This window comes from Sorangium sp. So ce1036, assembly GCF_051369805.1.
In the GTDB taxonomy this organism is placed as follows: Bacteria; Myxococcota_A; Polyangia; order Polyangiales; family Polyangiaceae; genus Sorangium; species Sorangium cellulosum_F.
The window spans coordinates 8,567,905-8,625,575 of sequence record NZ_JBBMOX010000001.1 but is presented as its reverse complement, the minus strand read 5'-3'; the positions used below and the strand labels follow the sequence as shown (position 1 = coordinate 8,625,575).

The window sequence follows — 57,671 nt, the reverse complement described above, 5'->3', positions numbered from 1 at the left end:
AACAGCGCCGGCGCCTCCCGGTGTCCACCCTTGAAGAGCACGGCGGCGAGGCGGGCGATGGACAGGTAATCGGGGGTCAGCTCGTAGAGGTTGAGATCGTAGTTCTCGTTCGAGGCGGAGATGAAATAGGCCTTCTTGTCCGTGTCGACGAAGAGCCCGCAGTCGCGGGACATGTACCCGGGCTTGTCGTGATCGACCACGCCGGTCCCGGCGAGCGGCCGGAAGCTGCCGTGGTACGTGTAATCGCCGTCCACGGTGCTCGAGCTCGCGACGGCGGCCCGGGCCTCGCCGTAGTGCCTCCCGTTCTCCCAGTGCATCCACATCACGTACCGGCCCGTGGACTCGTTGTAGACGACCTTCGGGCGCTCGATGTTGGCCGGGTCGAGGTCGGGGTCCGAGTCCATGGTCAGGACGTGATTCCTGAACTCCCAGGTCCGCAGATCGGTCGAGCGGTAGCTCGACACGGCGTAGAAGGTCCCGTTCGGGTTCCGGTTCTCCCCGAACCAGTAGTAGTAGGGCCCCACCTTGATCATCCCACCCCCGTGCGCCTGGATGGGATTGCCCGCGGTGTCGGCCCACTGGATGCCGTTGATGATGTCCCCCGGCGTCGCGGGCTGCTCCGGAGACCCGCCCTGACCGGGCTCCGACCCGCCGCCTCCCGTCCCGGCGCCCGGGGTCCCGCCGCTCCCCGTCCCGGCGCCCGGAGCCCCGCCGCCTCCCGTCCCGGCGCCCGGGGCCGGCCCGGTGCCGGTCCCCGCGCCCGGAGCCCCGCCGCCCGCGACCCCGGCCCCCGGAGCGCCGCCCTGACCGGGCTCCGGTCCTCCGGTGGCCTCGGTCCCCGGAGCCCCGCCGTCGCCGGGCTCCGGTCCCCCGGGATCCTGGAGCGGGTCGCCGGCGCAGGACGCGAGGCCGAGCGTGAGGGCCAGCACACGAGAGACCGGGAGCAAGCGGGAACGACGCATGATTTCCTCCAGAGAGAGCATGGGCTCCACGGACCTGCAGGGGTCCAGACCGCATCGTGGCCGAAACGAGCGCCCGCTTCATTCCGCCGGTCGGTCGGGGCCGCGCCCGGCGGAGAAGCGCAGGACGGGCGATGAATGCGGAGGCCGAACGAGGGCTGTTACCGGGACGGTGTTCCCGTGAAGGTGTTCCTGTACACGCTGAACGACCCCTCCGGCCAGGGGAGGTGATCAGGCAAGCCAAACACTTCGGCGATTGTCAAGACGTTCCCGTGGTTTCAGTGCAGTTGTGATGATTCGTTGTCGTGCGAATGGTTGTGCTCGCTTGAGCGGCGGCGCTCCGGGGGCCGCGCGCGGAATGCTCGGTCGACGTCTTCCGGCTGGAGCGGATCCGTGCCAGCGTCGCCTTGACGCAACGCGACCGGCGGCGTGAGTCGTTGATGGCGAGCCATGGAGATTCGAGCATGAACGATCGATCCGACAACCTAGATGTGACGTGCCGTCCGAGCCCTTGCCGGCGGCCCGGAACCTGGTGCGTAATTCGGCGATCCACGGGCCACCGGCCCTGGGTCGCCTTGGCCTTGCTCGTGGGGCTGGGCGTGGGCCCGGCGGCCTGCGGCGGCGTCACCACGTTCGAAGGGGGGAGGGCGCTCAGCGTCGTGGGTGAGCCGCCCGCGCCGCCTCCGCCCCCGCCCGAGAAGAAGCGCGTGGAGGTGACCGAGGAGAAGATCGTCATCAACGAGAAGATCCAGTTCGACCTCGACAAGGCGACGATCCGTGCGGAGTCGCACAGCCTCCTGAACGAGGTCGTGGACACGATCAAGAAGCACGCGCACATCAAGAAGATCGCCATCGAGGGGCACGCGAGCGCCGAGGGCTCGGACGAGCACAACCTGGACCTCTCCGACCGCCGCGCGAAGGCGGTGATGCAGTACCTCGTCGAGCACGGGATCCCTGCCGGCATGCTCACCGCGAAGGGGTTCGGGAAATCGAAGCCCATCGCGGACAACGACACGGAGGAGGGGCGCGAGAAGAACCGCCGGGTCGAGTTCAACATCGTGGAGCAGGACACCGCGGCGAAGACCGCGGAGGGCGGGCAGTGATGCTGGTGCGGGGCCGATCGGATGGCGGCGCTCCCCGCAAGGAGGCGAGCATGAGGCAGTTGCTCTTGGGTCTTTTCGTGATGTCGCTGGCGAGCGCGTCCACAGGCTGCTCCTTCGCGGTGAGGAGCCCCGAGATGTACCGGGATGACACGGCGGCGCTGCTCGAGACGAGGAACGAGCAGATCAAGGCGTGCTACGACGCGGAGCTGGCGAGGAACCCCGGCGCGCAGGGCAAGGTCACCGTGGAGTTCCTCGTGCTCGAGGACAGCGGGCGCATCACTCAGGTCGTGGTCGATCCGGCGGGGACCACCGCCTCGGAGGAGGTGGCGAACTGCGTGGTGAGCTCGATCGACGGGCTCGTCCTGACCCCGCCGGACGAGAAGAAGGGGAAGGCGAAGTTCGTGTGGGAGTTCACGGTGGGGGCTCCGAAGGTGGCGAGCGCGAGCTGAAAAGCGGCCTCCTCGTCGCCGGCCGAGAGGACGGCCCGCGGTCCCGCCACGGCGACCCGGGCTCCGAGCAGCGATGACGGGGGCCCTGCGTTGCAGCTCCCGTCTTGCGTTGCGCGGTCCCGTCTTGCGTTTCGCGCTCCCGTCTTGCGTTTCGCGCTCCCGTCTCCCGTCTCCCGTCTTCCCTCTCCCGTCGTCCGTCCTCGTCTGGCCTCCTCGTGCGCGTGCGCGCTCATCCCGTGCTCGTCCTCGTACGCGATCTCGTTGGGCACCCGCGCGACCACGAGTTCACGGACGGAGACAGAAGCGGATGATGAGAGACGTGGAGGGGATGAGCGCGCACGCGCACGCGCACGAGGAGGTAAGACGGGAGACGGGAGACGGGAGACGGGAGACGGGGGACGGGAGACGGGGGACGGGGGACGGAAGAGGGAAGACGGAAGAGGGGAGGCGGAGGGGAGGCGGAAGCCTCGCCGCCACCATCATGGGGATCCCGCCATTCGCCGGGAGGGAACCGTCGTCTCCCGCCTCACCTCCCGACGATCCAGTAGTGGAACGCGTGAAATCCCTTTCCCCTCCTCAGCGCGACCTCGACGGGAAAACTCCCCTTCAGCCGCTCCGCAGGGAGGGGTAACGCGCGCTCCACCCACGGCCCCGCCGGAACATCGATCGTCCCGACCTCCTCGCCCGCCACCGAGACCGCGAGCTCGGCCTCCTCCTCGGCGGCCACCCGGAGCACGAGGCGAGCCTCCTCGGCCGGGTCGGCGTGCGCGACGAAGCGATCGACCCGGCGATGATGGCGCCCGCCATCGGCGATCACCGGCCGCGTGAGATCGAGCTCGCCCGGCGCGCTGCTCTCCGGCGCGGGCCCCCACACCGCGTGATTGCTCTGGTCCGCGAGCGGCCCCGGCCGGTACGCGTGCGCCGACTCGGAGTCGAGATCCGAGACGTCCAGCGCGTCGAGGACCCGCTCGCCAGGCACGGCCCGCACGGGCAGCGCCCCCGTGCCGAGGAGATCCCAGCGCGCCTCGTACGCCACCATCGTGGTGCCGCCGAGGATCGCCTGGTCCACGACCGTCGCCTCGACGAGCGCGCTGCCCAGCACCGGCGCGCACGCCATCCAGTGCGGGTAGACGATGAAATGCGTCGGCCTCCGCTCGGCTGGCAGCTCCTCGTAATGCTCGAACCGGGAGCCCGGCCCCGCCACCCAGTAGCGCGCCTCGCCCTCGGTCGTCAGCCCGACGACGTCGAACGTCCTCCGCCCGCTGAAGTACGCGAGCGCGCCCGTGTCGTTCACGCCGATCCTGGCGTCCCGAGGCAGGTGCTCCGCCGCCCAGCGACCCAGCCAGACCTGCTGCCGATCGATGGCCCGGGCCGACCTGGCGAGGTCGTCGATGGCCCAGGAGAGCCGCCCGGCCAGCGCGCCCGCGAACGCGCCGGCGATGAGCGGCGTCACGTGATGCAGCGAGCGCCGGAGCCGCCGGGCGATGTCGCCGAGCTCGCGCGCGAGGCACGCGGCCATGACGATCCAGGCCGGCGCGAACGGCCAGACGTACCGCACGCGGTTCCAGAGGAAGCTCAGGTACGTGCAAGGGAGCAGCGTGCCGAGCGCGAGGGCGGCCACGACCGCGGCATGCACGGGGCGGCCCCTCCGGCGCGCCGCCACGACGAGCGCGACCGCGCCGAGCGCGAGGACGACCCCCGAGCCCTCGGGGAGGAACACCGCGGTCCACTGACCGCCGTCGAGGACGTCGGTCACGAGCAGCCGGACGTTGTCGAGGAGCGCCGCCCGGAGCGTCGCGCCGTCGTAGTTGGGGTTGCCGATCAGCCATTTCACGGCGGTCGTCGACGAGGTCGGGTGCCCCGCGAGCCGCTGATTCAGGGCCGGGACCACGAGCGGGCCGAGGAGCGGCACCAGCGCGAGCAGGCGCCCGGCGTGGGCGCGCGCGGCGGCGAGGCCGCGGGAGAGCCCGGCGTGGGCGCGCGCGGCGGCGAGGCCGCGGGAGGGCCCGGCGCCGGGAGCCGGACGTCGCGCGGAGGCCGCGAGCGCGAGCGCGGCGATCAGCGACGCGAGCGCGCCTTCCGGGCGGAGCAGGGGCGCCGCGAAGCCGCAGAGCGCGAGCCCGCGGGCCGTGGAGGCGGCGTCGGGCCGCGCGGCGGCAGGCGCGCCGCCGTCCGGCGCGGCCGCCGGCTCGTCCGCGGCGGGATCCTCGGGCGCCGGCTCGCAGAGGGCGGCCGCCAGGCGCGCCGTGCGGGTGAGGATCCAGGCGAACGCGACCGTCTCCATCCCGCTCCAGGCGAACCACGCGAACGCGGCGAACGCGGCGCACATGGCGCCGGCCCCGGCCGCCGCCGCACGCCCGGCGAGCGGGCGCGCGAGGCGCGCCGTCTCGACGGCGAGGGCCGCGTGAAAGACGACGCCGAGCCCCCAGACGGCATGGACGAGCGAGAGATCGCGCAGGCCGAGCGCGTGGAACGGGGCGAGCAGCACCGGCCAGAGCAGGCTGGTGGCCCCGGTCGAGTACCCCTCGCCGGCGACGAAGCTGAAGAAGCCGCCCTCCGCGAGCCGCCGCGCGTACTGCAGGTGAATGAAGGCATCGTCGAGCGGCAGCGCCGGACGCCCGGCCTCGGCGAGGACGGCCCGGATGCACAGCGCGCCGATCACGCCGCTCGCGACCAGCGCGGGCGCGTAGGGGAGGGCCCGGGCGCCGAGCGCGTGTAGCCAGGCGGGAAACTTCCAGGCATGGAGCGGGCCGGCGGGCGCGGGCGGCGCGCTCGGCAGAGCTGATGCGCCGCGCTCTGACGCCGGCGTCTCCGCGGCGCCGCGCTGCGGCGCCGGCGTGCCTGCTGCGCCGCGCTCTGACGCCGGCGTCTCTGCGGCGCCGCGCTGCGGCGCCGGATGCGCTGCGCCGTGATCGCCTTCCGCCATGGGCCCCGACGAATAGCATCACCCCGCCCGGGAGCCGCGATTTCCCGCGCGTGCGCCGCCGGCTTTTGGTAGAGCGCCCGGGCTCCATGGTCTTCCAGCCGCGCCCGAACCACCCCTACGCCAACGCACCCCGCTTCCCCGACGGCGACGACGTCTTCATCGACGATCTGCTCCCGGGCGCCGGCCCGGTGGAGATCGAGATCGGCCCCGGCCGCGGCGGCTTCCTCTTCGAGCGCGCGGCGGCGAGCCCCGAGGCGCGGCTGCTCGGCCTGGAGATCCGCCTGAAGTGGGCGGCGATCGTCGACGAGCGCCTGCGCCAGCGCGGCCTCGGCGGCCGGGTGCGGGCCCTCAACGCCGACGCGCGCGAGGCGCTCGCGCGGCTCCGGCCCGAGGCGTCGATCGCGCGGTTCTTCCTGCACTTCCCCGACCCGTGGTGGAAGAAGCGCCACGCGAAGCGCCTCGTGATGGGCCCCGCGCTGCTCGACAGCCTCGCGCGGCTGCTCGTGGACGGCGGCGAGATCTTCGTGCAGACCGACGTCGAGGAGCGCGCCGCGCTCTACGCCGAGCAGCTCGGCGCGCACCCGGCGCTCGAGCCCGCCGGCGACGCGCCCGGCTCGCCGCACCTCCTCGAGAACCCCTACGGCGCCAGGAGCCCCCGCGAGCACCACGCGATCGCCGACGGCCTGCCCGTGAGCCGGCTGCGCTACCGGCGGCGACCCCGCGCGGCCGGCGGCGGCGCGCCGCCGCACGGCTAGCGCCCCGGGGCGGCGTTCCCCCGGCGCGCGCGCCGGTTCGGCGCTGCCAGCCGCTGCGCAGGCGCGCCCCGAGGCGGCGTTCCCCCGGCGCGCGCGCCGGTTCAGCGTTGCCAGCCGCTGCGCAGGCGCGCCCCGAGCAGCTCGAGCTGCTCCACCGCGGGCCGCGCCAGGCGCGCGCGCCCGTCCGCGTCCCTGGGCCGCGGGGCGCTCCGGGCGGGCGCCCTCCGCTTGCGGCCGTCCAGCGCGCGCGGGAGGAGCTCCTCGCGGAGCGCCACGAGCTCGCGCGCCGGCAGGGTGCTCGTGTCGGTCACGAGCCGCGCTCCGTCACGGTAGCCGGTCCACACCGTGTAGCCGTCCCGCGTGACCTGGATCCCGAACCTCGGGCCATAGTCCGTGATCTCGTAGCTGCGGCCGAAGGCCAGAAAGCTCCACTTCTCCATCGCGACCGTCTCGCGATTGTCCGCCGCGGCGCTCCGACCGGCCAAGAAAGCGAGGCCCCCGAGGCGCTCGCCACGGCGTCGCCGCCGTGGCGGCAGGGATGCCAATGCTCCCTCCGCGCCACGATCCGCCGGATCGGCGCGCCGCGCGGCGCCTCAGGGGCTGCGCCTCTGACCTTCCTGGAGCTCGACGTTGGATCCTCTTGCTCGCCATCATCACCGTATACGGAGCTCCGACCCAGGCGTCTGACGTCTCTTTGCGGGCGCCGCCAGATCCGGAAAGGTGAGGAGCCCGCGGCGGATGTAGATGATCCGTGGAGCGCGACGGGAGGTCGCGGGGCGCGATGGTGGGGCCGACAACCCGGTTCAGCGCGCGGCGACAACCCGGTTCAGCGCGCGGCGTCCGCCGGGAGCGCGGGCAGCCACATGCGGACGGTCGTCCCCTTGCCGGGCTCGCTCTCGACACGGATGCTGCCGCTGCTCTCGTTGATGAACCGCTGCGTCAGCGCGAGCCCGAGGCCGGTGCCCTGCCCGGGCGGCTTGGTGGTGAAGAACGGCTCGAAGATGCGGTTCAGGTCCTCGGCGCGGATGCCGCAGCCGGCGTCGCGCACGTCGATCTCCACGCCCTTCACCTCCCCGCGGGGGAGCGGGCGGGCTTCGACCAGGATCGACCGGCCCGGGGGGCTGGCGTCGAGCGCGTTGCCGATCACGTTGAGCAAGGCGGAGTCGAGCTGCGTGGGGTTCGCGAGCACGGTGGGCAGCGCCGCGGCGGCGCCGTGCGCCTCGATATGGACCCTGCGCTCGCGCGCCCGCGGCCACGAGAGATCGAGCGCGCGGCGGAGCGCGGCGCGGACGTCGCACGGCTCCCGGCCGATCGGCTTGCCGCGCGCGTACTCGAGCAGCGCGCGCACGAGCTCCGAGCAGCGGAGCGCCTGGCGCTCGATGGTGGCGAGGGCTTTCAGGATCGCGGCCTCGTCGGGCAGGCCGTGCCCCTTTTGTTGCCGCCTGAGGAGGTGCTGGGCGTTCATCAGGATGGCGGAGACCGGGTTGTTCATCTCGTGCGACAGCCCCGCGACGAGCGTCCCTATCGCCGCCATCTTGCCCGCCTGGACGAGCTCCTCCTGCGTCTCCGCGAGCTGCTTCAGGGTCGCCTCGAGCTCGCGGCGCTTCGCGGCCAGCTCCAGGTAGACGCGGTGCAGGCGCGCGGCCGCCCGGACCCGCGCCCTGAGCTCCAGCGGATCGAACGGCTTGCTCAGGTAATCGTCGGCGCCGACGTCGAGGCCCCCCACCGCCTCGGCGCGGCCCGCCCTGGCCGTGAGCAAGAGGACCGGGACGTCCCGGAGCTCCGGATCCTGCTTGAGCCGCCTGACCAGCTCGAAGCCATCCATCTCCGGCATCATCACGTCCGACACGATGACATCGGGCCGCGCCGCCCGGATCGACTCGAGCGCTTCCAGGCCGTTCGCCGCCAGCGCGACGTCGTGCTCGGCCGACAGGAGGTTGTCGAGGTAGGATTGCATGTCGGGGTTGTCCTCCACCACGAGCACGCGCGCCGCGGCGTCGCCCGCCCCCCGGCCGGCGCGGCCCGCGCGCGGGACGTGCGGCGCGGGCCGCGCGAGATCGGCCGCCCGGGCGGCCGAGCCCGGCGCGCTCGGCGGCTCCGGCGAGCGCTCCGGCCGCGGGGAGGCCAGGCGGTCCGCGGCGCGCGGGAGCCGCACGACGAAGCGGGCGCCGGCGCCCGGCTCGCTCTCCACGCCGACGGTGCCTCCCATGAGCTCCGCGAGCTCCTTGGCCAGGGACAGCCCGATCCCGGTCCCCTCGTGCTTGCGGGTCGCGGACGCGTCGATCTGCTGGAACCTCTGGAACAGGAGGTGCCGCTTGTCCGCCGGGATGCCCGGGCCGGTGTCCTCGACCGCGAGCTCGAACGCGCCGTCGCGCGCCCGCAGGGCGACCGTGACCCGCCCCCCCTGCGGGGTGAACTTCAGCGCGTTGCTCAGGAGGTTGAGCGCGATCTTCTCGAACTTGCGCCGGTCGAGGGGGACCGCCTGCAGCGCGCGATCCACCTCGGCCGAGAGCCGGATCCCGCCGCGCTCCGCCGCCGGCCTGGCCTCCTCCACCATGTCGGAGACGAGCTCCCCCACGTCGACGGCCTCCCAGTCGACTTGCATCTTGCCGGCCTCGATCTTCTGGTAATCGAGGACATCGTCGACCAGCCGGCGGAGCCGCCGCCCGCTGCGCTGGATGCGCTCGAGGTCCGCCCGCACCCGCGGCGAGAGCGGCTCATCCGGGTTCGACAGGAGCGACTGGAGGGGCCCTGTGATCAGCGAGAGCGGCGTCCTCAGCTCGTGGCTCATCACGGTGAGGAACTCGCCCTTGGCGCGCGCGGCGGCGTCCGCGGCCTCCTTGGCCCTCTGGAGGTCGAGCTCCATCTGCTTGCGCTCGGTGATGTCGGCGTAGATCCCGAGGAGCCCGGTCACGTCGCCGCGCTCGTCGCGGATGGGCACCTTGCTGGTGAGCAGCACCCGGCGCTGGCCGTCCGGGCGGAGCAGCGGCTCCTCGATGTCGAGGATCGGCGCGCCGCGGTCCATGACCTCCCGGTCGACGCGCACGAAGCCCTCCACCTCCTCGCGCCTGCCCCAGACGTCGAAATCGGTCCTGCCGACGAGGTTCTCCAGGATCCGGGTGTTCGTGTCATTGAGGAAGTTCTGGTTTCCCCCGAGGAACCTGCCCTGCCTGTCTTTCCAGAAGATCGCGTGAGGGACATTGGCGATCACGTACTTGAGCACGGCCTGCTGCTGGTTGAGGGCGTCCAGCGCCTGCTTGCTCGCGGTGATGTCGGTGGCGATGCCGATGACGCCGGTGATCTTGCCGCCCGGCTCGCGGAGCGGCGCGCAGCGCGCCTCCAGCCAGGTCCCGTGCAGCTCGCCCACGGCGGTCACGGTCTCTCCGCCGAGCGCGCGGCGGACGCTGCCCGTGAGCCACGGGTGGGCGCGATAGATCTCGAAGACCGACTCGCCCACGTTCTCGTGCCGCCTGAGGCCCAGCGCCTCGAGCCCGCGCCCCTCGGACAGGGTGATGACCCCCCGCTCGTCCATGGAGAAGACCAGGATCGGCGCGTGGGTGAGCACGGCGTGGAGCCGCGCCTGGAGGTCGGCCGGCATCGCCGCTCGGAGGGCCCGGGCCCGCTTGACACGCGTCCGGTGGACCGGCGCGAGCTTCGCGAGCTTGCTGGTACCGACGGAGCGGCGGTGAGGACGTCGCATATCGTACCTCGCGAGCATAGGACGAGCGCGCCATGCATCAAAGCGTTCACGGCGGTCGTGCTCCGCCGCCGGTCGCACGATGGTGTGGACAGCACGCGGACAGGCAGGACGCAGCGGAGCGGGTCGCCTCGGCCATGAACCGTGGCAGACGGGCGCGACCGAGGCTGTCCTGGACAGTGATCGTTGCTGGACTGAGGTGCGGAAGAGGCCGCTCCGCGCCTGTCGGGGCTCACGGCCATTGCGTGGCGAGGGGGAAGGAGGGTATGAGCCGGCCTCCGGGGCGACGAGGTGGCGTGTTGCGCGCCATCCCCGCGGCCCGTTGCGCTCGCCGACGCGCGGTGCGAACGTCCCGCCATGCGGGTGCTGATCGCCGGGGGTGGGATCGGGGGGCTGACCACGGCGCTGAGCCTGCACGCGGCGGGCATCGAGGCGCAGGTCGTCGAGGCCGCGCGCGAGATCCTGCCGCTCGGGGTCGGCATCAACCTCCTCCCGCACGCCGTGCGAGAGCTGACCGAGCTCGGCCTCGCGGACGAGCTCGCGGCGACAGGGGTCCCGACGGCCGAGCTCGTGTACCACGACCGGTTCGGCAACCGGATCTGGGGCGAGCCGCGGGGCATCGCGGCCGGCTACCGCTGGCCTCAGGTCTCGATCCACCGCGGCGAGCTCCAGGCGCTGTTGCTCGCGGCGGTGCGGCGGCGCCTGGGCGCCTCCAGCGTGCGCACCGGGCTCGCGGTGGAGCGCCACGAGCAGACCGGCGGCCTGGTGCGGGTCGCGCTGCGGGACCGCGCGAGCGGCGCGATCGAGGAGGTCGTCGCGGACGTCCTCGTCGGCGCCGACGGCATCCATTCGACGGTCCGCGCGGCGCTCCACCCCGGGGAGGGGCCGCCGCGGTGGAATGGCATCCAGATGTGGCGCGGCGTGACCGAGGCCGCGCCTTTCCTCACGGGGCGCAGCATGATCATGGCGGGGAGCAACCTGACAGCCAAGTTCGTCGCCTATCCGATCTCCCGCGACGCGGAGCTCCGCGGCCGGGCGGCGATCAACTGGGTGGCGGAGGTGCGCGTGGGGGAGGGGGCGAGCGTCGCGCCCGAGAGCTGGACCCGGCGGGGGCGGGCGGAGGACGTGCTGCCGCACTTCGCCGCGTGGCGGTTCCCGTGGCTCGATGTCCCCGCGCTCATCGCCGGCGCGCCGGCGATCTATGAATATCCCATGGTCGATCGCGACCCCTTGCCGTCGTGGGGCGCCGGCCGGGTGACGCTGCTCGGCGACGCCGCCCACCCGATGTTCCCCATCGGCTCCAACGGCGCCTCGCAGGCGATCCTCGACGCGCGCGCGCTGGCCTTCGAGCTCGCCACCGCGCTCACCCCGGAGGAGGCGCTGGCCGGCTACGAGGCCGAGCGCCGGCCCGCGACGAGCGAGCTCGTCCTCGCGAACCGGGCGATGGGGCCCGAGCGGGTCATGGCGCTCGTGGAGCAGCGCGCGCCGCACGGGTTCGCGCGCATCGAGGACGTGCTGAGCCGCGAGGAGCTCGAGGAGATCGCGCGCGGTTACAAGCGGACGGCAGGTTTCCTGATCGCGGAGCTCAACGGCCGTCGATCATGGGGTGTCCGGTAGGTTCCGGTTCATCGCACCTCGGCTCTCCACGAGGCGGAGAGTCGTTCCACCGGCGCGATAGCGTCACGCTGGGGGTGTGCGAGGATGCCCGGGGCGGCGCCAGATGGCATTCTGGGACGGCCGCGCCGCCGCGCCGCCGCGCCGCCGCGCCGCCGCGCCCGAGGAGTGGAACATTGAGGGAGCTCGAGGATCTGTCTGGTCTGTCGATGTTCGTGCGCATCGTCGAGGAAGGGTCGCTCAGCGCGGCCGGCAGGGCGCTCGGCGTGCCCAAGGCGACGATCAGCCGTCACCTCGCGCTGCTGGAGAAGCGGCTCGGCGCGCCGCTGTTGATCCGCTCCACGCGCGCGCTCAGCCTGACGGATACGGGCCGGCGCTTCTTCGACAGGGTCCAGCCCATCGTCCGAGACGCGCAGCGAGCGACTGCCGAGGTCAAGAGTCACAGCGCGGCTCCCTCCGGGCTCTTGCGCATCACCGCGTCCGTCGCCTATGGCCAGGCGGCGATCGCGCCTCGCCTGCTGACGTTCATGAGGCGTTATCCGGCGGTCCGCATCGACCTGCACCTCCATGATGGGCGCGTCAACCTGGTCAGCGACGGCTACGACCTGGCCGTCCGCATGGGCGTGCTCGAGGACAGCGAGCTGGTCAGCCACAAGCTGGCCGACATCCACATGGTCATCGTCGCCTCGCCGAGCTGGCTGGAGCAGCACGACATGCCCCGGAGACCCGGCGACCTCGCCGGGCACACCGCCGTGCTCACGCGGCCCGACATGATCCACTGGCAGGTCGGCGGGGAGACCGTCCGCGTTCCCTGGCGCATGAGCACCGGCAACATGATCCTCACGCGGGACGCCGCGAGGGCCGGGCTGGGGATCGCCCTCGTGCCCGAGTTCCTCGCGTCGCGGGACCTGGAGAGAGGGACGCTGGTCCGCCTGCTCCCCGACCTGGAGCTGCCGGTCATCCAGGCGACCGCCCTGTATCCGCGGGCCGCCAGGCGCTCGGCGGCGCTGCGCGCCTTGCTGGACGACCTCCTGTCCAGCCGACCCATCGAGGTCGACGCCGCCCCGTGGTGACCCTGACGACGGCCGCCCCGTCGCCCCGGGCCGCCGTGGTCGCCGGGGGGAGCGAGATCGCCCGCGCCGGAGCGAGCCGGCCCGGGGATCACCTCTTTCGGTACGCGCCGGGCGTCATCCCCGTACGACGCTTGAACGCCGTCGTGAGGTGCGCCTGACTGGCGAAGCCGCACGCCTGAGCGATCTCGGCGATGGACAGCCGCTCGTCCCGGAGCATGGTCATCGCCCTGTCGATGCGGCGCGAGAGCACGTACTGATAGGGGGTCTGGCGAAAGGCATGCTTGAACAAGCGCGAGAAATGGTCCGGCGAGTAGCCCACCAGCGCCGCCAGGTCGACGAGCCCGAAGTTCGAGGAGAGCTCGCGGTCGACGAATTTCTCGATCTGAGCGCGCTGGCTGCTCGAGAGGCGCGCGTTGCGCAGCGCGATCTCCGCCCTGGACCCCGCCCCGTACCGAGCCGAGATGTAGGAAGCCAGCGCCAGGGAGAGCGACTGCACGTAGACGGCGCCGAGGTACTCCTGCCCCACGGCCTGCGCCTGCAGGCGATGAACCAGGTCGACCACGTGGGCGTCGACCAGACCGAACCGCGGGCCCCGATCGGGAGCCAGGACGGTGAACGGAGACGAGCACAGCGCTGACATGGATGCTTCGGGGAAGTTCACCGACGTGCACACGGACGGCCGCCCCCGCCACGCGACGCTGTGGAGCCTGGTCTTCCGCGGCAAGAGGTCCATCATGCCCGAGAGCCGCTCGAAGGAATGCTCCCGGACCTCTCCCGAGGTCGGCTCCGCGAAGCGGATGTCGACCTGCGAGGGGCCTCCCACCCAGACCAGGATCGCGTCCGACTCCGCCTGGAGCCCCTCGAACTGGCCGCTTTCGGGCACGTGCCCGATCCGGAGCGGTAGCCCCACCCAGTCCGAGCCGGTGAGCGCCGCTCCGTACTTTGCCGAGAACTCCGCGATCATGCTCGGGGTCGCCCTGGAGCATCGTCGACGTCGAGGAACACAGGGGTCAAGCCCATCGTGCACGGGGTATTGGAGCACGCGCGGCTGCGCGCTTGCGCCGAGCGGCTCGGATCCCGCGCGTCGGGATCCTGAAAACCTTCGCCGAGAATCTGAACGACATCACCGCGGGCGCCGCATACCCTTCCGCCACCTCCTCACAGAGGCAGCGTGGGCAGTGTGGCATGGGGCCGAGCGCACGCAGAACCTCTATTCAGGGGATAATTTTCCACTCTTGTTGGTCGCTTACGACCGGGAGCTCTGCTTACATGTCGCACTCGACCTCTTCGCTCCTCTTCCGCCGTGGTGCATCCGGCGCCTTCGCCCGCGGGATCTCCCTCGCGAGCCTTCTCTTGGTCGGTTCCCTGGCCTGCTCCAGCTCCTCGGATGGGTCGTCCGATGGCTCGGGCGGGGCCGGAGGGGCCTCTTCCGGCGGCGCCCCCACGAGCGGGGCTGCGGCCTCGGGAGGCGCCTCGGCCACGAGCGGGACCTCGGGAGGCGCCTCGACCACGAGCGGCGCGGGCGGCGCGACGGGGACCGGGGGCTCGGGCGGGCAGGCGCCCACGGGAGCCACCGCGGGGAGCGGCGGGACGGGCGGCGGCGGGCAGGGCGCCGGGGGGAGCGCCTCCTCCGGGGGCGAGCCTTCCGGCGGCTCGGGCGGAGGTGGGGGCTCGCCCGATGCAGGGTTCCAGCCTTGCCCCGAGACGGGCCCCTGCAAGATCCTCCCCCTCGGGGACTCGATCACCTTCGGTCTCGGCTTCGACGGCGGGTACCGGGTCGAGCTCTTCCGCCTGGCCCTGAAAGATGGCCACGAGATCACCTTCACGGGCACGCAGCAGAAGAACGGCCCCGAGACGGTCGATGGCACGCCGTTCCCCCGCAACCACGAGGGGATCAGCGGACAGACCATCCAGCAGATCGCCGGTCGTGTGCCGACCCCGGCGCTCAGCGAGATGCCGCACATCGTGCTGCTCCACGCGGGCACCAACGACATGTGGCAAAGCGCCAACGGCGCCGACGCCCGCCTGGGCGCCCTCCTGGACAAGCTGATCGCCGAGGCGCCCGACGCGCTGATCGTCGTGAGCAACATCATTCCTTTCCCGCAGGCCTCAGGCTCGGTCAATGCGTACAACGCCACCATCCCCGGCCTGGTCGAGGAGCGGGCCAGCGCGGGCGCGCACATCGTCTTCGTCGATCAGTTCACGGATTTCCCCACGTCCGAGCTCGGCGACGGGGTCCACCCCAATCAGGCGGGTTACGCCCGGATGGGGCGCGTCTGGTATGACGCGATCTCCGACTACCTGAGGTGAGTCGGCCCGGGGTCGAGGGCGAGCGTCCCTCGGGTCGGGTCGGCGATTGAGCCGGGGAGAAGCGACGGCTCGCGCCGGCTCGACGCCGCGAGGTCGTCTCCGACGACGGCGCGCTACGGCGAAGAACCCCCCCTCACGGCTCCGGTCGACGAGCACCAGGCCGCCCACGCTGCGCGACAGCTCCCGCGCCGATGCCCGAGGCCGCGCCGGTGATGCGGGCGATGCGATCCGACATGGGCATGCGATCCGACACGGGCCACGCTCCCCTCTACGACACCGGGAGCACCGTGTGAACCTGCGGCCATCGCGCCCATCGTGGACGCCGCACGCGCTGTGATTTCATCGTGTGTGAAAAAGTGAAGTGATCCGCCTGTCTTGCGGAGGGGGACGCGCCCCCTCGCGTGGGACCCGGGCGTGACGCGTGCGGCGCGCGGTTTCCGGGCGAAGGAACCCCGTTCATCGCCGGATGCCGCGTCCTCGATGGCCGAGCCGGGTCGTGACGCCATGACGGAACCATTACCGTGGGGCGCTCCGCGCGGATGTTATAGAGCGCGCGACTTGTCCCAGGAGGCAGCTCGGCATGCTTAAGAACCCGGAGGCCCTCCCCAGCGCGGGCCTTCAGCCCATCGGCAGTTGGCGCAGCGGGTCATGGCTCCCCGCGTTCACGTCGGCGGACCTGCAACAGGCGGTGTGCTGCGTGCGAGAGCCGGTGCACGTGGTGCGCGAGACGCCGGAGGGCCGCGTGGGCGTGGCCCGCGGCGGCTCGGTCCTCCGCGAGGATCAGGTGAACGGGGTCCCCACGTTTCCGCTCCTCGGCACGCTGCCCGCGCTCTACCCGGAGTGGCTCGGGGATCGCTCCTTCACCGAGGCGCACGGGCTGCGCTTCCCGTACGTGGCCGGCGCGATGGCGAACGGCATCCACACCGCCGAGCTCACGATCGCCATGGCCCGGGCCGGGATGCTCGGGTTCTTCGGCGCCGCCGGCCTCGGGCTGCGCAGGATCGAGCAGGCCGTCGACGAGATCGTCGCCGCGCTCGGCGCGGACGGCCCCACCTGGGGGTGCAACCTCATCCACGCGCCGAACGAGCCGCGCCTGGAGAGCGACACGGTGGAGCTCTATCTGAAGAAGGGTGTCCGCCGGGCCGAGGCCGCGGCCTACATGGGCCTGAACCCGATGGTCGTGCGGTTCGCCTACAGCGGCGTGCGGCGGCTGCCCGACGGCCGGATCGAGCGGCGAAACCACCTGTTCGCGAAGATCTCGCGCCCCGAGGTCGCGGCGCGGTTCCTGTCGCCCGCGCCGGCCGAGATCCTCGACACGTGCGTTCGCGACGGGTGGCTCACCCGCGACGAGGCGGAGCTCGCGCGGGGCCTGCCGGTCGCCGAGGACATCACGGTGGAGGCGGACTCCGGCGGTCACACCGACAACCAGCCGCTCGTCGCGCTGTTCCCGGTGATCCTCGGCGTGCGCGACGAGCTCGCGGCGAAGCACGGGTATCGCCGCCCGATCCGGGTCGGCGCCGCGGGGGGCCTGTCCACGCCGGAGGCCGTGGCCGCCGCGTTCTCGCTCGGCGCCGCGTACGTGCTGACCGGCTCGGTCAACCAGGCGTGCGTCGAGTCGGGCCTGTCCGACGAGGGCAAGCGGATGCTGGCCCAGGCCGATCTCCCGGACGTGATCATGACGCCCGCCGCCGACATGTTCGAGCTCGGCGTGCAGGTCCAGGTGCTGAAGCGCGGCACGATGTTCGGTGTCCGCGCGCAGCGGCTCTACGACCTCTACGTCGCCCACGACTCCATCGAGTCGCTGCCGGCCGACGCGCGCGCGCGCGTCGAGCGGGAGCAGTTCCAGATGTCGTGCGACGAGGTGTGGGCGCTGTGCGAGCGGTTCTTCGCGGAGCGCGACCCGGCCGAGCTCGCGCGGGCCGCGCGCGAGCCGAAGCACAGGATGGCGCTGATCTTCCGCTGGTATCTCGGCATGTCCAGCAAGTGGGCGATCGCCGGGGATCCGCGGCGCCGCGCCGATTACCAGATCTGGTGTGGCCCGGCCATGGGCGCGTTCAACCGGTGGGTCAAGGGGTCTTTCCTCGAAGCGCCGGAGAACCGCACGGTGGTCCAGGTCGCCCGCAACCTGCTCGAGGGCGCGGCCGTCGTCACGCGCGCCCAGCAGCTCCGGACGTACGGCGTCCCGGTGCCGAGCGCCGCCTTCCACTTCACTCCTCGCCCGCTCGCCTGATCGGTCGAACCCCTGCCGAGGTCCTGTCATGCACGCTTCGTCCACGCGTATCCCGCCCATCGCCGTCGTCGGCGTGAGCGCCATCTTCCCCGGCTCGCTCGACGCGCACGGCTTCTGGCGCGACATCCTGGCCGGGACCGACCTCATCACGGAGGTCCCGGAGACCCACTGGCTCGTCGAGGACTACTACGATCCCGACCCGTCCGCCCCTGACAGGACGTACGCGAAGCGCGGCGCCTTCCTGAAGGACGTGCCGTTCGATCCGCTGGAGTGGGGCGTGCCGCCCTCGATCGTGCCGGCGACGGACACGACGCAGCTGCTCGCGCTGATCGTGGCGAAGCGGGTGCTCGAGGACGCGGCGGGGGGGCAGTTCGAGTCGATGAGCCGCGAGCGGATGAGCGTGATCCTCGGGGTCACGTCGGCGCAGGAGCTGCTCGCCTCGATGGTGAGCCGGATCCAGCGGCCGGTGTGGGCGAAGGCGCTCCGGGAGCTCGGGTACCCGGAGGACGAGGTCGCGCGCGCCTGCGAGAAGATCGCGTCGAGCTACGTGCCGTGGCAGGAGTCGTCGTTCCCCGGCCTGCTCGGCAACGTCGTGGCCGGGCGCATCGCGAACCGGCTCGACCTCGGCGGGACGAACTGCGTGACCGACGCGGCGTGCGCGTCGTCGCTGTCGGCGATGTCGATGGCGGTGAACGAGCTCGCGCTCGGCCAGTCCGATCTCGTGATCGCGGGCGGCTGCGACACGATGAACGACGCCTTCATGTACATGTGCTTCAGCAAGACGCCGGCGCTGTCGCGGTCGGGCGATTGCCGCCCGTTCTCCGACAAGGCCGACGGCACGCTGCTCGGCGAGGGCATCGGCATGGTGGCGCTCAAGCGGCTCGACGACGCCGAGCGCGACGGGGACCGGATCTACGCGGTCATCAAGGGGATCGGCGCGTCGTCCGACGGGCGGAGCAAGAGCGTGTACGCGCCGGTGCCGGAGGGGCAGGCCAGGGCGCTCCGCCGGGCCTACGCCGTCGCCGGGTACGGCGCGGAGACGGTGGAGCTGATGGAGGCCCACGGCACCGGGACCAAGGCCGGCGACGCGGCCGAGTTCGAGGGGCTGCGGGCGATGTTCGACGAATCGGGGCGCGCGGACCGGCAGTGGTGCGCGCTCGGCAGCGTGAAGTCGCAGATCGGCCACACCAAGGCGGCGGCCGGCGCGGCGGGCCTGTTCAAGGCGGTCATGGCGCTGCACCACAAGGTGCTCCCGCCGACCATCAAGGTGGACCGGCCGAATCCGAAGCTCGAGATCGAGAAGACACCGTTTTACATCAACACCGAGGCGCGGCCGTGGGTCCGCGCGGGGGACCACCCGCGGCGGGCGTCGGTGAGCTCGTTCGGGTTCGGCGGCTCGAATTTCCACGTCGCGCTGGAGGAGTACACGGGCGCGGCGCCGAGGGCGCTCCGCGTGCGGTCGTTCCCGGCGGAGCTCGTGCTCCTGTCGGCGGACACGCCGGCGGCGCTCGCGGATCGCGCCCGGGCGCTCGCGAAGGACGCGGCGGCGCCGGAGTCGCTGCGCTTCTTCGCGCGGGAGTCGGTGCTGGCGTTCGACGGGGCGAGGCCTCTGCGGCTCGGCCTCGTGGCGACGGACGAGGCCGATCTGCGGAGGAAGCTGGAGCAGGTCGCGGCGCACCTCGGCGAGCGGCCCGAGCAGGCGCTCGACGCGCCGCTCGTGCGCTGCGCGGGCGGCGAGGCGCCGGGGCAGGTGGCGTTCCTGTTCCCGGGGCAGGGGAGCCAGTACCCGGGGATGGGCGCCGACGTGGTCATGGCGTTCGACCCGGCGCGCGAGGCGTGGGACGGGGCGGCGGGCGTCGCGATCGCGGACGTGCCGCTGCACGAGGTGGTGTTCCCGCGGCCGGTGTTCAGCGACGAGGACCGGAGGGCGCAGGAGGAGCGGCTCCGCGAGACGCGGTGGGCGCAGCCCGCGATCGGGGCGACGAGCCTCGCGCACCTCGCGCTGCTCTCGGCGCTCGGCGTGCGGGCCGACGCGCTCGCCGGCCACAGCTTCGGCGAGATCACCGCGCTGCACGCGGCCGGCGCGCTGTCCGCGGCGGACCTCCTGCGGGTCGCGCGGCGGCGCGGCGAGCTGATGGGGGCGGCGTCCGCGTCGTCCGCGCGGGGCGCGATGATCGCGGTCCCGCGATCGATCGACGAGGTGCGGGCGCTCGGCCTCGGCGAGGTCGTGGTCGCGAACCACAACGGCCCGAAGCAGGTCGTGCTGTCGGGCGCGGTCGAGGCGATCGAGGCGGCCGAGGCGCGGCTCCGGGGCCTGGGCATCCAGGCGAGGCGCCTCGACGTGTCGGCGGCGTTCCACTCGCCGCTCGTGTCGGAGGCGAGCGCGCCGTTCCGCGAGTTTCTGGGGGGCATCGCGGTGGGGGCGCCGTCGGCGCCCGTGTTCAGCAACGCCGAGATCGAGCCTTATCCCGGGGGCGGCGACGCGGCGCGCGACCGGCTCGCGCGCCAGCTCGCGCAGCCGGTGCGGTTCGTGGAGGAGATCGAGCGGATGTACGCGGCCGGGGTGCGCACGTTCGTCGAGGTCGGTCCGGGGTCGGTGCTCACGAACCTGGTGGGCGACATCCTGAGCGGACGGCCGCACCGGGCGGTGGCGCTGGACCGCAGGGGCAAGCACGGGGTGGTGAGCCTGTTCGACGCGGTGGCGCGGCTCGCCGTGGCCGGCGTCCCGCTGGACGCGCGGGTCCTCTGGGACGGCTTCGCGGCGCCGGGCGATCCGCGGGCGGTGTCGAAGCCGAAGCTCGTGCTGTCGATCAACGGCAGCAACTACGGCAAGCCGTACCCGCCGCCCGGGGGAGCGAAGGCCCTGCCCAGGCCGAACCCGCCGCGGCCAGCGCCGGAGGCGGCGGGCGCGGCGGCGGCGAGGGCGCCCGCGGCGGCGGGGAGCGCGTCCGCGCCGGTGGCGCGCGCGGCTGCGGCGGCGGTGAGGGCGCCTGCGCCGGCGGGGAGCGCGCCGGGGGCGGCAGTGAGCGCATCGGGGGCGGCAGTGAGCGCATCGGGGGCGGCAGTGAGCGCGTCGGGGGCGGCAGTGAGCGCATCGGCGGGCGCAGTGCGCGCGTCGGCGGGCGCAGTGAGCGCGTCGGCGGGCGCAGTGAGCGCGTCGGCGGGCGCAGTGCGCGCGTCGGCCGCGATGGTGAGCGCGCCCGCGTCGGCGGTGGTGAGGGGGCCGGCGCGGGTAGTGAGCGCGTCGGGGCCGGTAGTGAGCGCGTCGGGGCTGGCAGTGAGCGCGTCGGGGCCGGCAGTGAGCGCGCCCGCGCCGGCGGTGAGCACGCCCGCGCCGGCGGTGAGCACATCGTGGCTGGCTGCATACCAGGAGGCGCAGCGCGCCACGGCGGAAGCCCACAGCACGTACCAGCGCGCGATGGCCGAGAGCCACATCGCCTTCCTGCAGATGGCCGAGGCGTCCTTTGCCGGGCTCGCCGCGCTCGCGACGGGCGCTCCGCATGCGGGCGCCGTCGCCGCGGCCGCAGAGCCGGCTCCGGTGAGGTCCCTGGAGCCCCGAGGCGCGCCGACGACGCCCGCCGCTGGAAGCTGGGGCCAAAAGCACCAGGACGGCCTGAACGGCGTGAACGGCGCCGGCAGAGCGCACCAGGCGGCGGTCCCCATGGCCGCGCCGGCGCCAACCCCGGTCGCGGCGGCGGCGCCAACCCCGGTCGCGGCGGCGGCGCCAACCCCGGTCGCGGCGCCGGCGCCAACCCCGGTCGCCGCCTCGGCGCCCGCGCCAACCCCGGTCGCCGCCTCGGCGCCGGCGCCAACCCCGGTCGCCGCCTCGACCCCGATCGCCGCCCCGGCGGCGGTCGCTGCTGCGCCGGGCGTCGATCTCGAGCGGATGGTCCTCGAGGTGGTCGCGGACAAGACAGGTTATCCCGTCTCGATGCTCGGGCTCCAGATGGAGCTGGAGAGCGACCTCGGGATCGACAGCATCAAGCGCGTCGAGATCCTGTCCTCGGTCCGGGACCGCACGCCCGGGCTGTCCGAGGTCGACTCCTCGGCGCTCGCGCAGCTGCGCACGCTCGGCCAGGTCGTCGACCACCTGCGCGCCTCGCTGCCCACGGCCGCCCCGGCGGCGCCCGCCGCCACCCAGGCGGTTGGCGCGACGAGGGCTGCCGCCGCGCCCGCCGCGGAGGCGGCCGGCCCTGCCGCCGCGGCGGCGCCCGCGGCATCCGACGTCGAGCGGATCGTGATGGCGGTGGTGGCCGAGACGACGGGCTACCCCGCCGAGATGCTCGGGCTGCAGATGGAGCTGGAGAGCGACCTCGGGATCGACAGCATCAAGCGGGTCGAGATCCTGTCGGCGGTGCGGGACCGCACGCCGGGGCTGTCCGAGGTCGACTCCTCGGCGCTCGCGCAGCTGCGCACGCTCGGCCAGGTCGTCGACCACCTGCGCGCCTCGCTGCCCGCGGCCGCCCCGGCGGCGCCCTCCGCCACCCCGGCGGTTGGCGCGACGAGGGCTGCCGCCGCGGAGGCGGCCGGCGCGGCCGCCGCGGCGGCGCCCGCGGCGTCCGACGTCGAGCGGATCGTGATGGCGGTGGTGGCGGAGACGACGGGCTACCCCGCCGAGATGCTCGGGCTGCAGATGGAGCTGGAGAGCGACCTCGGGATCGACAGCATCAAGCGGGTCGAGATCCTGTCGGCGGTGCGGGACCGCACGCCGGGGCTGTCCGAGATCGACGCGTCGGCGCTCGCGCAGCTGCGCACGCTCGGCCAGGTCGTCGACCACCTGCGCGCCTCGCTGCCCGCGCCCGCGGCCGCGCCGGCCGCCGGCGACGCGGCGTCGCTGGCCGGGGCCGCGGAGGTCGAGCGGATCGTGATGGCGGTGGTGGCGGAGACGACGGGCTACCCCGCCGAGATGCTCGGGCTGCAGATGGAGCTGGAGAGCGACCTCGGGATCGACAGCATCAAGCGGGTCGAGATCCTGTCGGCGGTGCGGGACCGCACGCCGGGGCTGTCCGAGATCGACGCGTCGGCGCTCGCGCAGCTGCGCACGCTCGGCCAGGTCGTCGCGCACCTCCGCGCGAACCTCGGGCCCGCGCCCGCGTCCGCCGACGCGAGGCCCGCCGACGCGCCGGCGCCCGCGCCCCTCGGGCGCTTTCCGCTCGTCGAGGTCCCCGCGCCCGCCGCCGGCCTCGCCATGCCCGGCGTCTTCGAGGCCGGGACCGTGGTGGTGACCGGCCACGACACCCTCGGCCCCACGCTCGTCACGGCCCTCGGGGCGCGCGGGATCGCCGCCGAGTATGCGCCCGCCGTGCCCCGCGGCGCCCGCGGCGCCGTGTTCCTCGGCGGCCTGCGCGACTTCGCCACGGTCGACGAGGCGCTCGCCGTCCACCGCGAGGCGTTCCTCGCGGCCCAGGCCATCGCGGCGAGCCCGGCCCTGTTCGTCACGGTCCAGGACACGGGCGGCGACTTCGGCCTCGCCGGCTCGGACCGCGCCTGGGCCTCCGGGCTGCCCGGCCTCGTGAAGACCGCGGCGCTGGAGTGGCCCGCGGCGTCCTGCCGCGCGATCGATGTGGAGCGCAGCGGCCGGCCGGCCGGCGATCTCGCCGACGCCATCGCCGCGGAGCTCCTGTCCGGCGGCGTCGAGCTCGAGGTCGGCCTGCGCGCGGACGGCCGGCGCACCACGCTGCGCAGCGTCCGGCAGGACGCGCAACCCGGGCCGCTCCCCCTCGGGCCGAGCGACGTGATCGTGGCGAGCGGCGGCGCCCGCGGCGTGACCGCGACGACGCTGATCGCGCTCGCCAGGGAGAGCCGCGGGAGGTTCGCGCTGCTCGGTCGCACCGCGCTCGAGGACGACCCGGCCCCGTGCCGCGGCGTGGGCGGCGAGGCCGCGCTCAAGGCGGCGCTGGCGCAGGCCGCGGCCGCCTCGGGCCAGAAGGCGACCCCCGCGGAGATCGGCCGCCAGGTCGCCCGGGTCCTGGCGAACCGCGAGGTCCGCGCGACGCTCGACGCCATCCGCGCGGCCGGCGGCGAGGCCGTGTACGTCTCGGCCGACGTGAACGACGCGCGGGCGGTGGCCGCGGCGCTCGGCGACGTGCGGCGGGCGTTCGGCCCGATCACCGCGATCGTCCACGGCGCGGGCGTGCTCGCCGACAAGCTCATCGCCGAGAAGACGGTCGAGCAGCTCGACCGCGTGTTCAACACGAAGGTGGGCGGCCTCCGGGCCCTGCTCGACGCGACCGCGGGCGATCCGCTCAAGGCGATCGTCCTGTTCAGCTCGATCGCCGCGCGCAGCGGCAACAGGGGGCAGTGCGACTACGCGATGGCGAACGAGGTCCTCAACAAGGTCGCCGCCGCCGAGGCCGCGCGCCGCCCTGGCTGCCGGGTGAAATCGCTCGGCTGGGGCCCCTGGCAGGGGGGCATGGTGAACGCGGCGCTCGAGGCGCACTTCACGCAGCTCGGCGTGCCGCTCATCCCGCTCGAGGCGGGCGCGAGGATGCTGATCGACGAGCTGCGCGACGGACCGGGCGATCGCGGGGAGGGCGCGGGCGCGAGCTCCGCGGGCGCGAGCTCCGCGGTCGAGGTCGTGCTCGGCGCCGACCCGGCGACCCTCGCCGCCCCCGATCGCGACCGGCGGATCGCGCTGGCGGTCCGCGCCGACCGCGCGGCGCACCCCTACCTCGGCGACCACGCCATTCACGGCGTCCCCGTGGTGCCGGTGGTGATCGCGCTGGAGTGGTTCGCCCGCGCCGCGCGCGCGTGCCGGCCGGATCTCGTCGTGACCGCGCTCCGCGACGTCCGGGTCCTGCGCGGGATCAAGCTCGCGGCGTACGCGTCGGGCGGCGAGGTGTTCCGCGTCGACTGCCGCGAGGTGGAGAGCGGCCACGGCGCGGTGCTCGCGGCCGAGCTGCGCGGGCCGCAGGGCGCGCTGCACTACGCGGCCACCATCGAGATGCAGCCCCCCGACGGGCGCGCGGCCCCGAGGGGCCCGACGCCGCCGTCGCTCGGCCCGTGGACCGAGGGCGGCGCGCTGTACGACGGCCACGTCCTCTTCCACGGCCCCGGCTTCCAGGTGATCCGGGGGCTCGACGGCGTGAGCCGCGAGGGGATCGCCGGCACGGTCGTGGGCCTGCGCGAGGCCGGCTGGGTGAGCCAGCCGTGGAAGACCGACCCGGCGGCGCTCGACGGCGCGCTGCAGCTCGCGACGCTGTGGACGCGGCACGTGCTCGGGGGCGCGGCGCTCCCGATGTCCGTGGGCGCGCTGCACACGTTCGCCGAGGGCCCGGCCGACGGCCCGCTGCGCGCGGTGGTGCGCGGGCAGATCGTGGCCCGGGACCGCACCCGGGCGGACATCGCGCTCGTCGATCCCGAGGGCGCGCTCGTCGCCGAGCTGCGCGACGTGCAGTTCGTCCTCCGCCCGGACACCGCGCGCGGTCAGGCGTGACCGAGGCGACCTTGTTCGAGCCCATCGCCATCGTCGGCCGCGGGTGCGTCCTGCCGGGCGCGCTCCACCCCGCGGCCCTGTGGGACAACGTGATCGCCGGCCGTGACCTCCTGGCCGCCGCCCCCGCTGGCCGCTGGCGCCTCTCGCGCGAGCGCGCGCTCGTCGGCGGCGGGCGCGAGGGCCGCGACGTGAGGGACCGCGCGTGGAGCGACCGCGGCGGCTACGTCACCGGGTTCGACGAGCACTTCCGCCGCGTGCTCGCCCGGGACCCGTTCCCGCGGGGCGGCCGCCTGCGGGGCGACGTGCTCGAGCTCGACCCCCTCTTCCAGTGGGTGCTCCACGCGGGTCGCGAGGCGCTGCGCGAGGCCGGCCACGAGGGCCGGTCCGACCGCGCGGGCGCGGTGCTCGGGAACCTGTCGTTCCCCTCGTCGGCGATGTCGGCGTGGGCCGAGTCGACGTGGCTCGGCGAGCTCGCCGGCGTCCCGCGGCCCGATCCGCGCAACCGGTTCATGTCGGGCCTGCCGGCCCATCTGCTCGCCGACGCGCTCGGCCTCGGGGCCGGGGCGTTCGCGCTCGACGCCGCGTGCGCGTCGTCGCTCTACGCGATCGCGCTCGCCTGCGAGCGGCTGCACGACCGCGAGGTCGACCGGATGCTCGCCGGTGCCGTGTGCCGGTCGGACGATCTCTTCATCCACATCGGGTTCTGCGCGCTGTCGGCCCTGAGCCGCACCGGGCAGAGCCGCCCGTTCTCGGCGGCGGCGGACGGCCTGGTCCCGGCGGAGGGCGCGGCGTTCGTGGTGCTCGAGCGGCTATCGGACGCCGAGGCCGCGGGGAGGCGCATCCTCGGCGTGATCCGCGGCGTCGGGCTGTCGAACGACGGCCGGGGCCGCGGCCTGCTCGCGCCGGCGGTCGAGGGCCAGCTCCGGGCGATGCGCGCCGCGTACGCGATGGCCGGCGTCGATCCGGGCGAGGTCTCGCTGCTGGAGTGCCACGCGACGGGGACCCCGCTCGGCGACGCGACCGAGATCGCGACGCTCACGGAGGTGTTCGGCCGCCGGGAGGTGCCGCTCGGCTCGCTGAAGTCGAACCTGGGGCACCTCGTCACGGCGGCGGGCGCGGCCGGGCTGCTCAAGCTGCTCGCCGCGATGGACGCCGGGGTCCGCCCGCCCACGCTGCACGCCGATCCGCTGAGCGACGCGGTGGCCGCGAGCTCGTTCCGGGTGCTGCGGCGGGCCGAGCCGTGGGCGGGCCGGCGCCTCGCGGGCCTGTCCGCGTTCGGGTTCGGCGGGAACAACGCGCACCTCCTCGTGGAGGCGTACGAGCCCGCCTCGCCCAGGGGTCGCGCGCCCCGCGCGGCCGCGCGGGGCGCGGCGCCCGCCGCCTCGCCGCCGGCCCCGGCCGGGCACCTCGCCGTGGTGGCGATGGGGCTGTGCGTCGGGGAGCTCAGCGGCGTCCGCGCGTTCGCGGAGCCGCTCCTCTCGGGCGGCGGCGCGGCCCCCCGCCGCGCGGACGTCTCGTTGCCCGCGGATCGGCTGCGGTTCCCGCCGCGCGATCTGCAGCAGGCGCTCGCCCAGCAGACGCTGCTGCTCGAGGCGGCGATCGAGGCCACCGAGGGACTCGCGCTGCCGCGGGAGCGCACGGCCGTGCTCATCGGCATGGGCGCCGACACCGAGGTGTGCCGGTACATGGCGCGCTGGCGGCTCGCCGACACGGCGCCGGCGCGGCTCGGTCCGTCGGTCGACGTCGGCGCGCTGCGGGATGCGATCGCCCCGGTCCTCCAGGCGGCGGGCGTGGTCGGGAACATGCCGAACATCCCGGCGAACCGGCTGAACAGCCAGCTCGACGTCGCGGGGCCGTCGTTCACGGTCGCGGCGGAGGAGCTCTCGGGCCCGTGGGCGCTGCGCCTCGCGTCCCGCGCCCTGCGCGCGGGCACCGCGGACGCGGCGATCGTCGGCGCCGTGGACCTCTCGTGCGAGCCCGCCCACGCGGCCGCGCTCGAGGCGCTCGGGGTCCACCTGCCTCCCGGCGACGCGGCGGTCGTGCTCGTGATCGAGCGCCTCGACGACGCGGTGCGGGAGCGGCACCCGGTCCTCGCCGTGCTCGTGGACGAGCCGGCCGAGCCGGGCCTCGTGCTGTCGTCCACGGACCTCGCGCCGAGGTTCGGCCATGCGCACGCGGCCTCCGGCCTCGTGCACGTCGCCGCCGCGGTGCTCGCCTGCCGCCACGGCCGGAAGCTCGACGGAAGCCCGTGGTCCGACGAGGTCCGCGTCGCCGAGGTCCGCTGCGCCGGCCTCGGCGGCGGCTCGCTGTCGGTCTGCATCGGGGCCGGCGGTCCGCCCGCCCCCCTCGCGCCGCCGCGCCCTTCCGGTGGCCCGAGGCTCACGCTCCCTGCCCACCTGCCGGCGATCGTCGTGCCCGGCGTGGACACCTGCTCATCCCCTGGAGACTCCATGGAACCTGCGCCGCATCTGCCGTCCGCACTGGATGACCTGCCACCGCTGTACCCGGGGCCGACGGGCTTCGCGGCGGGCGACCAGCTCGCGTCGTTGCCCGTGGACGAGCCGCTGCGGGGGGCGCCGGTGGTGGGCGGGGATCCTGTGGGGGAGCTCGAGAGGGGGGCAACGGAGGGGGGCGCGGCGAAAGCGGCCGCGATCCCGGGCGAGGTGGCTGGCGGCGCGGCGGCGTTCACGGCGCAGATCGCGCAGATCCATGGGGCGTGGGTCGAGCAGCAGGCCCAGGTGCACCGCCGGTTCCTGGAGATGCGGCAGCGCGCGCTGGAGACGCTCGTGCAGGTGTCGTCGGGCCCGCACCCGACCGAGGTTGAGCCTTGGCAGCCTTGGCCGACCGAGGTTGAGGCTCGACCGACCGGGGTTGAGCCTTGGCCGACCGAGGTTCGGGCTCGACCGACCGAGGTTGGGGTCCGACCGACCGAGGTTGGGGTCCGACCGACCGAGGTTGGGGTCCGACCGACCGAGGTTGAGGTTCGCCCGACCGAGGTTGAGGTTCGCCCGACCCAGGTTGAGGCTCGCCCGACCGAGGTTGAGGTTCGCCCGACCCAGGTTGAGGCTCGCCCGACCGAGGTTGAGGTTCGCCCGACCCAGGTTGAGCCGCCGCGCCAGGTTGAGCCGCCGCGCCAGGCCCAGGCTGAGCCGCCGCGCCCCCTCGCCCCGCCGCGGCCCCCCGCGGCCCCGGCTCCCCCCGCCGCCGGGGCCCCTGCGCCGCGCGGCCCGCGGTTCAGCCGGGAGCAGCTCGAGGTCCTCGCCTCCGGACGGATCTCCGACGTCTTCGGCCCCCTCTTCGCCCGGCAGGACGGCTACCGCCGTCAGGTGCGCATGCCCATGCCGCCGCTGCTGCTCGCCGACCGGGTGACCGGGATCGACGCCGAGCCCGGCTCGATGAAGCTCGGCACGCTGTGGACCGAGACCGACGTGCGGTGGGACTCCTGGTACCTGCACGACGGCGCGATGCCGGCCGGCATCATGATCGAGAGCGGGCAGGCCGACCTCCTGCTCATCAGCTGGCTCGGCGCCGACTTCGAGAACCAGGGCGAGCGCGTCTACCGGCTGCTCGGCTGCGAGCTCACCTTCCACGGCGGCCTGCCGCGCCCGGGCGACACGCTCGTCTACGACATCCACGTCGACGGCCACGCCAAGCACGGCGACGTCCGCCTCTTCTTCTTCCACTACGACTGCCGCATCGGCGGCGCGCTGCGCCTCTCGACGCGCAAGGGCCAGGCCGGCTTCTTCACCGACGAGGAGCTCGCGGCCTCGGGCGGCGTCCTCTGGGACGCCGACGCCGCGCAGCCCGCCCCGGGCGCCCGCCTCGACCCGCCGCGGCTCCGCTGTCAGAAGTCCTCCTTCGAGCGGGCCGACCTCCTCGCGTTCGCGGCCGGCGACGGCGCGGCGGCGTTCGGCCCCGGCTTCGAGCGCCTCTCCACCCACGTCCGGACGCCGCGCATCAGCGCGCCGCCGATGCTGTTCTTCGATCGCGTCGACGTCTTCGACCCCGGAGGCGGCCCGTGGAAGCGCGGCTACGTCAAGGCCACGCTGCCGATCACGAAGGACGGCTGGTTCTTCGAGGGCCACTTCAAGGACGACCCCTGCATGCCGGGCACGCTCATGTTCGAGGGCTGCCTGCAGGCGCTCGCCTTCACCATGGCGGCGATGGGCTTCACGCTGGACAGCGACGGCTTCCGCTTCGAGCCCGTGCCCGAGGAGCCCTACCTGCTCCGCTGCCGCGGCCAGGTGACCCCGGCGAGCCGGCTGCTCACGTACGAGGTGTTCGTCGAGGAGGTGCACGACGGCCCGCACCCCACCGTGTACGCCGACTTCCTCTGCACGGTCGACGGCCTCAAGGCGTTCCACGCGCGCCGCGTGGGCCTGCGCCTCAGCCCGGACTGGCCGCTCTCGAGCGCTCCCGAGCTGCTCTCTGGCCACGCCGAGCCGGGGCCGGTCGCGCGCGTCCCGTGGTCCGAGACGGGCTCTCCGCCGCCCGTCGGCGCCCCGGCGGAGGCCGGCGGCTTCCCGCTCGACTACAGGAGCCTGCTCTCGTGCGCGTGGGGCAGGCCGTCGGACGCGTTCGGGCCGCTCTACCGCAGGTTCGACGAGGGCCGGCACGTCGCGCGGCTCCCGGGGCCGCCGTACCACTTCATGAGCCGGGTCCTCTCGGTCTCGAGCCCCATGGCGGCGATGAAGCCCGGCGCGCGGGTCGAGGTCGAGGTCGACGTCCCCGAGGACGCCTGGTATTTCGACGAGAACGCGAGCCTCACGATGCCGTTCGCGGTGGTGCTCGAGGCGGCGCTCCAGACGTGCGGCTGGCTCGCGAGCTACATCGGCTGCGCGCTCTCGACCGACGCCGCGCTCTACTTCCGCAACCTCGACGGCAAGGGCACGCTGCACGCCGAGGTCCTGCCGGCCTCTGGCGCGCTGCGGACGACGTCGCAGGTGACGAACATCTCGCGGTCGGGCGGCATGATCATCCTGTCGTTCCGGGTCGAGTGCAGCGTCTCCGGCGCCCGCGTGTACGACCTGGAGACGGTGTTCGGCTTCTTCCCGAAGGCCGCGCTCGCCACGCAGATCGGGCTCCCGCCGACGCCCGAGCAGGTCGCCGCGCTCTCGGCGCCGTCGGAGTTCGCGGTCGACCTGCGGGCGCGCCCCGAGCGGTACTTCGGGGGCGCGCTCTCGCTCCCGCGGCCGTCGCTGCTGATGATCGATCGCATCGACGGCCTGTGGGAGACCGGCGGCCAGAGGGGGCTCGGCAGGCTCCGCGCGCAGCGGGACGTCCACGCGTCGGAGTGGTTCTTCAAGGCCCACTTCCTCGGCGATCCGGTGCAGCCCGGCTCGCTCGGCATCGAGGCGATGCTGCAGACGATCCAGTTCTGGATGCTGCACCACGACCTCCACGCGGGCCTCCGCGCCCCGCGGTTCGAGCCGGTGATGACGGGGCGCGAGCACACCTGGCGCTACCGCGGCCAGGTGCTGCCGAGCAGCCGCCGGGTGACGGTCGAGACCGACATCCTCGAGGTCGGGCGCGACGACCGCGGGCCGTACGTCATCGCCGAGTCCTACCTGTGGGTCGACGGCCTGCGCATCTACGGCGCGACGCTCGGGGTGCGGATCATCGACGCGCCCCCCTCGCGCCCGCGCCGCGACGTCGACTTCGACGTCCGCGGGAGCGCGCGCCGCCTCGCGTCGCTCCCGGGCGCCGTGAACCGCGCCGCGCGAAGGCCGGAGCCCTCGGCGCAGCGGGCGGCGGACGCGGACGCGGAGGAGGTGCTGGATCCGGGCGGGTGGGTCGCGGACCACTGCCCCACGTGGACGCTCCCTGCGCTGCCCGGGATGAGCATGGTCGACCGGCTGGCCGGCGGCGCGTTGCGGGCGCGTCCGGGGCGCGTGGTCGTGGCCGTGGAGGACGTGGTGGTGCACCGCTGGCTGCCCGTGCCGGGGCCGGTGCGCCTCCGGACCGAGACGAGCGGCGCGGGCGACGTGCTCGACGTCCGGCTGCTCGCGTGGCGTGAGGCGTCCACCCCGGCGCTCTCGCGGTTCGAGCCGGTGTGCACCGGCCGCGTGCGGCTCTCGGACGCGTACCCCGAGGCCCAGGCGCCGGAGCCGCCGCTCGACGCGCCGCTCTCCGAGGACCCGTACGCGGCGGGCACGCTGTTCCACGGCCCTGCGTTCCAGTACCTGACCGAGCTGCGGCTCGGCGCGCGCGGCGCGTCGGCGACGCTCGATCCCGAGAGGGGCTCGGTGCCGCCGGGCACGCTGCACCAGGGCTTGCTCGACGCGTTCACGCACGCCATCCCGCACGACCGGCTGTCCCTGTGGGATCCGGAGAGCCCTGCCGGCCACATCGCGTTCCCCTCGCGCGTCCCGTCGCTCCGCGTGTTCGGCCCTGTGCCCTCGGGCCCGGTGCGCCTCGAGGTGCGCCACGAGGGGCGAGACGGCCGCTTCGTCTCGTTCTGGATCCAGGCCATCGCGGGGGACCGCGTCTGGCTCGAGCTCCGGCTGGTCGAGGTGCTGCTCCCGCAGGGCGCGATCGGCGCCGCGCCTCCCGGCATCCGCCGGGCCTTCCTGCGCGATCGCGCGGCGGTCGACCTCGCCGTCGCGCGCGTCGACGCGGCGTCGGGCGAGACGCGCTGCGGCCCGGCCGACGTGCGCACCCTGGACTGGATGCCGGGCACGGTGGCGCACCTCTACGCCGCCTCGGGCGATCTGGTCGAGGCGGTGGCGGTGAAGGATCACATCGCGCGGCGCGCGGGCGCGCACCCGTCGGCCGTCTCGCTCGCCGGGTTCGCCTCGACCGCGCCGCTGACCCGCTGGCCCGTCTCGGTGGCGCGCGACGGCTCCGAGGTCGTGGTCCGCGACGCCGGCGCGCCGGCGCTCGACATCGAGCCTGTCCGCCGCTACTGGGGCGCGGCCATGGGCCTCGGGCGCTGGCCCGCGGAGGACCTGTATTTCGGCCTGATCGAGCGGTTCATCCGCCGGGTGCACGTCGTGGATCCCGCGGCGTTCCGGGCGGTGAAGGGCCGGAGCCTCCTTTACCTCGGCAACCACCAGGTCGCGGTGGAGTCGCTCCTGTTCGGCATCATCGTGTCGGCCCTCACCGAGGTCCCCACGGTGACGCTGGCCAAGGCCGAGCACCGGACGACGTGGCTCGGCACGATGCTCGCGCACTGCTTCGCGTACCCGGGCGCGCGCGATCCGAAGGTCATCACGTACTTCGATCGCGAGGACAAGGCGTCGCTCGCGGGCATCATCACGGAGCTCGGGGTCGAGATGCAGGGGGCGGGCAAGGGGGTGATGGTGCACGTCGAGGGCACGAGGTCGCTCGAGTGCCGCACGCCGGTGCGCAAGATGAGCGGGGCGTTCATCGACATGGCGCTGGCGGTGGGGGCCCCGGTGGTGCCGGTGCGCTTCACGGGCGCGCTGCCGCCGGAGCCGCTCGACGGGCGGCTCGAGTTCCCGCTCGGCATGGGCGTGCAGGACATCTGGATCGGCCGCCCGCTCCTGCCCGAGGAGCTCGCGAGGATGACGTACAAGGACCGCAAGGATCTGGTGATCGGCGGCATCAACGGGCTCGGGCCGAGCAACGCTGTGGAGGAGCCGTTCCCCGGGGATCGTGCGTTCGCGGCGTCGGTCTCCGCGTGGGCGGCGGAGGCGGGGGTCTCGCACGAGGACGCGACGATCTTCCGGGTGCTCGAGGCGTGCGCCGATCCGACGCCCGAGACGGCCGCGGTCCTGGAGGCGGCGCGCACGGGGCGGCTCGCGCCGCCGGACGCGCGGCGGGCGGAGTGGCTGCGGAAGCTCGCGGCGCGGCTGCTCGGGAGGCGGCTTATGGGGTGAGCGGGGCCGTCTCTGCCCGCGCTCACACCTGCGCTACGCCGCTGCGCGCTCGGAGAGAGGAGCGGCAAGAGGAAGTCGTAGTCGCTCGGACCCTCCGCATAGCACGATTGCGGGAAGTTGCCCCGGATCAGCAGAAGAACCGCCATGGCGCCAAGGACGCCAAGAAGAGAGGAAGGGTTGTCCATCCATCTCCCTTCTACTTCCCTGAATTCTTGGCGCCCTTGGCGTCATGGCGGTTCGCCTTTCGGCCCGACTTCCCGAAGTAGCGATAGGGTCCTGCGCGGAGGTAAAGCCGCCTTGTCATTCGGCGGCCTCGCTGGCCGCGGCCTGGAGCAGCGCGTCGATCTCGCGCAGCGACACGAGCTGCGCGCCGTCGCCTGGCGCCTTCAGCTCCCCCACTGCGCGCGCGGGTCGCGAGCCGGCCGTCGCGTCGCACGAGATCCATGAAGCGTAGATGTTCGGGGCTGTCCCGGAACGCAGCGAGGACGACAGGCGAGTGGCTGGTGAGTGAGGAGCTGGATGACGGGCACCGCGAGACCGGGAAGCTCCTGGTCGCCTGACGCCGTGGCTTCTCGAAGCAACGAGAGCAACGTGCGCAGGCGGCCGGAGTATATGCCGTTTTCCGGCTCCTCGACGCCAACAATGGACGGGCGGGGTTCGACGCGGAGGACAACGAGCAATGCCAGCGCGCGCAGCGTGCCGTCAGAGGCGAGGCGAGCTGGGAGGCGCTCCCCGCCAGAGAGCTTGAAATCGATGCGGAAGCTGTCCTCATCTGGAACCACATCGAAGCCGGCGAGCCCCGGGATGAGGGAGACGAGATCGGCGCGGATCCCCCCGAGCACCGGTCCGGGAAGATCCGCCAGGATGGTGGGCGGGTTCGAGGCGTCGGGAGCGAGCACGCTCGCGGCGATGCGCTCGCTCGGCTCGCCCGCGAGCGGCGAGTCTGGCACGACCCTCCCTCCGCGCCGACGCGCGCTGGCCGTCACGCGCGGGTCGTCGGTCCCCGGCCGTGGTGCCGGGCGCCCCCCCTCTCGCTCCGCCGGCTCCTCGGCATCGGCCGTCACCCCCGGGCGCCGCGCGGCGCAGCACGCCGACGCCCGTCGCGCGGGCGCCGCGTTCCCGCTTGATCACGCAGCGAGGCGGGAGATACCCTCCGCGCATGCGCCGCCTGGTCTCGTCGTTCATCCTTCTCACGTCATCGGCCCTCGCGTCGGGGTGCGCGACCTACGCGCAGGATCTCGACCGCGCCCGCGGCCACTACGAGGCCAACCGGTTCGAGCAGGCGCTGGCGCTGTTCCGCGTGCTCGAGCACGACCTCGACTCGTTCCCGCTGCCGCAGCAGGCGCAGTACGCGTACCTGCGCGGCATGACCGACTACCGCCTGGCCGGCCTCGCGCCGCAGGGCACCGGCGTCGCCGACCCGCGCAAGGGCTACCGCGACAACGCGCGCCACTGGCTGGGGCTCGCCGCGGCGATCGAGAAGCAGACCCCCGGCGGCATCACCAGCGAGCAGAAGATCCGCCTCAACGAGACGCTGGCCGATCTCAACCGCGACGTCTTCGGCGGCGCCGAGGCGCTGCCGGACAGCGGCGCCGCGACCGATCCGGCGGCGCAGCCCGATCCGGCGGCGGAGCCCAGCGCCGCCGAGCCGCCCGCGGACGCCCCGGCCGAGCCGCCGCCGCCCACGCTCTGACCTCCGCGCACAAGCAGCGCGCACAGCCAGCGGTCCGTCGCCGCAACGCGCAGCGCGTCGGAGACAGGGGGGTCGCCAGCCGGCGGTCCGTCGCCGCAGCGCGCCGGAGACGAGCGGGTCGCGCAGCCGGCTCTCCGTCGCCGCAGCGCGCAGCGCGTCAGGGGCTTTACAGGAACCGAGAGGCGTCGAAGGGGCGGGGGGTGAGCGCGGCGCTCCGGCCGCCGCTCAGGAGGGGGGGGTCACGCGAGCCGTCGGCGCAACGACTCGATCTCGTCCTTCGCGGCGAGCTTGTGTTTCTTGAGCTGGGCGGCCTCCATCTGCTCCCCCGGCGTCAAGAAAGCCCGTCGACCCAGCTGCCTGAGTCGCGAATCGAGCTCCCGGTGACGCGCCTCCGCCATACTCAGCCGCTGCTCCGGGCCGAGCGTCGCCACCGCGCGAGGAGAGATGACCTGATGCTTCATGTACCCACCTCCAAAGGCTCCCACAGAGGAGCCGTGATGCCTTCGAGGGCGCACCAACAGACACCCTCGTTCCGATCGTCGCTGGAGAGGAGATCGACCGCCGTCCACGCTATGAGCCGAGGGCGCGGCCTGATGAACGAACGCCACATTACCCCAAGGTGACGGCCGTATGCAGGCCTTTTGTCAGGCTGTGCCCTCGTGTTTCGTCGACGCGCCGCGCATCGGTACAGCGGACACCTTACAGAATTTACCTTCCAGCTCTGCCCAGGACGGCGATTCTGAAATCTCCGTCCACGCAACCAGCGGAACAACCTCGGACGTGGGGCTATTCTTCCCGGGCATGTTGAGCTCGAGTTTCAGCATCATGTCGGCCCGGATCCTGGCGTTCGCGGTGGTCCTGGGCGGATGCACGTCCAGGGCCCCTGTGCCGGCGCGGGCGCCGGCCCCGGCCCCGGCGCGAGGGCCGGTCGAGCTCGCTCCGATCGTCGTGTCCCCGTACTCGGACGCGGAGCTCGCGGCGGAGTTCGAGCGGGCGCGCGCGCTCCTCCTTGCGGACGAGGTGCGCGAGGCGGCGCCGCTGTTCGATCGGCTCGTCCGCCTCGCGCCCGACGGCGAGGTCGCGCCGCCGAGCCTCTTCAACGCGGGCCTCGCGTACGAGGCGCTCGGCGACCGCCCGCTCGCCGCGGAGCGTTACGGCGAGGTCGCGCGGCGCTTCCCGGACCACGCGCTCGCCCGCGGCGCGCTCTTCCGGCTCGCGCGCGTGACGGCGGCCCTGGAGCGGTGGCCCGAGCTCGTCGCGGTGGCGCGCCGCCTGCTCCGCCTCGGCGACCTGCGCGTGCTGGAGGCGATCGAGGCGCGCGGCGCGCTCGCGCTCGGGCTCGTCGAGCAGGGTCTCGTGGACGAGGCCGCGCGTCAGGTCACCCTCGCGCGCGACCTCATCGAGGCGCACCGGCTGGGCGAGGCGGGCAAGCCGCCGCTCGAGCTCGCGCAGGTGAGCTTCGCGCTCGGCGAGGTGCGGCGGCGCCGGAGCGAGGCGATCACCTTCGTGCCCGCGCCGGCGAGCTTCGCCGAGGCGCTGGAGCGGCGCTGCCAGGGGTTGCTCGACGCGCAGAGCGCCTACACCGAGGCGATGCGCAGCCTCGACGCGCACTGGTCGGCGATGGCGGGCTACCGCATCGGGCAGCTCTACAAGGAGCTCCACCGCGACGTGATGCAAGTCCCGCCGCCGCCGAGCGCCGACACCCCGAGGAAGAGGCAGCTCTTCGAGGGGGCGATGCGCCTGCGCTACCGCGTGCTCCTGGAGAAGGGGCAGAAGATGCTCGCCGGCACGGTCCGCCTCGGCGAGCGCACCGGCGAGGCGCCGGCGTGGGCCCTCCGCGCCCGCGACGCGCTGCGCGAGATCGATCTCGCGCTCGCCGAGGAGCAGGCGGCCCTCGCGCGGCTGCCGTTCACCGAGGCCGAGCTCTCGGCGGCGCTCGACGCCCTGAAGACCGCGCCGGCGAAAGGGCCCTGAGCCCCGCGTGCGCCCCGCCTCCCGGCGCCGGGCGGCTCAGTTCAGCTTCGGCTCGCAGCCGAACAGCACGTCGAGCTTCGCGTGCGCGGTGGCCTGCACCGTCGTGCAGGACGCGGGGCAGAGGATGATCTTCTTCGGGAGCGCCTCGTTGTCGTAATACCACCCTGGCCCCGCGCCGCAGTCGGCCTGGTCGTCCGCCCTCGGGATCTCGAGCTCGCCCGAGGACCCGGACGCGAGCCTCACCGCGACCCGGCTCTGGTCCAGGATCGCGCCCAGCGGCGGCTCGGGGACGAGGAGCTCGCACGGGAGCGCCGACGCGCGGATCTCGGCCATCTTCGCCGAGAACGCGGAGACGTCCGCGGTGACGTCGAACGCGCGCGTCGTTCCGCCCGCGGCCGCGATCTGGTCCAGGTTGGAGACGGTCGAGCCCTCGACCGCGATGACGTACGTCTGGACGCCGTTGTAGTTGAGCGCCCGCTGCGCGAGCTCCGCGGTGTTCGCGACGGTGTTGCTGGCGCAGCCGGACGGATCGCCGTCGGTCGCGAGCACGACGATGACCTTGTGAGACGGGTTGGCGTCCTGGTAGGCGGTCGCGTTCGCGAGCACCCCCTGGAGGGCCGGGCGCATGGGCGTCCCGCCGCTCGGCGAGGTGTCCTGGATGGAGGCGGTGAGCGCCGACGTGTTCGTCGGCAGCTCGCCGAACGGGACCGCCAGCGCCTCGTAGCTCGTGTGTTCGCAGTCGTTCTGTCCGGCGGCGCCCCTCGGGAAGTAGGTGAGCCCCACGTTCATCCCGGCGGAGGCGGTGTCGTTCACGAACCGCGAGATGGCGCTCGTGACGCCGCTCCACTTGGATCCGAGCATGCTGCCGGAGCGGTCGAGCAGGATGAGCATGTCGAGCGGCAAGAGCGTGGCCTGTGCGCTCGTCTGGGCGCAGGAGGCGTCGTCGCTCAACTCACCCTCTCCTGCGCCCGCCGCGCCGAGCCCGCCCTCGGCGAGCGACGCGCCTCCGGTGATGTCGCCCGAGCCGAAGCCGCCGCCGCTCACCCCTCCGCCTCCGCCGCTCCCGGCGTCATCCGGCGTGGAGGTCCCGGCGGGCCCCCTGTCCCCGGTGGCCGCGCAGCCGCCCGAGATCGGGGCGAGCCCGGCGGCGATGAGGAAAGGGGCAAACACGAAATGACGTCGGAAGGACATCTCTGCGCTCCTCGGGAGGTTGACGCAATGGGGGTCGCGGCAGCGGACGCCCCACGCGAGAAGTGGTCTGTCTGCTTGAGGGAAGCCGAGCTCCAGGACGCTCTCGTCAGCATACTGCATGTCTCAATCAAGGGGCGATAGGGGCTCTCCGGTTTGTGGGCCTTGCGGGTCTCGTGCTCTCTTTGCTCTCTTTGCTCTCGCCGATCTCATCGATCTCGCCGGTCTCTTCGGCCTCTCCGGGCTCGACGCCGACGCGGCGTGGATACCCGCGCTGACCGTTCCGGGTGCTCGCGCGGCGGAACATCATGTTTCCTTGCGCCGCGGCGAAGAGCGCGTAATTCCCAGCGGGAGCGTCACGCTTGCTGGAAAGAGGCGAACATGACTAGTTGGATTCCATGGGTACTTTCCGCTGTCGCCCTGACGGATCTCGGTTGTTCGGCCGCGTCGTCCGCGGGCAGCTCGGGGGCGGGCGCCGCGGGGGGCAGCGGCGGCGCCCCCGCGTCGGCCGTCTCGAGCGGAGGGGGCGGCGGGAGCGGCGGCGCGCCCCCGTGCGAGATCGACTGCTCGCTCGTCCCGACCTCGCAGTGCATGGCGGCGGTGTGCAACGAGGCGACGCGGGAGTGCGAGCTCGTCCCCGGCGCCGGCGGGGAGCCCTGCGACGACAGAGACGCCTGCACGGTGGGCGAGACCTGCGAAGACGGCGTGTGTCAGGGCGGCGCGCAGGAGGACTGCGGCGTCACGCCGGACGCGTGCCACGTCGTCACCTGCGTCGACGCGGGCGGCGCCCCGCGGTGCGGGCTCGAGCCGAGGGAGGACGGGACGCCGTGCGTGACGGACGATCGCTGCGTCCTCGACGCGACGTGCCAGGGCGGCGCCTGCGCCGGGACCCAGAGGGATTGTTTCTTCTTCCAAGTTCCGGACTCCTGCCATGTGGGCGTGTGCAACCCGGCGACCGGTGCGTGCGAGGCGGTCCCGGGGAACGAGGGGCAGCCGTGCGCGGACTCCGGCGACCTGTGCATGGTCGGCAAGACCTGCCAGGGCGGCCGCTGCGAGGGCGGCGCTCCCAGGGACTGCAGCGCGCTGAGCGTCGGGTGCAACGAGGGGGTCTGCGATCCCGGCTCTGGCAATTGCTATGCTGAGCCGATCGCGCCGGGCGGCGCCTGCCTCTCCGGGACCGACGAGTGCAATCGTGGTGTCTGCGACGAGCAGGGCGCCTGTATTTCCATCCCCACCCCCGGGGAGTGGTGCCCTTCAGAGACGGTGGGCTGCACGCGCGGGGTCTGCAGCGACGACGGGGTGTGCACGCCGCGCCCGGTCCCGGATGGCGGCGCATGTGTGGACAGCGACTGGTGCACCGTGGGGGAGACGTGCCTGGCCGGCGTGTGCCAGGGCGGCGCCGCGGAGGCGCCGACGGTCTACTTCCGGGATACGTTCGAGAGCAACGCGGCCGGGTGGGAGCTCGGTCCGACCTGGGAAATCGGGCAGGCGACCTCGTCCTCCGGGCACACCTACGGTCACGCCGATCCGGCGTCCGATCACACGGCCACGTCGGACAACGGGCTCGCCGGCGTGGTCATCGGAGGGAATGCACCCGTCAGCGCTCACCCGTACTATTACCTGACGAGCCCCGTCGTCGACGCGAGTATCGATGGAGGCGTGTACCTGACGTACTGGCGCTTTCTGAACAGCGATGAGGCGCCGCACATGACGAACCGGGTCGAGGTCTTTGACGGCGCCCGGTGGGTCGTCCTCTTCGAGTCGGGGTCGTACCCCGGCGTCCGCGACGCGGCCTGGAAGAAGGTCAGCCATGATCTGACCCCGTACAAGAACGCGAGCCTCAGGGTCCGCTTCGGCTATGCGATCGGGCGAGACACCTTCGTCGACAGCGTGTCGAGCTGGAACCTCGACGACGTCGAGATCGCGAACGCGGCCTGTCCCTAGCGCTACTGCGGGAAATCGGGCCGAGAGGCGAACCGCCATGACGAAAAGGGCGCCAAGAAACCAGGGAAGTCGAAGGGGAACATGGAGGGACACCCCTTCCCCTCTCTCCTTGGCGTCGTTGGCGCCATGGCGGTTCTTCTGCTGATCCGGGGCAACTTCCCGCAGGAGTGTTAGGGCGCCGCGGGGACGCCGCGTCGCCCGGGCTCGTTCACCGCTCCACGATCGGCGCGAGCGCCGCGATGATCGCGCGCGAGACCTCCTCGACCGCGCCGCCCCCGTCGACATGGATGACGCGATCCCCCGGCACGAGCTCCTCCGCGCGCCGGTACGCCTCGGCGAGCCGCGCCTGCAGCTCGGTCTGCTCGAACAGCTCCTCCGCCCCCCCGCGGCCGCGGCGGCGCTGCTCGGCGAGCTCCGGCGCCACGTCGATCACCACCGTGACGTCGGGCCTCCGGGCGTGGCGGTTGAGCTCCCGGATCCACCGGAGGATCTCCCCGCGATCCTCCGCTCCGTCGGCCGCCGTCGTCGACTGGTACGCGAGGCTCGACAGGTCGTAGCGGTCCGAGATCACGACGTAGCCGTCCCGGAGGAGCGGCTCGATCTCGGCCCCGAGGTGGTCGAGGCGGTCGGCGGAGAAGAGCAGCGCCATCACCTCGGCCTGCCGGGCGCCCGGCAGCGAGACCCGGTGGGTCAGCATCAGGCGGAGGAGCGCGCCCACGGGCCCGCCGCTCGGCTCGCGCGTGACGTGGACGAGGCGCCGCGCCGCCCTGAGGTGCGCCGCGTAGCGCTCGGCCTGCGTGCTCGTGCCGGCGCCGTCGATGCCCTCGAACACGACGAACGCGCCGCGGCCGGACCCCGCCGAGGGGCGCGACGACGGCGCGGGGAGGTCCTCTGCCGAGCTCCGCGTCATGTCAGCGCCCCCTCCGCCGCGCCCGCGATGGGCGGGGCGTCCTCGCCGAGCACGACGTTGTCGATGAGGCGCGCCGCCCCGAGGCGGATGGCGACGGCCAGGAGCGCCCGGCCGCCGATCTCGGCCTCATCGCTCCAGATCGCCAGCGATCCCGGATCGGCCAGGTCGACGTAATCGATGCTCGACGCGACGGCCGCGAGGCGCGCGCGCGCGGGCCCCAGGAGCGCGGCGGCGCGCCGCTCGCCGCGCGCGAAGGCGCGGCACGCCTCGGTGAGGGCGAGCGGGATGGCGCGCGCCGCGCTCCGCTGCTCGGGCGACAGGTAGGCGTTGCGCGACGACATGGCGAGGCCGTCGGGCTCGCGCACCGTCGTCGCCCCGACGACCTCGACGGGCAGGAACAGATCGGCGGCGAGCCGCCGGATCACCTGGAGCTGCTGGTAGTCCTTCCGGCCGAACACGGCGACGCACGGGCCGGCGAGCGCGAACAGCTTCGTGACCACGGTGGCGACGCCCTCGAAGTGCGCGGGCCGGTGGGCGCCGCACAGCGGGGCGGCGGTCGCGCCGACGCGCACGCGCGTCTCCTCGCCGGGCGGGTACATCGCCGCGGCCTCGGGCGCGAACACCCCGGACGCGCCGGCCTCCCGGCAGGCGGCGAGGTCGCGATCGAGCGTCCGCGGGTAGCGCGCGAGATCCTCGCCCGCGCCGAACTGCGTCGGGTTGACGAAGACGGAGACCGCGACAAAGTCGGCCCTCCGCCGCGCCTCCGCGATCAAGGCGAGGTGTCCTGCGTGGAGCGCGCCCATCGTCGGGACGAGGCCGACGCGGCGTCCGGCCTGCCGCGCGCGCTCGCACGACCGCCTGAGCTCGTCGGGTTGTCGCCAGAATTCCATGGGCCGAACCTACCAGACCTCGGCTAAAATCGGAGCTTCGACCATGGTTGACCTGCCCTCCACCTCCGACGGCGCCCTCGCCACCGGTCACGGCAACGACGCGGAGCCCGCGCACGCGTCCAGGCCCGGCGCCGGCTCGAGCGAGCCGGCCGGCTCGAGGTCCGGGGCGAGCGTCGCGCCCGCGAGCGGCCCGGCGTCGATCCCGCCCGCGAGCGGCCCGGCGTCGATCCCGCCCGCCCCGGCGCCCCTGCCGGCCGAGGGCGATCCGGCGCATTACCTGAACCGGGAGCTCTCGTGGCTCGAGTTCAACGCGCGGGTGCTCGCGGAGGCGAGCTCGCCCGAGGTGCCGCTGTTCGAGCGCCTCAAGTTCCTGGGCATCTTTTTCTCCAACCTCGACGAGTTCTTCATGGTGCGCGTCGCGGGCCTCCAGGCGCAGACGCAGCGCACGATCGCGGAGGTCCCGCCGGACGGGCTCACGCCGCACGAGCAGCTCGTGGCGATCAGCGGGCGGGTTCATGCGCTCGTCGACGAGGCCTACCGGCTGTGGAGCGCGGATCTGATCCCGGCCCTCCAGCGCGCCGGCATCGTGATCGTCCGCCCGGACGAGCTCGAGCCGGCCGAGCTCAGCGCGCTGGATGAGCGGTTCCGTACGGAGATCTTCCCGATCCTCACGCCGCTCGCGATCGATCCGGGGCACCCGTTCCCGCACCTGCGCAACAAGATGATCAACCTCGGGATCATGTTCTCCCGGGAGCACGAGGCGCAGGAGCCGGGCTTCGCGGTCATCCAGGTGCCGCCGATGCTGAGCCGGCTGATGCGGGTCCGCGTGGACGGCGCGGCGCGCGCGTTCGTCCTGCTCGAGGACGTGATCGCCCGGCATGTGAAGGACTTCTTCCCCTCGGGGCGGCTGCGCGGGACGTATCCTTTCCGCGTCACCCGCAACTGGGATCTCGAGATCGACGAGGAAGAGGGCGAGGATCTCCTGGAGACGATCCAGGCGGAGCTCCGCCGGCGCGATCGCGGCAACGCCGTGCGCGTGGAGATCGGCGTCGGCGAGGGGGGGGTGGGCGCCTCGGTCCAGCGGCTCTGCCGCGCGCTCAACGTCGACTCGTCGCTGGCCGTGTACCGGGTGTCGGGGCCGCTCCACATCGCCGACCTCATGGGGATCGTGGCGGACGACGAGCGCCGCGAGTACCGCGACGAGCCGTTCTCGCCGCAGGTCCCGCCCGTGTTCCGGGACGTCGAGGACATCTTCGCCGTCATCCGGGAGCAGGACGTGCTGCTGCATCACCCGTACGAGTCGTTCGACCCCGTCGCCGAGTTCGTCTCCCGCGCGGCCGACGACCCGAACGTCCTCGCGATCAAGCAGACGCTCTACCGGACCGGCGGCGACTCGCCGATCCTGAAGGCGCTCGCGCGCGCGGCCGAGAGCGGGAAGCAGGTGACGGCGATCGTCGAGCTGAAGGCGCGGTTCGACGAGGCGAGCAACATCCAGTGGGCGAGGACGCTCGAGCGGAGCGGCGTGCAGGTCATCTACGGCCTCCTGGGGCTGAAGACGCACGCGAAGGCGCTGCTCGTGGTGCGGCGCGAGAAGGACAGGCTGCGCCGGTACGTGCACCTCTCGACGGGCAACTACAACCCTCAGACCGCGCGGATCTACACGGACATCGGCCTGTTCACGGTGAACCGGGAGATCGGCGAGGACATGACGTCGTTCTTCAACCTGCTGACGGGTTACAGCGCGCCGCCGAAGTGGAACCGCCTCCTGGTGGCGCCGCTCGGCCTGCACGAGGCGGTGCTGGGCTTCATCGCGCGCGAGGCGGCGCACGCGCGGGCGGGGCGCAAGGCGGAGATCGTGGCGCAGATGAACGCGCTCGTGGACGTCGACGTCATCGACGCGCTCTACGCGGCGTCGCAGGCGGGGGTCGACATCAAGCTCGCGGTGCGCGGCATCTGCTGCCTCCGGCCGGGCATCCCGGGGCTCTCGGAGCGGATCCAGGTGCGCGCGGTCATCGACCGCTTCCTCGAGCACAAGCGCCTGTTCCGGTTCGCGAACGGCGGCAACGAGGAGATCTACATGTCGAGCGCGGACTGGATGCCGCGCAACTTCCATCGTCGCGTCGAGGTGATGATCCCGATCCTCGACTCATCCGTCCGCGCGCGCGTGAACGACATCCTGAACACCACGATCTCGGACACGGTGAAGACGTGGGAGCTCGCGAGCGACGGCGGCTATCACAAGCTCGCGCTGAGCCCCGGCGCCCCGGCGGTGCGGTCGCAGCAGCGCTTCATCGAGCTCGCGCGCGAGCGGGTGAAGCTCAGCGATCCGCTGGCGCGCGGCGGCGGGCGGTTCCACATCCTCCGCGTGCCCGTGAGCCCGAGCGACGGGGAGTCGCGCCACCGCAAGACCGCGAAGAAGAAGAAGGGGCTCCCCTGAGGCGAGGGGAGCGCCTCAGAAGCGCACGGTGAGCGCGGCGGACCCGGGGCCGAGCGAGAGCGTGGCCTGGCTCTCCGCCCTGGTCTCCTCGCTCTTGACGGGCACCTTCTTGCCGCCGATGACCCAGAGCGGAATGCCCACGGCGAGCATGATGCCGCCCGCCACGGACACGAGCACGCCGGCGACCTGACGGGGCTCGTCGGTGAGCCGATCGCAGACGCTCGTGTAGCCGCCGTAATCGCAGTAGATCTCGTACCGCTGGCTCGCGGAGGCGAGCAGGGCGGTCCCGGCGAAGAACCCGATGGCGCCGCCTGCGGCGAGCGCGATGCCGCCCACCATCATGCTCGGGCTCCTCCGCTGCATGGAAACGGGGGGCGACGCGGGCGGGAGCTCCGGCGCCGGAGGGTAAGGGTAGTAGCCTGGCGGCGGCGGATAGTAGGCGCCGCCATGGGGAGCGTAGCCGCCCTGGCCATAGGGAGCGTAGCCGCCCTGGCCATAGGGAGCGTAGCCGCCGGGATAGCCCGGCGGCGGGGGGTAGCCTGGCGCAGCCGGCGGAGCGACCCCGGGGCCCGGTGGGGGCGCAGGATAGGGCGGCGCGACGGGGCCGTGAGGCGCGGGCTGGGGCGCGGCGGCGCCCGCGGGCGGCTGCGGCGCGACGGCCGGCGGCGTCGCGGGCGGCTGCGCGGAAGGCTGCTGCGGCGGGGCTGGTTGCGCGACCGCCGTCGTCGCGGCGAGGAGGCCGGCCAGCGCGACGCCGAGCGACAGAGCGCCCGCCCGTCGGCCGGACGGCGGTGAGCTGCGCGGCGTTCGGGCGGCGCCGGACAGAGCGATCAAGCGAAGCATCTCGGACGTCCTTATCATCGCGGCGATCTCGGTCACTCGTAGGGGGTCTCGGCGGGCTTCGAGGCCGGCTCGGGCGTCGGTGCGGGAGGCTTCGTCGCGGGAGGATCCGTCAGATCCGACGGCGGCGCTGCCTCCGGCGGTGCCGCCGCTGGGTCCTCGGCGGTCGCAGGCGTCGCCGGCGGTGCGGCCGCGGCGCGCTGCGTGGCGGCGGCGCTCGCCGCCGGGCGCTGCGTGGCGGCGGCGCTCGCCGCCGGGCGCTGCGCGGCGGCGGCGCTCGCCGCCGGGCGCTGCGCGGCGGCGGCGCTCGCTGCCGGGCGCTGCGCGGCGGCGGCGCTGGCTGCCGGGCGCTGCGCGGCGGCGGCGCTGGCTGCCGGGCGCTGCGTGGCGGCGGCGCTGGCCGGCGCACCCGCGGCCGCTTCGGCCGTGACGATCGTGGGCGGTGACACGTCGACCGGAGGCCCCGGCGGCGCGGCGGGCGTCGCGCTGGTCGGCTCCGGGGCAGCCCGTTGCTGCGACGCCGGCGCCGCGCTCTCGGGCTCGGCCTCCGCGCGCTCCCGGGAGCGGGGAGATTGCGCGGCGTACACGATCACGGCGGCGAGCGCCACGAGGCCCAGGAAGAGCACGAGCGCGCGGTCTCTCCGCGGCTTCTCGTTCCTTTTCGCCCGCGCGCTCCCGCTCCCTCGCGAGCGTGCGGGCTGCGCGCCCCTGGCCGCGCCGGCGCGCGCCGGCGCGGCGAGCGCGGCGTCTCCGCGGCTCGCTGCGCGGTCAGGGCGCGCCCCTGCGGCCCGCTCTGCCGTCGGTGTCGTCCCCGGGTCCCCGCCGTCCGGATGACTCCGGGACGACGGCGCGGGGGCCGCCGTGTCCACGCGGCCCTCGCGGGCCGATGTCGCCGCTGCAACACCCACGCGCGGCGCCTTTCGCCGGCTTTCCTTGCGCTGGGCGCGTGAAAGCTTCTTCGCCACGCAGCGACCGTACCGAACAGCAGCCGGGCCGCCAAGGGCCGCCCGCGGCGTATGCATTCGCCGCTTGCCATGCGTGGGCGTCTCGTTCAGGGTGCGCGGACCGAATCCACCACGAACCGGTGTTGTCCCCGCTTGACATGCACCTGCTCCTGGGTATCCTGCGCGTCCCCATCCCTCAGGGGGAAATCTGCGTCACTATGCCGACCATCAGCCAGCTCATCCGCCAAGGCCGCGAGGCCGCCCGCTACAAGACGGCCTCTCCTGCGCTCAAGTCCTGCCCGCAGCGGCGAGGCGTGTGCGTCCGCGTCTATACCACGACGCCCAAGAAGCCTAACTCGGCGCTCCGCAAGGTGTGCCGCGTCAGGCTGAGCAATCAGATGGAAGTGACGAGCTACATCCCGGGCGAGGGGCACAACCTGCAGGAGCACTCGGTCGTCCTCATCCGGGGCGGCCGCGTGAAGGACCTGCCGGGCGTCCGCTACCACGTCGTCCGTGGCACGCTCGACGCGTCCGGCGCTGCCGGGCCCAGCTCCACCAACAAGGCGAACCGCAACCGCAAGCGCTCGAAGTACGGCGTGAAGCGCCCCAAGGCCTGATCGGGCGCCCAGCCGAGCAGAGGAACGAAGATGCCCCGTCGTCGCGAAGTCCCGAAGCGGAAGATCATTCCGGACCCGAAGTACAAGGACAAGCTCGTCGCCAAGTTCACGAACTCCCTGATGCTGTCGGGCAAGAAGGCGACTGCCGAGGGGATCCTCTACGGTGCGTTCGACATCGTGCGCGACCGCTTCAAGGAGGAGCCGATCGACGTCTTCCGGAAGGCGCTCGACAACGTGAAGCCGAAGCTCGAGGTCAAGAGCCGGCGCGTCGGCGGCGCGACCTATCAGGTCCCCGTCGAGGTCCGGCCCGAGCGGCGCGTCGCGCTGGCGATGCGCTGGCTCGTGACCTACTCGCGCGGCCGCGGCGAGAAGACGATGCGCGAGCGGCTCGCCGCCGAGCTCGTCGACGCGGCGCAGAACCGCGGCAACGCGGTCAAGAAGCGCGACGACACGCACAAGATGGCCGAGGCCAACAAGGCCTTCGCTCACTATCGATGGTAGGTCGCGAGCGCGCCAGCGCAGATCCAGGGTCTGCGCTGGCTCGTTCATTTCACGTCCCACCGCCCAGGCGAGGAAACGCGTAGAGCGAGATGGCAACGTCGACATAAGGATCGGGTTACAGGGCCGATCTCGAGGGAGCGCGATGGCGCTCCGCTTCGTGATCCAAAGAGCTGCTGCTGTACCCCGACACCCTCTCCAGGTTCAAGCGCACGCCACACGGAGGCGGGCCGGGCTGGAGAGGGTGTTTTGCATCCTGAGACCGAAACGCTCACCCCACGCATCGCACCAACGGAGAAGGAACAGTGGCACGCGAGTACAGCCTGGAACGGACGCGCAACATCGGGATCATGGCCCACATCGACGCGGGCAAGACGACCTGCTCGGAGCGCATCCTTTATTACTCGGGTGTCAACTACAAGCTCGGTGAGGTCCACGAGGGCGCGGCCACGATGGACTGGATGGTCCAGGAGCAGGAGCGCGGCATCACCATCACGTCCGCAGCGACGAACTGCTTCTGGTCTCCGGAGCAGGGGCCCCAGAAGGGCGTCTCCCACCGGATCAACATCATCGACACGCCCGGGCACGTCGACTTCACCATCGAGGTCGAGCGCTGCCTGCGCGTGCTCGACGGCGCGGTGGCGGTGTTCGACGGCGGCAACGGCGTCGAGCCGCAGAGCGAGACGGTCTGGCGCCAGGCGGACAAGTACGGGGTCCCGCGGATCGCGTTCATCAACAAGATGGACAAGGTGGGCGCCGACTTCGACATGTGCGTCGACTCCATCCGCGAGCGGCTCGGCGCGAACCCCGTGGCCATCCACTATCCGCTCGGCGCCGAGGACTCGTTCCGGGGCGTCATCGACCTCGTGACGATGCGGGCCGCCGTCTTCGACGAGGAGACGAAGGGCCAGCGCTACGAGTGGACGGCGATCCCGGACGATCTCCTGCCGCGCTGCAAGGAGCTCAGGGAGAAGCTCGTCGAGGCGTGCGCCGACTCGAGCGACCAGGTGATGGAGAAGTTCATCGCCGGGGACGTCGACCAGATCACCGAGGAGGAGATCCACGCCGCGCTCCGCGCGGGCACCCTGGGCTTCAAGATCGTCCCGGTCCTGTGCGGCTCGGCCTTCAAGAACAAGGGGATCCAGCTCCTGCTCGACAGCGTGGTGAACTACCTGCCGTCACCGGTCGACATCCCGGCCATCGAGGGGACGCTGCCCGACAACAAGGACAAGGTCGTCTCGCGCAAGACGAGCGATGACGAGCCGTTCGCGGCGCTGGCGTTCAAGATCATGAACGATCAGTTCGGCAACCTCACCTTCTTCCGCGTCTACTCCGGCACGACGAGGAGCGGCGTCAGCGTGCTCAACTCGACGCGCGGGAAGAGGGAGCGGTTCGGCCGCATCCTCCGGATGCACGCGAACAAGCGCGAGGAGATCGACGTCTGCTACGCGGGCAACATCTACGCGGCCGTCGGCCTCCGCGACACCCGTACCGGGGACACGCTCTGCGAGGAGAAGCACCCGATCGTGCTGGAGCGGATGGAGTTCCCCGACCCCGTGATCTCCATCGCGATCGAGCCGAAGACCAAGGCCGACCTCGACAAGCTCGGGGTCAGCCTGCAGAAGCTCGCCTACGAGGACCCGTCGTTCCGCACCTACACGAACGAGGACACGGGGCAGACGATCATCGCCGGGATGGGCGAGCTCCACCTCGAGATCATCGTCGACCGCCTGAAGCGCGAGTTCAGGGTCGACGCCAACGTCGGCAAGCCCGAGGTCGCCTACCGCGAGACCATCTCGAAGAAGGCGGCGGACGTGGAGGGCCGCTTCGTCCGGCAGTCGGGCGGGCACGGCCAGTTCGGTCACGTGAAGATCGACATGGAGCCCGCCGAGCGCGGCGCCGGCTTCGTGTTCGAGAACGATATCGTCGGCGGCGTCATCCCGAAGGAGTTCATCCCGTCGATCGAGAAGGGCATCCGGGAGGCGATGGGCCGCGGCGTGCTCGCGGGCTACCCCGTCGTCGACATCAAGGTCCGGCTCCACTTCGGCAGCTACCACGAGGTGGACTCCTCGGGCCCCGCGTTCGAGGTCGCCGCGTCGATGGCCTTCCAGGACGGCGCCAAGAAGGCGGGCCTCGTGCTCCTCGAGCCGATCATGGCCGTCGAGGTCGTGTCGCCCGAGAACTACCTCGGCGACGTCATCGGCGACCTGAACGCACGACGCGGCCGCATCCTCGACATGGGACAGCGCGCGAACACCCGGGTGATCCGCGCAGAGGTCCCGCTCGCCACCATGTTCGGTTACGCGACCGACGTCCGTTCCAAGACGCAGGGCCGCGCGACCCATTCGATGCAGTTCTCTCATTACGCACCGGTCCCAGCAGCGATCCAGGAAGAGATCGTCGCGAAGCAGCGAGGTTAGAAATACGCCATGGCCAAGGAGAAATTCACTCGTACGAAGCCGCACGTGAACGTGGGCACCATCGGTCACATCGACCACGGCAAGACCACGCTCACGGCGGCGCTCGTCAAGGTGCAGTCGAAGCGCCAGCTGGCGAAGGCGATCTCGTACGCCGACATCGCGAAGGGCGGGACGGTCCGTGACGAGACCAAGACGGTGACCATCGCGGCCGCGCACGTGGAGTACGAGTCGGAGAAGCGCCACTACGCGCACGTCGACTGCCCCGGGCACGCCGACTACATCAAGAACATGATCACGGGCGCGGCGCAGATGGACGGCGCGATCCTGGTCGTGTCGGCGCTCGACAGCGTGATGCCGCAGACGCGCGAGCACGTGCTGCTCGCCCGGCAGGTCGGCCTGAACCACATCGTCGTGTTCCTGAACAAGTGCGACGCGGTGGACGACCCGGAGATGCTGGACCTGGTCGAGATGGAGGTCCGCGAGCTCCTGTCGAAGTACAAGTTCGACGGCGACAACGCGCCGGTCGTCCGCGGGGCGTCGCTGCCGGCGCTGCAGGGCGACCCGAAGTGGGAGGAGACGATCCAAGAGCTCCTCAACGCGCTGGACAGCTACATCCCCGAGCCGGTGCGCGACATCGACAAGCCGTTCCTGATGGCGGTCGAGGACGTGTTCTCGATCAAGGGCCGCGGCACGGTGGCCACGGGCCGCATCGAGCGCGGCGTGATCAAGGTCGGCGACGAGGTGCAGATCATCGGCTTCAAGGACACGAAGAAGTCGGTCGTGACCGGCGTCGAGATGTTCCGGAAGCTGCTCGATCAGGGGCAGGCGGGCGACAACGTCGGCTGCCTCCTGCGCGGCGTCGAGAAGGAGGAGATCGAGCGCGGCCAGGTGCTGGCGAAGCCCGGGTCGATCACGCCGCACACGAAGTTCACCGGCGAGGTGTACGTCCTCAAGAAGGAGGAGGGCGGGCGCCATACGCCGTTCTTCACCAACTACCGGCCGCAGTTCTACATCCGGACCACGGATGTGACCGGCACGGTGAACCTGCCCGAGGGGGTGAAGATGGTGATGCCGGGCGACAACATCACGATGACGATCGAGCTCATCGCGCCGGTCGCGCTGGAGGAGCAGATGCGCTTCGCCATCCGCGAGGGCGGCAAGACCGTGGGCGCGGGCGTCGTCACCAAGATCCTCGCGTAGGAAGAGCACCATGGCTGATACAACCAAGATCCGGATTCGCCTCAAGGCCTTCGACCACCAGCTTCTCGACAAGTCGACGAGCGACATCGTCGAGACGGCGAAGCGGACCGGGGCGCACGTCGCGGGACCGATCCCGCTGCCCACCGAGATCCGGCGCTACACGGTGCTGCGGGGGCCCCACGTCGACAAGAAGTCGCGCGAGCAGTTCGAGATCCGGACGCACAAGCGGCTTCTCGACATCATCGAGCCGACTCAGCAGACCCTCGACGCGCTGATGAAGCTCGACCTTTCGGCCGGCGTCGACGTCGAGATCAAGAGCTAGGAGTCCAGGGACCATGAAGGTTACCGTTTACAACCTCAAGCGGGAGCAGGTCGGCGAGCTCGACCTCTCGGACGAGGTCTTCGGGACCGAGGTGAAGGAGCACCTCTTCTACGAGGTGGTGAAGGCGCAGCTCGCGTCCCGCCGCGCAGGCACCAAGGCCACGAAGGAGCGGAGCGCGGTCGCCGGCTCCTCGAAGAAGCTCTATCGCCAGAAGGGCACCGGCCGGGCCCGTCAGGGCTCGATCCGCGCGCCGCACCACGCGGGCGGCGGCATGGCCCACGCCCTGGAGCCGAAGGACTGGTCGTACCGTCCGCCGCGCAAGGTGCGCATCGGCGCCCTGAAGAGCGCGCTCTCCCTGTTCGCCAAGGAGGGCAGGCTCATCGTGCTCGAGAGCCTGGAGGTCCCCGAGATCAAGACCAAGGCGATCGCCGCGACGCTCTCGACGCTGCAGGCGGATCGGAAGTCGCTCGTCGTCGACACGGCGGGGAACGAGAAGCTGGTGAAGAGCCTCCGCAACCTGGAGAATCACCAGTACTTGCCGCCGGAGGGGGTCAACGTCTACGACCTCCTCAGGCACGACCACCTCATCGTCTCGAAGGATGCCGCCAAGGCGCTCGAGGCGCGTTGCCTTCGCTAGTCAGGGGAGACCGCCATGCAGCCCGAGCAGATCATCCGCCGGCCCATCATCCTCACGGAGAAGTCGAGCCGGCTCCGCGACCAAGGCAACAAGGTCATTTTTGAGGTTCGCCGCGAGGCGAACAAGATCCAGATCAAGGACGCCATCCAGACGCTCTTCAAGGTGGGCGTGGTGGATGTGAACACCCTGATCATGCGCGGCAAGGAAAAGCGTATGGGGCGCGGCTACGCGAAGCTGCGCAATTGGAAGAAGGCGATCGTCACCCTCAAGGAGGGCGACGAGATCCAGTTCTTCGACGAGAAGGCGGAATAGCCATGGGAATCAGATCCTTCAAGCCGACCTCGCCCGCGCGGCGCTTCTACTCGGTCAGCGACTTCAAGGACATCACGAAGACGGAGCCCGAACGGTCGCTCCTCGAGCAGCAGACGTCGACCGGCGGCCGGAACAACAACGGCCGGATCACGTCGCGGTTCCGCGGCGGCGGCCACAAGCAGCGCTACCGGGTCATCGACTTCCGGCGTGACAAGATCGGTGTCCCGGCGAAGGTCGCGGCGATCGAGTACGATCCGAACCGGACGGCGCGGATCGCGCTCTTGCACTACGTGGACGGCGAGAAGCGCTACATCCTCGCGCCCGACGGGCTCGCGGTGGGCGCGACGCTGCTCGCGAGCCGGAACGCGGACATCAAGCCGGGCAACAGCCTGACCCTGCGCTTCATCCCGCCGGGCACCTCGATCCACAACGTCGAGGTCAAGAAGGGCAAGGGCGGTCAGCTCGTGCGCTCCGCCGGCGTCGCCGCTCAGCTCATGGCGAAGGACGGCGACTACGCGCAGGTGCGCCTGCCGAGCGGCGAGATCCGCAAGGTGCACCTCGATTGCCGCGCCACGATCGGGCAGGTGTCGAACTCCGAGCACGCGAACATCAGCCTCGGCAAGGCCGGGCGCTCGCGCTGGCTCGGGCGCCGCCCGCACAACCGCGGCGTCACGATGAACCCGGTCGACCATCCGATGGGCGGTGGCGAGGGCCGGACGAGCGGCGGGCGTCATCCGTGCTCGCCGTGGGGGCAGCTCGCCAAGGGCCTCAAGACACGCAACAACAAGCGCACCGACGCCATGATCGTCCGGCGGCGCGGGACCAAGGGTTAGTCATGCCGAGGAGCATCAAGAAAGGGCCCTTCATCGACGGTCACCTGCTGGAGAAGATCCAGGCGGCCCAGGCGACCAACGCCAAGAAGGTCATCAAGACGTGGTCGCGCCGCTCGACGATCCTGCCCGAGTCGGTCGGCCTGACCTTCGCCGTGCACAACGGGAGGAAGTTCGTCCCGGTGTTCGTGACCGAGAACATGGTCGGCCACAAGCTGGGCGAGTTCGCGCCGACGCGCACGTTCCACGGCCACTCCGGGGACAAGAAGGCCAAGGTCGGCAAGGGCCCCGGCGGTCGCTGATCGCTCGCGGTCCACGCGGTAGCACCCAGCCCGGGCGGGCGGGCTCGCAGCAGCGAGCCCGCCCGTTCGCTTTTCAGCGCGCTGGCCACCGACAATGTCGAGATGGGCCCGTGTCCGGAGCGGGCGACCGCCGCTCTAGAACGTCGTGCGGAAGCCGGTGAACCCCGGGCCGATGACCAACTGCTGCGAGGCCGTCGCGCCGGAGGCCCCGCCGGCGCCCTCGCCGGAGAGGCTCAGGATGAACAGCGTCGTGCCCGCGACGAGCCCAAGCGCGCCGATCGCGAAGCCGACGTTCGCGACCGTCTTCTGGGTCTTGCCCGCGTCGACGTCGTCCTGGCGATCGGGAGGACACGGTCCACCGCAGCTCTCGGCGAGATCGCTGTAGGTGCTGTTCGCCATCAGCCCGGCGACGGTGAACATGGCGAGCCCCGCCACCCCGACGCCGCCGGCCGCATACGCGTAGGGACGCAGGTGCGCCCGCTCGCCCGGCACCTCCGGCGCGAGCGCGTCACCGCCCTCGCCCGGGAGCGGGGCGGAGGCGCCGGCGTCCGCGATCGGGGCGTTCGTCTCGGCGTCGAGGGAGAGCGTCTTCGCCTCTCCCGTCGACAGCTCGACGCCGTGCACGCCGGAGCTGGTCCTTGTGCGCAGCACGATCTGGACCTTGCCGGGCTTCACCGGGAACGGCTTGCCCCATCGCGCGCGGGGGATTTCCCTGCCGGCGATCGTCAGCGAGGTGGCCAGCTCCGGGTGCACCACCGTGACGTTCACGAGCCCGATCCTGGGAGCGAGCTCGTCCCGCTCCAGCTGCGCCGTCTGCTCCGTCCTCGCGTACCGCGGCTCGGCCTTCGCCCGGGCCGCGGCCTCCTCCGCGACGTGCTCGAACTCCAGGTACGCCTCGGTCAGGTCGCCCAGCTCGACGAGGCAGCGCGCGATGTAGAGGCGGGAGTTCGGGCTCGCCACCGCGGCGTACGAGGCCCGGAACTGCTGCAATGCGAGCGCGTATCGCTCGCTGTCGAAGAGGGCCGTGCCCTTCTTGAACAGCGCCTGCGCCTTCTCCACGGCGTCCGGCGACGGCGTCGCCGCGGCGTCGCCCGCGGCCGCCGCGGGCCCGGAGAGCGCGCACACGCAGAGGCAGGAAGCCGCACCGAAGAGCAACGCACGGAGCCAGGGTCGAGGTCGCACGATGTTCAGATACCCGAGGGGTTGTACTTCTTCTTGGTGGTGGTCGTCGCCTTGCCGGTCGAGGAAGGCTTGGGCGCGGGCCTCGTCGACGTGGAGACCGCCCGGGCGCGCGACGTCGACGGCGGGCGCGGCGTCGCAGCAGGCCGCGGCGTCGCAGCAGGCCGCGGCGCCGCCGTGACCGGCGCCCTCGCCGCCGGGGAAACCTGCGGCGCCTCCGCCGGAGACGTCGCAGGCTGCTGCGCCTCCGCAGAAGGCGCCGCCGATGGCTGGGTCTCGTCGGGCGGCGGGGACGGGGGCTGCGCGGCCTGCGGGGGCTCGACGGGCGCCGGGCTCGCGGGCGTGGTGGCCTCCACGACGCCCGTGTCCGCGGCGGGCGCCGCGGTCGCGGGCAGCGCCTCGACGCGCGATTTGCCGAGCGCCGGGGCATGCTCGTCGCCGCTGCGCACGACCAGCGCGAAGGCGAGGAGCGCGACGCAGAACGTCGCCGCGCCGGCGACGATGAGCTGAAGCCGCTTGCGCCGCTGCCCTGTCTCGTACGACCTGTCGACCGCGGTGACCTCGCCGACGTCGTTGGCCAGGCTCCGGGGACCGCCCCTCGCGAAGCGCGCGGCGAGCGCGGCCCTCGCGGCGGGAGGATCCGCCGCGGCGAGCACCTTGGTGGGGGGCACCCCTGCTGCCGGAAGGACCCGTGGGGCGGACGCGCCGAGCAGCTTGCCCTCGCGCGCGGAGGGCCGCGAGCTCGACGGGGCCCGCGCCTCCTCGGGCGGGAGGTCCGCCTGCACCGACGGCGCCAGGATGAGGCGCGGCGGGGCCTCGACAGGCTGCGCCGGCACGGCGATCTCCTCGAACGAGATCGGCGGGCCGTCCTCTTCGGGCCCCGCGGTCGAGGTGGCCGCCGCCGCGCTCGCGGCCGGGCCTACGCCGGTCGGCGCGGGCTTCGCGGACGCGGGGGCGCCCCCGCGGACCGAGGCCGGGATGGCGTCGGCGGCCGCGATCTGGCCGTCGGCGAGCAAGCCCGGGCGGGGCTCCGAGTTCACGGCCGCGCCGGCGTCGACGGCCGCGATCGCGTCGCGGAGCTCCTGCGCGCGCCTCGCCTGGGTCTCGCCGATCGCCTTCCGCACGAAGGCCGCCACGTCCTCGTCGGTCGTGGGCTCGCCCAGGATCGACGCCACCTGATCGATGGCCCGCTGCATCTCGGCGCACGTCGCGAAGCGGTTCTCGCGATCCTTCTCGAGCGCCTTGAGGATGATCCTCTCGAACTCGGGGTGGATCGCGCCGTTCAGCTCGCGCGGGGGGAGCGGGTTCTTGATGGTGATGTTCTCCACCGTCGAGAGCTCGGTCTCGGCGCGGAACGGGTGCAGCCCGGTCGTGAGCACGTACAGCAGCGCTCCGAGCGAGAAGATGTCGCTCCGGCGATCGATGGGGAGCCCGCCGAGCTGCTCCGGCGAGAGGTACGGCGTCTTGCCCTTGATGACGCCGCCGGCGCGCGTGACGTGCAGGCGTCCCTTCGACTTCGCCACGCCGAAGTCGACGATCTTCACGAACCCGGCGGTCGAGATGAGCACGTTCGCCGGCGAGATGTCGCGGTGGACCAGATCGAGCAGCGCGCCGGTGTCGTCGCGGAGCTCGTGCGCGTTGTGGAGGCCCGCGCAGATCTGCGAGGCGATGCGGAGCACGAGCCGCTGCGGGATGCCCCCGAGCGGCTTCGCGGCCCGCTGCAGCGTGCCGGCCGTCTCGCCGTCGACCCACTCCATGACGATGTAGAGGACGTCGTCCTCCTCGCCGAGATCGAGGATCTCGACCACGTTGGGGTGGCGGACCCGCGCCGCGACCCGCGCTTCGTCGAGGAACATCGACTCGAAGTCGGGGTCGTCGGAGACGTCGGGCAGCATCGTCTTGATGGCGACGATCTTCTGGAAGCCGCGGGTGCCCTGGAGGCGCGCGGCCCACACGGACGCCATGCCCCCCTTGGCGACCGGCATCAGGATCTCGTAACGGCCGAGCGTGCTGCCCGGACCCAGGCGATCCACGGCGGACGCCGCGCGGCCCCACTGCTTCGTCAGCCCCTGCAGCCCGGTTGGCGTGAGGGCTGTCCTGCTGGAGGCCGGCGACGGCTCGGACCCGTGCGCGCCGTTGTGCGGGCCGGGCGAGGCCGGGGCGCGCGGCGTGGCTGGCGCCGGCGCCGCCGCGGCCGCGACGGGCGGCGCGTGCGGCGTGGCCGCCGCGGCCGCGGGCGCGACGGGCGGCGCGTGCGGCGTGGCCGCCGCGGGCGCAGCGACCGCGCGCGCCGGCGGCGCGGGGGCCCGGGGCGTCGCAGGCGGCGACGTCGGCGCCACGGGCGCGCGCGGCGTCACAGGGCTCGGCGGCGGGGTCGCGGGCGCCGCGCCAGCCGCCGGCGCGGCGGCGCTCTTGCCCGGATCCTCGGACCGGGGCGGAAGCGGCGCCCGCGGCGGCGCCGGCCGCTGCGGCGGCCTCGGGAGCGGCGCGCGCGGCACCGGCGTCGGCCGCTTCGGCGCCATGCCCTCGGCCGGTGTCCGCGTCGACCTCGGCGCGGTCGCGCTCGGCGCCACGGCCGCCGTCGCGGGGCTCGCCGCAGCGGCGCGGCTCTCGGTCCGCTCGCTCGGCGGCCCGATCCGCGGCAGCGTCTCGGTCGGCGGCCGCGTCGCGGGCAGGCGGGCCGGGGCTTCGACCTCCGCGCCCCAGGCGGTGTCGATGTCGGCGTGGTCCGCCCCGGCGCCCGCCGGCGCGGCGCCGTTCGATGCGCCTGCGCCCGCTCCCGGCCTGGCCGCCGCGCCGTTCTTCGGCGCGGTTGCGTCCTTCGGCGCGCTCGCGCCGCTCGACGGGCGGAGCTGGCTGGCGACGACCGCGCCGCCCGCGGCGGTCTGCAGGCCCGCCGGCGCGGCCGGCGCGCGCGGGCGCGGGGACGGCGCGGTGATCGCGTGCCGCGAGGCGTCTCCGCGGGGCGACGGTGTGGCCTCGGGGACGGGCAGCGCCACGCCCACGAGCGTCATGCCACGCGTGCGAGGTGGCCGCGGCGTCGGCCACGCTTCGGCCGCGCCGCCGGCGCTCGCCATGGCGGCCGCGATCATGGCCCTGCGCGGCGCGATCGTCTTGCCGGCCAGCCGGAGCACCGTCGCGGTCACGTCGTCCGCCCCGGCGATCTGCCCTGCGCCCGCGGCCTCCAGCGCCGCGAGCATCGCGGACGCGCTCTCGAAGCGGAGCGCGGGATCGCGCTCGAGCGCGGTCCTCACGACCTCGGCGACCTGGGCGGGGATGGCGCCCCCGGCGAGGCCCGCGAGCGACGGGATGGGCGCCGTCTGCACCTTCTGGATGACCGCGGTCTCCAGCTTCGACGAGAACAGCCGCTGCCGCGAGAGCAGCTCCCACAGGATCACGCCGACCGAGAAGAGATCGGCGCGCGGATCGAGCGGCGCCGCCGTGTGCGTCGCCATCGCCTTGACCCGCTCCGGCGCGGCGTAGGCCAGCCGATCGGGGTTCCGCGTGCCCATGGGCGCGAGCCCGGCGATCGCCCTCGCGACGCCGAGCCCGCCCACCCGCGCGATGCCATCGGTGCCGAGGGAGACATGGGTCGGGTTCAGCTCGCCGTGCACGACCGGCACAGGCTCGGCCGCGTGAGCGGACACGAGCGCCCGCAGCACGTCCACGCCGACGCGGAGCGCGACCGGGAGCGGCAGCCCCTCGGCGCCGGCCGCTGACACCAGCGCGCCGAGCTGCTCCCCCTCGACGTATTCCGACACGATGAAAACCTCACCGTCGGCGGTGCGCGCGTCGAGCACCGAGAGCACGGTCGGGAAGCGGATCCGCTGCGCGATCGCCGCCTCGCGGAGGATGGCGTCAGCGGTCTCGGCCTTCTTCGTGAGGTGCCTGTAGATGCGCAGGATCGTGACAGGCGCCTCGCCCTTCGCCTCCGCGTCGGAGGACGCCCGCGCGAGCCATGTGGACCCGATGCCTCCGCCGGAGAGCTCTTTCAGCAGCTCATAATTGCCGAGTCGCGAAGCAGAGCCCGCACCGGGCGGCCTGTCGAGCGCCATGGGACGTTCATGCTACCAGGACGGTAGAAGCTGGATCCAGCGTTCGCGGCCGATTACACGGTGCGCGTCGACATATCCGGCGCGCCC

36 protein-coding genes (1 of these 36 running past the window's edge) are annotated in these 57,671 nt (G+C 73.1%); 22 read left to right on the top strand and 14 right to left on the bottom strand.

All coding sequences use genetic code 11. From position 1 onward, the window contains the following. Positions 1-962: the 5' portion of an RICIN domain-containing protein gene (locus WMF31_RS32390; protein WP_436605643.1), read on the bottom strand. It extends 775 nt beyond the left edge of the window; the window shows 962 of its 1,737 coding nt (coding positions 1-962); the start codon lies at positions 960-962; its stop codon lies off the left edge, out of view. A gap of 572 nt (positions 963-1,534) precedes the next feature. Here WMF31_RS32390 and WMF31_RS32385 point away from each other — a divergent pair. Both WMF31_RS32385 and WMF31_RS32380 read left to right on the top strand, forming a co-directional pair. Then, positions 1,535-2,062, top strand: a complete 528-nt coding sequence (locus WMF31_RS32385) for an OmpA family protein (RefSeq protein ID WP_436605642.1) — start codon at positions 1,535-1,537, stop codon at positions 2,060-2,062. A gap of 50 nt (positions 2,063-2,112) precedes the next feature. After that, positions 2,113-2,511: an AgmX/PglI C-terminal domain-containing protein gene (locus WMF31_RS32380; protein WP_436605641.1), complete on the top strand. Its 399-nt coding sequence runs from the start codon at positions 2,113-2,115 to the stop codon at positions 2,509-2,511. A gap of 526 nt (positions 2,512-3,037) precedes the next feature. Here WMF31_RS32380 and WMF31_RS32375 read toward each other — a convergent pair. Next, positions 3,038-5,437: a hypothetical protein gene (locus tag WMF31_RS32375; RefSeq protein ID WP_436605640.1), complete on the bottom strand. Its 2,400-nt coding sequence runs from the start codon at positions 5,435-5,437 to the stop codon at positions 3,038-3,040. An 86-nt stretch (positions 5,438-5,523) separates the two neighbouring features. Here WMF31_RS32375 and trmB point away from each other — a divergent pair, with 86 nt between their 5' ends. Beyond that, positions 5,524-6,192, top strand: a complete 669-nt coding sequence (gene trmB / locus WMF31_RS32370) for a tRNA (guanine(46)-N(7))-methyltransferase TrmB (RefSeq protein ID WP_436605639.1) — start codon at positions 5,524-5,526, stop codon at positions 6,190-6,192. A 101-nt stretch (positions 6,193-6,293) separates the two neighbouring features. On the opposite strand, the gene WMF31_RS32365 is transcribed toward trmB, so the two are convergent. Then, the gene (locus WMF31_RS32365) at positions 6,294-6,632 is read right to left on the bottom strand and encodes a hypothetical protein (protein WP_436605638.1); all 339 of its coding nucleotides are present in this window, start codon (positions 6,630-6,632) and stop codon (positions 6,294-6,296) included. Between the two features lie 386 nt (positions 6,633-7,018). After that, a complete protein-coding gene (locus WMF31_RS32360) occupies positions 7,019-9,892 on the bottom strand; it encodes an ATP-binding protein (RefSeq protein ID WP_436605637.1) in 2,874 nt (957 codons plus the stop codon). A gap of 354 nt (positions 9,893-10,246) precedes the next feature. On the opposite strand from WMF31_RS32360, the gene WMF31_RS32355 reads away from it, so the two are divergent. Further along, positions 10,247-11,506: a flavin-dependent oxidoreductase gene (locus tag WMF31_RS32355; RefSeq protein WP_436605636.1), complete on the top strand. Its 1,260-nt coding sequence runs from the start codon at positions 10,247-10,249 to the stop codon at positions 11,504-11,506. 173 nt (positions 11,507-11,679) lie between these two features. Continuing rightward, positions 11,680-12,576 (top strand): LysR family transcriptional regulator, encoded by an 897-nt coding sequence (locus WMF31_RS32350; protein ID WP_436605635.1) that lies wholly within the window; start codon positions 11,680-11,682, stop codon positions 12,574-12,576. 88 nt (positions 12,577-12,664) lie between these two features. Here the strand turns inward: WMF31_RS32350 and WMF31_RS32345 are convergent, their stop codons facing one another. Further along, complete coding sequence (locus WMF31_RS32345) at positions 12,665-13,540, bottom strand: helix-turn-helix domain-containing protein (protein WP_436605634.1); 876 nt, start codon at positions 13,538-13,540, stop codon at positions 12,665-12,667. A 389-nt stretch (positions 13,541-13,929) separates the two neighbouring features. Between WMF31_RS32345 and WMF31_RS32340 the strand changes: the two genes are divergently transcribed. The 4 genes from WMF31_RS32340 (at position 13,930) to WMF31_RS32325 (ending at position 32,392) form a co-directional block, all read left to right on the top strand. Further along, the gene (locus WMF31_RS32340; protein WP_436605633.1) at positions 13,930-14,886 is read left to right on the top strand and encodes an SGNH/GDSL hydrolase family protein; all 957 of its coding nucleotides are present in this window, start codon (positions 13,930-13,932) and stop codon (positions 14,884-14,886) included. Between the two features lie 580 nt (positions 14,887-15,466). After that, on the top strand, positions 15,467-17,116 hold the full coding sequence (locus WMF31_RS32335; protein WP_436605632.1) for a PfaD family polyunsaturated fatty acid/polyketide biosynthesis protein: 1,650 nt from the start codon (positions 15,467-15,469) through the stop codon (positions 17,114-17,116). Between the two features lie 28 nt (positions 17,117-17,144). After that, the gene (locus tag WMF31_RS32330) at positions 17,145-24,551 is read left to right on the top strand and encodes an SDR family NAD(P)-dependent oxidoreductase (RefSeq protein ID WP_436605631.1); all 7,407 of its coding nucleotides are present in this window, start codon (positions 17,145-17,147) and stop codon (positions 24,549-24,551) included. 11 nt (positions 24,552-24,562) lie between these two features. Continuing rightward, a complete protein-coding gene (locus WMF31_RS32325; protein WP_436605630.1) occupies positions 24,563-32,392 on the top strand; it encodes a beta-ketoacyl synthase N-terminal-like domain-containing protein in 7,830 nt (2,609 codons plus the stop codon). A 386-nt stretch (positions 32,393-32,778) separates the two neighbouring features. Here WMF31_RS32325 and WMF31_RS32320 read toward each other — a convergent pair whose 3' ends face one another. Next, positions 32,779-33,342, bottom strand: a complete 564-nt coding sequence (locus WMF31_RS32320; protein WP_436605629.1) for an AAA family ATPase — start codon at positions 33,340-33,342, stop codon at positions 32,779-32,781. A 209-nt stretch (positions 33,343-33,551) separates the two neighbouring features. Here WMF31_RS32320 and WMF31_RS32315 point away from each other — a divergent pair, with 209 nt between their 5' ends. Then, positions 33,552-34,085: a hypothetical protein gene (locus tag WMF31_RS32315; RefSeq protein ID WP_436605628.1), complete on the top strand. Its 534-nt coding sequence runs from the start codon at positions 33,552-33,554 to the stop codon at positions 34,083-34,085. A 239-nt stretch (positions 34,086-34,324) separates the two neighbouring features. On the opposite strand, the gene WMF31_RS32310 is transcribed toward WMF31_RS32315, so the two are convergent. Beyond that, on the bottom strand, positions 34,325-34,546 hold the full coding sequence (locus WMF31_RS32310; protein WP_129345476.1) for a YdcH family protein: 222 nt from the start codon (positions 34,544-34,546) through the stop codon (positions 34,325-34,327). A 340-nt stretch (positions 34,547-34,886) separates the two neighbouring features. Here WMF31_RS32310 and WMF31_RS32305 point away from each other — a divergent pair, with 340 nt between their 5' ends. Then, positions 34,887-36,059 carry a tetratricopeptide repeat protein gene (locus WMF31_RS32305; protein ID WP_436605627.1) on the top strand — a complete coding sequence of 391 codons (1,173 nt, stop codon included), beginning with the start codon at positions 34,887-34,889 and terminating at the stop codon, positions 36,057-36,059. Positions 36,060-36,095: 36 nt separating this feature from the next. On the opposite strand, the gene WMF31_RS32300 is transcribed toward WMF31_RS32305, so the two are convergent. Beyond that, on the bottom strand, positions 36,096-37,250 hold the full coding sequence (locus WMF31_RS32300; RefSeq protein ID WP_436605626.1) for a vWA domain-containing protein: 1,155 nt from the start codon (positions 37,248-37,250) through the stop codon (positions 36,096-36,098). A gap of 378 nt (positions 37,251-37,628) precedes the next feature. Here WMF31_RS32300 and WMF31_RS32295 point away from each other — a divergent pair, with 378 nt between their 5' ends. Beyond that, a complete protein-coding gene (locus WMF31_RS32295; protein WP_436605625.1) occupies positions 37,629-39,191 on the top strand; it encodes a hypothetical protein in 1,563 nt (520 codons plus the stop codon). A 208-nt stretch (positions 39,192-39,399) separates the two neighbouring features. On the opposite strand, the gene tmk is transcribed toward WMF31_RS32295, so the two are convergent. Both tmk and panC read right to left on the bottom strand, forming a co-directional pair. Continuing rightward, entirely contained in the window at positions 39,400-40,101 is a 702-nt protein-coding gene (tmk, locus tag WMF31_RS32290; protein ID WP_436605624.1) for a dTMP kinase, read from the bottom strand. After that, on the bottom strand, positions 40,098-40,991 hold the full coding sequence (panC, locus tag WMF31_RS32285; RefSeq protein ID WP_436605623.1) for a pantoate--beta-alanine ligase: 894 nt from the start codon (positions 40,989-40,991) through the stop codon (positions 40,098-40,100). The genes tmk and panC overlap by 4 nt, the downstream gene beginning before the upstream one ends. A 43-nt stretch (positions 40,992-41,034) precedes the next feature. Between panC and ppk1 the strand changes: the two genes are divergently transcribed. Beyond that, positions 41,035-43,428 carry a polyphosphate kinase 1 gene (gene ppk1 / locus WMF31_RS32280; protein WP_436605622.1) on the top strand — a complete coding sequence of 798 codons (2,394 nt, stop codon included), beginning with the start codon at positions 41,035-41,037 and terminating at the stop codon, positions 43,426-43,428. A 15-nt stretch (positions 43,429-43,443) separates the two neighbouring features. Here ppk1 and WMF31_RS32275 read toward each other — a convergent pair whose 3' ends face one another. Then, complete coding sequence (locus WMF31_RS32275; RefSeq protein ID WP_129345488.1) at positions 43,444-44,271, bottom strand: hypothetical protein; 828 nt, start codon at positions 44,269-44,271, stop codon at positions 43,444-43,446. 32 nt (positions 44,272-44,303) lie between these two features. Further along, positions 44,304-44,894, bottom strand: a complete 591-nt coding sequence (locus tag WMF31_RS32270) for a hypothetical protein (protein ID WP_436605621.1) — start codon at positions 44,892-44,894, stop codon at positions 44,304-44,306. A 536-nt stretch (positions 44,895-45,430) separates the two neighbouring features. On the opposite strand from WMF31_RS32270, the gene rpsL reads away from it, so the two are divergent. From rpsL to rpsS, 9 genes are all read left to right on the top strand, one after another. Beyond that, positions 45,431-45,829, top strand: a complete 399-nt coding sequence (gene rpsL / locus WMF31_RS32265) for a 30S ribosomal protein S12 (protein ID WP_129356460.1) — start codon at positions 45,431-45,433, stop codon at positions 45,827-45,829. Between the two features lie 30 nt (positions 45,830-45,859). Further along, positions 45,860-46,330 (top strand): 30S ribosomal protein S7, encoded by a 471-nt coding sequence (gene rpsG, locus WMF31_RS32260; protein WP_129345492.1) that lies wholly within the window; start codon positions 45,860-45,862, stop codon positions 46,328-46,330. Positions 46,331-46,632: 302 nt separating this feature from the next. Beyond that, entirely contained in the window at positions 46,633-48,747 is a 2,115-nt protein-coding gene (gene fusA, locus WMF31_RS32255) for an elongation factor G (protein WP_436605620.1), read from the top strand. Between the two features lie 9 nt (positions 48,748-48,756). Then, complete coding sequence (gene tuf / locus WMF31_RS32250; RefSeq protein ID WP_129345496.1) at positions 48,757-49,947, top strand: elongation factor Tu; 1,191 nt, start codon at positions 48,757-48,759, stop codon at positions 49,945-49,947. 10 nt (positions 49,948-49,957) lie between these two features. Beyond that, positions 49,958-50,269, top strand: a complete 312-nt coding sequence (gene rpsJ / locus WMF31_RS32245; protein ID WP_012233476.1) for a 30S ribosomal protein S10 — start codon at positions 49,958-49,960, stop codon at positions 50,267-50,269. Positions 50,270-50,282: 13 nt separating this feature from the next. Then, on the top strand, positions 50,283-50,906 hold the full coding sequence (gene rplD, locus WMF31_RS32240; RefSeq protein ID WP_129345498.1) for a 50S ribosomal protein L4: 624 nt from the start codon (positions 50,283-50,285) through the stop codon (positions 50,904-50,906). 15 nt (positions 50,907-50,921) lie between these two features. Next, on the top strand, positions 50,922-51,218 hold the full coding sequence (locus WMF31_RS32235; protein ID WP_129345500.1) for a 50S ribosomal protein L23: 297 nt from the start codon (positions 50,922-50,924) through the stop codon (positions 51,216-51,218). A 2-nt stretch (positions 51,219-51,220) separates the two neighbouring features. After that, positions 51,221-52,051, top strand: coding sequence for a 50S ribosomal protein L2 (rplB, locus tag WMF31_RS32230; protein ID WP_129345502.1), 831 nt, complete (start codon positions 51,221-51,223; stop codon positions 52,049-52,051). Between the two features lie 2 nt (positions 52,052-52,053). Further along, positions 52,054-52,350: a 30S ribosomal protein S19 gene (gene rpsS, locus WMF31_RS32225; protein WP_129345504.1), complete on the top strand. Its 297-nt coding sequence runs from the start codon at positions 52,054-52,056 to the stop codon at positions 52,348-52,350. Between the two features lie 135 nt (positions 52,351-52,485). On the opposite strand, the gene WMF31_RS32220 is transcribed toward rpsS, so the two are convergent. After that, positions 52,486-53,532, bottom strand: coding sequence for a tetratricopeptide repeat protein (locus tag WMF31_RS32220; protein WP_436605619.1), 1,047 nt, complete (start codon positions 53,530-53,532; stop codon positions 52,486-52,488). A gap of 5 nt (positions 53,533-53,537) precedes the next feature. Beyond that, on the bottom strand, positions 53,538-57,584 hold the full coding sequence (locus WMF31_RS32215; RefSeq protein ID WP_436605618.1) for a protein kinase domain-containing protein: 4,047 nt from the start codon (positions 57,582-57,584) through the stop codon (positions 53,538-53,540). Positions 57,585-57,671 lie beyond the last annotated feature (87 nt).

What these genes read in the sequence shown, in the direction of transcription:
- rplD (WP_129345498.1), top strand. Translation starts at nt 50,283, where the DNA reads ATGAAGGTTACCGTTTACAACCTCAAGCGGGAGCAGGTCGGCGAGCTC.
- WMF31_RS32215 (WP_436605618.1), bottom strand. Translation starts at nt 57,584, where the DNA reads ATGGCGCTCGACAGGCCGCCCGGTGCGGGCTCTGCTTCGCGACTCGGC.
- WMF31_RS32360 (WP_436605637.1), bottom strand. Translation starts at nt 9,892, where the DNA reads ATGCGACGTCCTCACCGCCGCTCCGTCGGTACCAGCAAGCTCGCGAAG.
- WMF31_RS32330 (WP_436605631.1), top strand. Translation starts at nt 17,145, where the DNA reads ATGCACGCTTCGTCCACGCGTATCCCGCCCATCGCCGTCGTCGGCGTG.
- WMF31_RS32305 (WP_436605627.1), top strand. Translation starts at nt 34,887, where the DNA reads ATGTTGAGCTCGAGTTTCAGCATCATGTCGGCCCGGATCCTGGCGTTC.
- rpsL (WP_129356460.1), top strand. Translation starts at nt 45,431, where the DNA reads ATGCCGACCATCAGCCAGCTCATCCGCCAAGGCCGCGAGGCCGCCCGC.
- tmk (WP_436605624.1), bottom strand. Translation starts at nt 40,101, where the DNA reads ATGACGCGGAGCTCGGCAGAGGACCTCCCCGCGCCGTCGTCGCGCCCC.
- WMF31_RS32365 (WP_436605638.1), bottom strand. Translation starts at nt 6,632, where the DNA reads ATGGAGAAGTGGAGCTTTCTGGCCTTCGGCCGCAGCTACGAGATCACG.
- ppk1 (WP_436605622.1), top strand. Translation starts at nt 41,035, where the DNA reads ATGGTTGACCTGCCCTCCACCTCCGACGGCGCCCTCGCCACCGGTCAC.
- WMF31_RS32375 (WP_436605640.1), bottom strand. Translation starts at nt 5,437, where the DNA reads ATGGCGGAAGGCGATCACGGCGCAGCGCATCCGGCGCCGCAGCGCGGC.
- rpsG (WP_129345492.1), top strand. Translation starts at nt 45,860, where the DNA reads ATGCCCCGTCGTCGCGAAGTCCCGAAGCGGAAGATCATTCCGGACCCG.
- WMF31_RS32300 (WP_436605626.1), bottom strand. Translation starts at nt 37,250, where the DNA reads ATGTCCTTCCGACGTCATTTCGTGTTTGCCCCTTTCCTCATCGCCGCC.
- rpsS (WP_129345504.1), top strand. Translation starts at nt 52,054, where the DNA reads ATGCCGAGGAGCATCAAGAAAGGGCCCTTCATCGACGGTCACCTGCTG.
- WMF31_RS32295 (WP_436605625.1), top strand. Translation starts at nt 37,629, where the DNA reads ATGACTAGTTGGATTCCATGGGTACTTTCCGCTGTCGCCCTGACGGAT.
- WMF31_RS32315 (WP_436605628.1), top strand. Translation starts at nt 33,552, where the DNA reads ATGCGCCGCCTGGTCTCGTCGTTCATCCTTCTCACGTCATCGGCCCTC.
- WMF31_RS32335 (WP_436605632.1), top strand. Translation starts at nt 15,467, where the DNA reads ATGCTTAAGAACCCGGAGGCCCTCCCCAGCGCGGGCCTTCAGCCCATC.
- WMF31_RS32275 (WP_129345488.1), bottom strand. Translation starts at nt 44,271, where the DNA reads ATGCTTCGCTTGATCGCTCTGTCCGGCGCCGCCCGAACGCCGCGCAGC.
- WMF31_RS32355 (WP_436605636.1), top strand. Translation starts at nt 10,247, where the DNA reads ATGCGGGTGCTGATCGCCGGGGGTGGGATCGGGGGGCTGACCACGGCG.
- WMF31_RS32380 (WP_436605641.1), top strand. Translation starts at nt 2,113, where the DNA reads ATGAGGCAGTTGCTCTTGGGTCTTTTCGTGATGTCGCTGGCGAGCGCG.
- WMF31_RS32345 (WP_436605634.1), bottom strand. Translation starts at nt 13,540, where the DNA reads ATGATCGCGGAGTTCTCGGCAAAGTACGGAGCGGCGCTCACCGGCTCG.
- WMF31_RS32310 (WP_129345476.1), bottom strand. Translation starts at nt 34,546, where the DNA reads ATGAAGCATCAGGTCATCTCTCCTCGCGCGGTGGCGACGCTCGGCCCG.
- panC (WP_436605623.1), bottom strand. Translation starts at nt 40,991, where the DNA reads ATGGAATTCTGGCGACAACCCGACGAGCTCAGGCGGTCGTGCGAGCGC.
- WMF31_RS32235 (WP_129345500.1), top strand. Translation starts at nt 50,922, where the DNA reads ATGCAGCCCGAGCAGATCATCCGCCGGCCCATCATCCTCACGGAGAAG.
- rplB (WP_129345502.1), top strand. Translation starts at nt 51,221, where the DNA reads ATGGGAATCAGATCCTTCAAGCCGACCTCGCCCGCGCGGCGCTTCTAC.
- trmB (WP_436605639.1), top strand. Translation starts at nt 5,524, where the DNA reads ATGGTCTTCCAGCCGCGCCCGAACCACCCCTACGCCAACGCACCCCGC.
- tuf (WP_129345496.1), top strand. Translation starts at nt 48,757, where the DNA reads ATGGCCAAGGAGAAATTCACTCGTACGAAGCCGCACGTGAACGTGGGC.
- rpsJ (WP_012233476.1), top strand. Translation starts at nt 49,958, where the DNA reads ATGGCTGATACAACCAAGATCCGGATTCGCCTCAAGGCCTTCGACCAC.